Raw genomic sequence first — 57,671 nt, 5'->3', positions numbered from 1 at the left:
GTGCTGAAAATACTCGCCAGCTGCAGGCTCTCAACGCTGCCGCGAGCGATATGGTGGGCGGATTCAAACTCGGTAAACATAGTGCTGTACAGCACATAGGCCAGCACCGCGCCGCCGAAGGCGCCCGCGACCTGGGAGACAATATAGGGGAAGACTTTGCGCCCGGGAAAACAGGCAAATAGCCATAACGCAACGGTCACCGCCGGGTTGAGATGGCCGCCGGATATTCCCGACGTCAGATAGACGGCAAGCGAGATCCCCAGACCCCAGATAATGCATATCTCCCACAGTCCGAGGCTGGCTCCCGCCACCTTTAACGCGCTCAGGCAGCCGATGCCGAAAAACAAAAACAGCCCGGTGCCCAGAAACTCGGCGGTACATTGCGCTTTTAACGAATCATTCATGGTGACACCTTCTTAGCAGAGTTCGTGTCCTGACCAGCCAACCTCCTGCTGGCAGTAGAGTACAACGGGCCCACTATATGAACTCCGCTCCGCAAATTGTTGGCAACCTGCTGACGGCGGCCCCGGAAAATTCGGGCATCAATAACAAATTATTGTCATTGAATAACTCAGAATAGCATTGCTCACGCGCGGATTTCGCAATTACGCCATCGCCATGACATGCAAAAATATTGCTAAAACCAACTCATCGTTTTCCAACAAACATCACAAATCAGTTTTTCTCGCATAGCAGATAAAATTAAATTCGTCATGAACAAATTTGTAAATATGGAATATACAAAACAAGATAATCACATAACAATAAATAAAAATAACAATTAAAATCAATAAATTAAATTTACGTTTAGCAATTTTATATTATTCAATACCCACTATTTTTTCACCATCAAATTCAAGTCAGCCATTCTTTTTCCTCGCATCTTCTTATAGTCCCAACTATCGGAACACTCCATGCGAGGTCTTTATGCAACAAGAAGCACTAGGAATGGTAGAAACCAAAGGCTTAACCGCAGCCATAGAGGCCGCTGATGCAATGGTTAAGTCAGCCAATGTGATGTTAGTGGGCTATGAAAAGATTGGCTCCGGACTGGTGACCGTCATCGTACGCGGCGACGTTGGCGCGGTAAAAGCGGCCACCGATGCGGGGGCCGCCGCCGCACGTAATGTGGGTGAAGTGAAAGCCGTACACGTCATCCCACGCCCCCACACCGATGTAGAAAAAATCTTACCGAAGGGAATTAGCCAATGAGCAGCAATGAGCTGGTGGAACAGATCATGGCTCAGGTGATTGCCCGCGTGGCAACGCCGGAACAGCAGGCCATCCCTACTGAAAACCATCCAATACGAGAGACGGCTATGGCAGAAAAAAGCTGCAGTTTAACGGAATTTGTCGGGACCGCCATTGGCGACACCCTGGGTCTGGTTATCGCCAACGTCGATACCGCCCTGCTGGACGCGATGAAGCTTGAAAAGCGCTATCGCTCCATCGGCATTCTCGGCGCCCGCACCGGCGCAGGCCCGCACATTATGGCGGCGGACGAAGCGGTGAAAGCCACCAATACCGAAGTGGTCAGCATTGAGCTGCCGCGCGATACCAAAGGCGGAGCGGGCCACGGTTCGCTGATTATTTTGGGCGGTAACGACGTTTCCGACGTTAAGCGCGGTATCGAAGTCGCGCTGAAAGAGCTCGACCGCACCTTTGGCGATGTTTACGGCAACGAAGCCGGGCATATCGAGCTGCAGTACACCGCTCGCGCCAGCTACGCGCTGGAAAAAGCCTTCGGCGCGCCGATTGGCCGGGCCTGCGGCATCATCGTCGGCGCACCGGCCTCCGTGGGCGTGCTGATGGCCGATACCGCCCTGAAGTCAGCCAACGTGGAAGTCGTGGCCTATAGCTCTCCGGCACACGGCACCAGCTTCAGTAACGAAGCCATTCTGGTGATTTCCGGCGACTCCGGCGCGGTCCGCCAGGCGGTCACCTCCGCGCGCGAAATCGGCAAAACCGTCCTTGCGACCCTCGGTGCTGAACCGAAAAACGATCGCCCGTCCTACATCTGATACCCACGAGGCTGATTCATGAGATCGAAAAGATTTGAAGCACTGGCGAAACGCCCTGTGAATCAGGACGGCTTCGTTAAGGAGTGGATCGAAGAAGGCTTTATCGCGATGGAAAGCCCGAACGATCCGAAACCGTCGATTAAAATCGTTAACGGCGCGGTGACCGAGCTGGACGGGAAACCGGTAAGCGATTTTGACCTGATCGACCACTTTATCGCCCGCTACGGTATCAACCTGAACCGCGCCGAAGAAGTGATGGCGATGGATTCGGTCAAGCTGGCCAACATGCTGTGCGATCCGAACGTTAAACGCAGCGAAATCGTCCCGCTGACCACCGCGATGACGCCGGCGAAAATTGTCGAAGTAGTTTCGCATATGAACGTCGTCGAGATGATGATGGCGATGCAGAAAATGCGCGCCCGCCGCACCCCGTCCCAGCAGGCGCACGTCACCAACGTCAAAGATAACCCGGTACAGATTGCCGCCGACGCCGCCGAAGGGGCATGGCGCGGATTTGACGAACAGGAAACCACCGTTGCGGTAGCGCGCTATGCGCCGTTCAACGCCATCGCGCTGCTGGTGGGCTCGCAGGTAGGCCGTCCGGGCGTGCTGACGCAGTGCTCGCTGGAAGAAGCCACCGAGCTGAAGCTCGGCATGCTGGGCCACACCTGCTACGCCGAAACCATCTCCGTCTACGGCACCGAGCCGGTCTTTACCGACGGCGACGACACCCCGTGGTCGAAGGGCTTCCTCGCCTCGTCCTACGCCTCTCGCGGGCTGAAAATGCGCTTTACCTCCGGCTCAGGCTCGGAAGTGCAGATGGGCTACGCCGAAGGCAAATCCATGCTTTATCTGGAAGCGCGCTGCATCTACATCACCAAAGCCGCGGGCGTACAGGGTCTGCAAAACGGTTCCGTCAGCTGCATCGGCGTGCCGTCTGCGGTGCCTTCCGGCATTCGCGCGGTGCTGGCGGAAAACCTGATCTGTTCGTCGCTGGATCTGGAGTGCGCCTCCAGTAACGACCAGACCTTCACCCACTCCGATATGCGTCGTACCGCGCGCCTGCTGATGCAGTTCCTGCCGGGCACCGACTTTATCTCCTCCGGTTATTCCGCGGTGCCGAACTACGACAACATGTTCGCCGGCTCCAACGAAGATGCCGAAGACTTTGACGACTACAACGTCATCCAGCGCGACCTGAAGGTGGACGGCGGTTTGCGTCCGGTTCGCGAAGAGGACGTCATCGCCATCCGTAACAAAGCCGCCCGCGCGCTGCAGGCCGTGTTTGCCGGAATGGGGCTACCGCCGATTACCGATGAAGAAGTTGAAGCCGCGACCTACGCCCACGGTTCGAAAGATATGCCGGAGCGCAACATCGTCGAAGACATCAAGTTCGCCCAGGAAATCATCAATAAAAACCGCAACGGTCTGGAAGTGGTGAAAGCGCTGGCGCAGGGCGGATTCACCGACGTGGCCCAGGACATGCTCAACATCCAGAAAGCCAAGCTGACCGGGGACTACCTGCATACCTCCGCGATTATCGTCGGCGACGGGCAGGTACTGTCGGCCGTCAACGATGTCAACGACTATGCCGGTCCGGCAACGGGCTATCGCCTGCAGGGCGAACGCTGGGAAGAGATTAAAAACATCCCTGGCGCTCTTGATCCCAACGAGATTGATTAAGGGGTGAGAAATGGAAATTAATGAAAAATTGCTGCGCCAGATAATTGAAGACGTGCTCAGCGAGATGAAGGGCAGCGATAAACCGGTCTCGTTTAATGCGCCGGCGGCCTCCGCGGCGCCCCAGGCCACGCCGCCCGCCGGCGACGGCTTCCTGACGGAAGTGGGCGAAGCGCGTCAGGGCACCCAGCAGGACGAAGTGATTATCGCCGTCGGCCCGGCTTTCGGCCTGGCGCAGACCGTCAATATCGTCGGCATCCCGCATAAGAGCATTTTGCGCGAAGTCATTGCCGGTATTGAAGAAGAAGGCATTAAGGCGCGCGTGATTCGCTGCTTTAAATCCTCCGACGTAGCCTTCGTCGCCGTTGAAGGCAATCGCCTGAGCGGCTCCGGCATCTCTATCGGCATCCAGTCGAAAGGCACCACGGTGATCCACCAGCAGGGGCTGCCGCCGCTCTCTAACCTGGAGCTGTTCCCGCAGGCGCCGCTGCTGACCCTGGAAACCTATCGCCAGATCGGCAAAAACGCCGCCCGCTATGCGAAACGCGAATCGCCGCAGCCGGTCCCGACGCTGAATGACCAGATGGCGCGGCCGAAGTACCAGGCGAAATCGGCCATTTTGCACATTAAAGAGACCAAGTACGTGGTGACGGGCAAAAACCCGCAGGAACTGCGCGTGGCGCTTTGATAAAGGATAACTCCATGAATACCGACGCAATTGAATCGATGGTACGCGACGTATTGAGCCGCATGAACAGCCTGCAGGGCGAGGCGCCTGCGGCGGCTCCGGCGGCTGGCGGCGCGTCCCGTAGCGCCAGGGTCAGCGACTACCCGCTGGCGAACAAGCACCCGGAATGGGTGAAAACCGCCACCAATAAAACGCTGGACGACTTTACGCTGGAAAACGTGCTGAGCAATAAAGTCACCGCCCAGGATATGCGTATTACCCCGGGAACCCTGCGCTTACAGGCTTCTATTGCCAAAGACGCGGGCCGCGACCGGCTGGCGATGAACTTCGAGCGCGCCGCCGAGCTGACCGCGGTACCGGACGATCGCATTCTTGAAATCTACAACGCCCTCCGCCCCTATCGCTCGACGAAAGAGGAGCTGCTGGCGATCGCCGACGATCTCGAAAGCCGCTATCAGGCGAAGATTTGCGCCGCTTTCGTTCGCGAAGCGGCCACGCTGTACGTCGAGCGTAAAAAACTCAAAGGCGACGATTAACTTCTCTAAGTAATTCGAGATGCATTGAGGCGGCAAGTGAGTGAACCCCGATGAGCTTACTGTAGTAAGTGATTCGGGTGAAAGAACGCAGCCAACAAAAAGGCAGTTTGAAGTACGACGAGAAAAGGGGCATGTGATGCGATATATAGCTGGCATTGATATCGGCAACTCATCGACGGAAGTCGCCCTGGCGACCCTGGATGAGGCTGGCGCGCTGACGATCACCCACAGCGCGCTGGCGGAAACCACCGGAATCAAAGGCACGTTGCGTAACGTGTTCGGGATTCAGGAGGCGCTCGCCCTCGTCGCCAGAGGCGCCGGGATCGCCGTCAGCGATATTTCGCTCATCCGCATCAACGAAGCGACGCCGGTGATTGGCGATGTGGCGATGGAAACCATTACCGAAACCATCATCACCGAATCGACCATGATCGGCCATAACCCGAAAACGCCCGGCGGCGCGGGGCTTGGCACAGGCATCACCATTACGCCGCAGGAGCTGCTAACCCGCCCGGCGGACGCGCCCTATATCCTGGTGGTATCGTCGGCGTTCGATTTTGCCGATATCGCCAGCGTGATTAACGCTTCCCTGCGCGCCGGGTATCAGATTACCGGCGTCATTTTACAGCGCGACGATGGCGTGCTGGTCAGCAACCGGCTGGAAAAACCGCTGCCGATCGTTGACGAAGTGCTGTACATCGACCGCATTCCGCTGGGGATGCTGGCGGCGATTGAGGTCGCCGTTCCGGGGAAGGTCATCGAAACCCTCTCTAACCCTTACGGCATCGCCACCGTCTTTAACCTCAGCCCCGAGGAGACGAAGAACATCGTCCCGATGGCCCGGGCGCTGATTGGCAACCGTTCCGCCGTGGTGGTCAAAACGCCATCCGGCGACGTCAAAGCGCGCGCGATACCCGCCGGTAATCTTGAGCTGCTGGCCCAGGGCCGTAGCGTGCGCGTGGATGTGGCCGCCGGCGCCGAAGCCATCATGAAAGCGGTCGACGGCTGCGGCAGGCTCGATAACGTCACCGGCGAGTCCGGCACCAATATCGGCGGCATGCTGGAACACGTGCGCCAGACCATGGCCGAGCTGACCAACAAGCCGAGCAGCGAAATATTTATTCAGGACCTGCTGGCCGTTGATACCTCGGTACCGGTGAGCGTTACCGGCGGTCTGGCCGGGGAGTTCTCGCTGGAGCAGGCCGTGGGCATCGCCTCGATGGTGAAATCGGATCGCCTGCAGATGGCAATGATCGCCCGCGAAATCGAGCAGAAGCTCAATATCGACGTGCAGATCGGCGGCGCCGAGGCCGAAGCCGCCATCCTGGGGGCGCTGACCACGCCGGGCACCACCCGACCACTGGCGATCCTCGACCTCGGCGCGGGCTCCACCGATGCCTCCATCATCAACCCCAAAGGCGACATCATCGCCACCCACCTCGCCGGCGCAGGCGACATGGTGACGATGATTATTGCCCGCGAGCTGGGGCTGGAAGACCGCTATCTGGCGGAAGAGATCAAGAAGTACCCGCTGGCCAAGGTGGAAAGCCTGTTCCATTTACGCCACGAGGACGGCAGCGTGCAGTTCTTCTCCACGCCGCTGCCGCCCGCCGTGTTCGCCCGCGTCTGCGTGGTGAAAGCGGACGAACTGGTGCCGCTGCCCGGCGATTTAGCGCTGGAAAAAGTGCGCGCCATTCGCCGCAGCGCCAAAGAGCGGGTCTTTGTCACCAACGCCCTGCGCGCGCTGCGTCAGGTCAGCCCCACCGGCAACATTCGCGATATTCCGTTCGTGGTGCTGGTCGGCGGTTCGTCGCTGGATTTCGAAGTCCCGCAGCTGGTCACCGATGCGCTGGCGCACTACCGCCTGGTTGCCGGGCGGGGAAATATTCGCGGCAGCGAGGGTCCCAGAAACGCGGTGGCCACCGGCCTGATTCTCTCCTGGCATAAGGAGTTTGCGCATGAACGGTAATCACAGCGCTCCGGCCATCGCGATCGCCGTCATCGACGGCTGCGACGGCCTGTGGCGCGAAGTGCTGCTGGGTATCGAAGAGGAAGGTATCCCTTTCCGGCTCCAGCATCACCCGGCCGGAGAGGTCGTGGACAGCGCCTGGCAGGCGGCGCGCAGCTCGCCGCTGCTGGTGGGCATCGCCTGCGACCGCCATACGCTGGTCGTGCACTACAAGAATTTACCCGCATCGGCGCCGCTTTTTACGCTGATGCATCATCAGGACAGTCAGGCCCATCGCAACACCGGTAATAACGCGGCACGGCTGGTCAAGGGGATCCCTTTCCGGGATCTGAATAGCGAAGCAACAGGAGAACAGCAGGATGAATAACGCACTGGGACTGGTTGAAACAAAAGGGTTAGTGGGCGCCATTGAGGCCGCCGATGCGATGGTGAAATCCGCCAACGTGCAGCTGGTCGGCTACGAAAAAATTGGCTCGGGCCTCGTCACCGTGATGGTGCGCGGCGACGTCGGCGCGGTCAAAGCGGCGGTAGACGCGGGCAGCGCGGCGGCGAGCGCGGTGGGCGAAGTGAAATCCTGCCACGTGATCCCGCGTCCGCACAGCGACGTTGAGGCCATTTTACCGAAATCAGCCTGATTGATGGCGAATAAGGAGCACCGCGTGAAGCAATCACTGGGATTACTTGAAGTTTGTGGTCTGGCACTGGCTATCAGCTGCGCCGATATCATGGCGAAATCCGCTTCTATCACGCTGGTCGCCCTCGAAAAGACCAATGGTTCAGGCTGGACGGTGATTAAAATTACCGGTGATGTGGCCTCCGTGCAGGCGGCCATCACCACCGGCGCACAGTTTGCCGGGCAGCGAAACGGCCTGGTGGCCCACAAAGTCATCGCCAGGCCCGGAGAAGGGATCCTGCGCGCGGAGGCTCCCCCGCCCTCCGTCATGCAACCTGAACCTGAAGCGTCAGGGACGGCTGATGTCGTTTCGCCAGCGCCAGCAGAAGAGCTTCCCCAGCAACACGGCGTGGTCAGCTGCAACCTGTGCCTCGATCCAAAATGTCCACGCCAGAAGGGTGAGCCGCGCTCGCTTTGCATTCATCCCGGCAAGCGAGGTGAAGCGTAATGGATAAACAGCTTCTGGAATCAACGGTCAGCAAAGTTCTCGACGAGATGCGGCTACGGCCCATCCCGCTGGGGGTTTCAAATCGTCATATCCACCTGTCGGCGCCAGATTACGAACGCCTGTTCCCCGGCCATCCCATCAGCGAGAAAAAGGCGCTGCTGCAGCCGGGACAGTACGCTGCGGAGCAAACCGTCACCCTGGTGGGGCCGAAGGGGCAGCTTAAAAATGTGCGCCTGCTCGGTCCGCTGCGCTCGGTAAGCCAGGTGGAAATCTCGCGTACCGATGCCCGAACCCTGGGGGTTGCGGCGCCGCTGAGGATGTCCGGCGATCTGAAAGGGACGCCGGGCATCCGCCTGGTCAGCCCTTTTGGCGAGCTGGAGCTGGCGTCAGGGGTTATCGTCGCGCAGCGGCATATTCATATGTCGCCGCTCGATGCGCTGATCCTGCGGGTCGCCCACGGCGACAGAGTTTCGGTGGCCATTGAAGGCGACGCGCGCGGGCTGATCTTCAACAACGTGGCGGTTCGCGTTTCGCCGGATATGCGCCTCGAAATGCACATCGATACCGATGAAGCCAACGCCGCCGGCGCCGATAACCCGCAGGTCTTTGCCCGGCTGGTAGGCCCGCGATGAACGGCGAAGTTCTGCAGCGCATCGTGGAGGTGATTGTCTCCCGGCTGCAGCGTCGCGCCCATAGCACGGCGACGCTGAGCGTGGCGCAATTGCGCGATGCCGACTGCCGGAGCCTGTTCTGCCAGCACGCATCGCTGCGCATTCTGCTCGTCGACCTGCCCCTGCTGGGCCAGCTGACGGAGGCGGAAACCGACGATCCCGCGGCCCGCAACATTCACGACGCGCTGGCTTTTGGCCTCTGCGTACAGCTCACCCTGCACCGCCAGCTGCTGCCGGTTATCCCGGTTAAAAAACTGGCCCGCCTGCCGGTGAACTTCACCGACGAGCGCGGAGTGCCGCTGATCCTGCACGCGGGTTCGGTGCTGAGCTATCGCGACGTCGCGCCGCTGGGCCAGGGGCGCCTGGTTATCCACCGCAAATGCCTCGTGACCGCGCTGGCGCGCGACGCGGCGCAGGCGCGGAATATTGAACTCATTAAGCAGGAGTAAATCATGCATCTGGCACGAGTCACGGGCGCGGTTGTCTCCACGCAAAAATCGCCTTCCCTGGTCGGCAAAAAGCTGCTGCTGGTGCGGCGGGTCAGCGCCGATGGCGAGCTCCCCGCCTCGCCGACCTCCGGCGATGAAGTCGCCGTGGATTCCGTCGGCGCGGGGGTTGGCGAGCTGGTGCTGCTCAGCGGCGGCTCCAGCGCCAGGCACGTTTTTTCCGGGCCAAACGAGGCCATCGACCTCGCCGTTGTCGGCATTGTCGATACGCTTTCACGTTAAGGAGCGACTATGGCGATTTATACCCGAACGGGCGACGCTGGCACCACCTCACTCTTTACCGGCCAGCGGGTGAGCAAAACCCACCCGCGGGTTGAAGCCTACGGCACGCTGGATGAGCTGAACGCCGCGCTGAGCCTGTGCGCCTGCGCCGCCGCGGATAAACACCACCGCGCCCTGCTCGAAGCTATCCAGCAGCAAATTTTCTGGTTTAGCGCAGAACTGGCCAGCGACAGCGAACGGCCGTCGCCGAAACAGCGCTACATCAGCAGCGAAGATATTTCCGCTCTGGAAGCCGCTATCGATCGGGCCATGGCCCGCGTCGAACCGCTGCACAGCTTTATTTTACCCGGCCGCTGCGAAGCCGCGAGCCGCCTGCATTTTGCCCGCACGCTGGCCCGCCGGGCCGAACGCCGGCTGGTTGAGCTGGCGGCGGAAGTCACCGTGCGCCAGGTGCTGATGCGCTACATCAATCGCTTGTCAGACTGCCTGTACGCCCTGGCGCGCGCGGAAGATAGCGATGCGCACCAGAACAACATCATCCGCGAAGTGAGCCGCCGCTATCTGGCCGCCAGCCAGCCGAGCCGCAGCAAGGAGACGACGCCCGTGGCCCTCTCATTCCACGATCTGCACCAGCTCACCCGCGCCGCCGTTGAGCGCGCGCAGCAGCTAAAGGTGCCGGTGGTGATCAGCATCGTTGACGCGCACGGCACCGAAACCGTGACCTGGCGGATGCCGGACGCTCTGCTGGTCAGCAGCGAGCTGGCGCCGAAAAAGGCCTGGACCGCGGTGGCGATGAAAACGGCGACCCATGAGCTGAGCGACGCCGTTCAGCCGGGCGCCGCGCTTTATGGCCTCGAAACGCATTTACAGGGAAAAGTGGTCACCTTTGGTGGCGGTTACGCCCTATGGCGCGACGGCTTATTAATCGGGGGTCTTGGCATCAGCGGCGGCAGCGTTGAGCAGGACATGGACATAGCACTGGCCGCCATCGCGGCCATTAACGTGGGAACTCATCAATGAATACTTCCGAACTCGAAACCCTTATTCGCACCATTCTTAGCGAACAGTTAACCCCGGGGCAAACGCCGGTCCAGCCGCAGGGCAAAGGGATTTTTCAGTCCGTCAGCGAGGCTATCGACGCCGCGCACCAGGCGTTCTTACGTTATCAGCAGTGCCCGCTGAAAACCCGCAGCGCCATCATCAGCGCAATCCGTCAGGAGCTGACGCCGCACCTGGCCGCGCTGGCGGAAGAGAGCGCCAATGAAACGGGGATGGGCAACAAAGAAGACAAATACCTGAAAAACAAGGCTGCGCTGGACAACACGCCGGGCGTGGAAGATCTCACCACCACCGCGCTGACCGGCGACGGCGGCATGGTGCTGTTTGAGTATTCGCCGTTTGGCGTTATCGGGTCGGTCGCGCCGAGCACCAACCCGACGGAGACCATCATCAACAACAGCATCAGCATGCTGGCGGCGGGCAACAGCGTCTATTTCAGCCCGCATCCGGGAGCAAAAAAGGTCTCTCTGAAGCTGATTAGCATGATTGAAGAGATTGCCTTCCGCTGCTGCGGCATCCGCAATCTGGTGGTCACCGTGGCGGAACCGACGTTTGAAGCCACCCAGCAGATGATGGCCCATCCGCGCATTGCGGTCCTCGCTATCACCGGCGGCCCCGGCATTGTGGCGATGGGCATGAAGAGCGGTAAGAAAGTGATCGGCGCCGGCGCGGGCAACCCGCCCTGCATCGTCGATGAAACGGCGGATCTGGTCAAAGCGGCGGAAGATATCATCAACGGCGCCTCGTTCGATTACAACCTGCCCTGCATTGCCGAGAAGAGCCTGATTGTGGTGGAGAGCGTCGCCGAACGTCTGGTGCAGCAAATGCAAACCTTCGGCGCGCTGCTGCTGAGCCCTGCCGACACCGACAAACTCCGCGCCGCCTGCCTGCCAGAGGGCCAGGCGAATAAGAAACTGGTCGGCAAAAGCCCATCGGCCATGCTGGAAGCGGCCGGGATCGCCGTTCCGGCGAAAGCGCCGCGTCTGCTGATAGCGCTGGTTAACGCCGACGATCCGTGGGTCACCAGCGAGCAGCTGATGCCGATGCTGCCGGTGGTGAAAGTCAGCGATTTCGATAGCGCGCTGGCGCTGGCGCTGAAGGTTGAAGAGGGGCTGCATCATACCGCCATTATGCACTCGCAAAATGTCTCGCGCCTGAACCTCGCAGCCCGCACTCTGCAAACCTCGATATTCGTTAAGAACGGCCCCTCTTATGCCGGGATTGGCGTCGGCGGCGAAGGCTTTACCACCTTTACTATCGCCACGCCGACCGGTGAAGGCACAACCTCGGCGCGCACCTTTGCCCGCTCCCGTCGCTGCGTGCTGACCAACGGCTTTTCCATTCGCTAACCGAGGTCGCGATGAAGACTTTCTCACTACAAACGCGGTTGTACAGCGGTCAGGGTAGCCTGGCGGTGCTCAGGCGCTTTACCCACAAGCATATCTGGATCATCTGCGATGGCTTTCTTGCGCGCTCGCCGCTGCTGGAAACCCTGCGTCAGGCGTTGCCCGCAGATAACCGCATCAGCGTCTTTAGCGAGATAACCCCGGACCCCACTATCCATACCGTGGTGCAGGGCATTGCGCAAATGCAGGCCCTGCAGCCGCAGGTGGTCATCGGCTTCGGCGGCGGATCGGCGATGGACGCGGCGAAAGCCATCGTCTGGTTCAGCCAGCAGAGCGGCATCAATATCGAAACCTGCGTGGCGATACCAACCACCAGCGGTACCGGTTCGGAAGTGACCAGCGCCTGCGTGATTAGCGACCCGGATAAAGGCATCAAGTATCCGCTGTTCGACAATGCGCTCTATCCCGATATGGCGATCCTTGACCCGGATCTGGTGGTCAGCGTGCCGCCGCAGATTACGGCCAACACCGGCATGGACGTGCTGACCCACGCGCTGGAGGCGTGGGTCTCTCCGCACGCCAGCGACTTTACCGACGCGCTGGCGGAAAAAGCCGTCAGGCTGGTGTTTCAGTATCTGCCCACGGCGGTGGAAAAAGGCGACTGCGTGGCGACGCGCGGGAAAATGCACAATGCCTCAACGCTTGCCGGGATGGCGTTCAGCCAGGCGGGGCTGGGGCTTAACCACGCCATCGCCCACCAGCTCGGCGGGCAGTTTCATCTGCCGCACGGGCTGGCCAACGCGCTGCTGTTAACCGCGGTTATCCGCTTTAACGCCGGTCATCCGCGCGCCGCAAAACGCTACGCCCGGCTGGCCAAAGCCTGCGGCTTTTGTCCGGCAGACGCCAGCGATATGACGGCGATCAATGCGCTGATCCAGCAAATCGAACGGCTCAAGCAGCGCTGCGCGCTGCCGTCACTGGCGGTCGCGCTGAAAGAGGGACGTTCCGAGTATTCAGCGCGTATTCCGGCAATGGTGCAGGCCGCGCTGGCTGACGTGACGCTACGCACCAATCCTCGCCCGGCCAGCGCCGGGGAGATTCAGGAACTGCTGGAGGATCTGCTATGAGTACCGCCGTCAACGCTGCTGAAATGGCCTGGAGCGCCGAGGAGATCCGCGAGCGCGTGCGCGCGGCGGGCGTGGTCGGCGCGGGGGGCGCGGGGTTTCCCGCCCACGTGAAGCTGCAGGCGCAGGTAGAGATTTTTCTGGTGAACGCCGCCGAGTGCGAACCGATGCTCAAGGTCGACCAGCAGCTGATGTGGCAGCAGGCTGCGCGTCTTGTCCGCGGCGTGCAGTACGCGATGACGGCAACCGGCGCGCGCGAAGGGGTGATTGCCCTGAAAGAGAAGTACCGCCGGGCTATCGATGCGCTCACCCCGCTGCTGCCTGCCGATATTCGCCTGCATATTCTGCCGGATGTCTATCCCGCAGGCGATGAGGTGCTGACTATCTGGCTGGCTACCGGTCGCCGGGTCGCGCCCGCCGCGCTGCCGGCCAGCGTCGGGGTCGTGGTGAATAACGTGCAAACGGTGCTCAATATTGCCCGCGCGGTTGAGCAGCAGTTTCCGGTGACCCGCCGTACGCTGACCGTTAACGGCGCGGTCGCCCGGCCGCTGACCGTCACCGTCCCCATCGGCATGTCGCTGCGCGAAGTGCTGGCGCTGGCGGGCGGCGCGACGGTCGACGACCCCGGTTTTATTAACGGTGGCCCGATGATGGGCGGCCTGATTACCTCTCTCGATAGCCCGGTGACCAAAACCACCGGCGGCCTGCTGGTGCTGCCGAAAAGCCATCCGCTTATCCAGCGGAGGATGCAGGATGAGCGCACGGTGCTTTCCGTGGCCCGTACCGTCTGCGAGCAGTGCCGACTGTGTACCGATCTCTGCCCACGGCATCTGATTGGCCACGAACTCTCCCCGCACCTGCTGGTGCGGGCGGTGAACTTTCATCAGGCCGCCACGCCCCAGCTGCTGCTGAGCGCCCTCACCTGCTCGGAGTGCAACGTCTGCGAAAGCGTGGCCTGCCCGGTGGGGATCTCGCCGATGCGCATCAACCGCATGCTGAAACGCGAGCTGCGGGCGCAAAACCAGCGCTATGAAGGGCCGCTCTATCCGGCCGACGAAATGGCGAAATATCGCCTCGTGCCGGTGAAGCGGCTGATCGCCAAACTGGGGCTGAGCCCCTGGTATCAGGAGGCGCCGCTGGTGGAGGACGAACCGGCAGTAGAAACCGTGACGTTGCCGCTGCGCCAGCATATCGGCGCCAGCGCGGTAGCGAACGTTGCGGTGGGAGAGCGCGTTACGCGCGGGCAATGCGTTGCCGATATCCCGGCAGGCGCATTAGGCGCGCCGATTCACGCCAGCATCGACGGCGTGGTTGCGGCCATCAGCGAACAGGCCATCACGGTGGTAAGAGGTTAACCATGTCTCAGGCTATAGGAATTTTAGAACTCACCAGCATTGCCAAAGGAATGGAACTCGGCGATGCGATGCTGAAAAGCGCCAACGTCAATCTGCTGGTCAGCAAGACTATCTGCCCGGGTAAGTTTTTACTGATGCTCGGCGGGGATATCGGCGCTATCCAGCAGGCTATTGAAACCGGTGCCTCGCAGGCCGGCGAAATGCTCGTCGACAGCCTGGTGCTGGCGAATATTCACCCCAGCGTCCTTCCGGCCATCAGCGGCCTGAACAGCGTGGACAAGCGCCAGGCGGTCGGCATCGTTGAAACCTGGAGCGTTGCGGCCTGCATCAGCGCCGCCGATCGGGCGGTAAAAGGCTCAAACGTCACGCTGGTGCGGGTGCATATGGCCTTCGGCATCGGCGGTAAATGCTACATGGTGGTGGCGGGCGACGTTTCCGACGTCAACAACGCGGTCACGGTAGCCAGCGAAAGCGCGGGCGAAAAAGGGCTGCTGGTTTACCGTTCGGTGATCCCGCGCCCGCATGAAGCCATGTGGCGACAGATGGTGGAGGGATAATGGAAAGACAGCCGACCACGGATCGCATGATTCAGGAATACGTTCCCGGGAAACAGGTGACCCTCGCGCACCTGATAGCCAACCCCGGGAAAGATCTCTTTAAGAAGCTCGGCCTGCAGGATGCGGTTTCCGCCATCGGCATCCTCACCATTACGCCCAGCGAGGCGTCGATTATCGCCTGCGATATCGCCACCAAATCCGGCGCGGTGGAGATCGGTTTTCTTGACCGCTTTACCGGCGCCGTGGTGCTGACCGGCGACGTTTCCGCCGTCGAGTACGCCCTCAAGCAGGTGACGCGCACCTTGGGCGAGATGATGCAGTTTACTACCTGCTCAATAACCCGGACGTAGCGCGATGAAACGTCTGATGTTTATCGGCCCCAGCCAGTGCGGCAAAACCTCGCTGACCCAGGGCCTGCGCGGCGAAGCGCTCCATTACAAGAAAACCCAGGCGATTGAATGGTCGCCGATGGCCATCGACACGCCGGGCGAATATCTGGAGAACCGCTGCCTTTATAGCGCTCTGCTGACCAGCGCCTGCGAGGCCGACGTTATCGCTCTGGTGCTGAACGCCGACGCCCAGTGGTCGCCGTTTTCTCCGGGTTTTACCGCCCCGATGAACCGCCCGACGATTGGCCTGATCACCAAAGCCGACCTGGCCGACCCGCAGCGGTTATCGCTCATCGAGGAGTGGCTCAGGCAGGCTGGGGCGCAGCAGATTTTTGTCACCAGCGCGCTGAATAATCTGGGTCTTGATGCCGTGCTGGATTTTCTGAATTCGAAGGAACCTCTATGTCTTACAAAATAATGGCCATTAATGCCGGCAGCTCATCGTTAAAATTCCAGCTGCTGGAGATGCCTCAGGGCGATATGCTCTGCCAGGGATTGATTGAACGTATCGGCATGGCAAACGCTCAGGTGACCCTCAAAACGCCGGCGCAAAAATGGCAGGAGACGGCGCCGATTGCCGATCACCGCGAAGCGGTCACCCTGCTGCTGGAAAAGCTCCTCGACCACCGGATTATCCAGAGTTTGCAGGATATTGACGGAGTCGGCCACCGCGTGGCGCACGGCGGAGAGCGCTTTAAAGATTCGACGCCGGTCACCGATGAGACCTTAGCGGAAATCGAGCGCCTGGCGGAGCTGGCCCCGCTGCACAATCCGGTCAACGCGCTGGGCATTAACGTTTTCCGCCAGCTGCTGCCCGAAACGCCGTCGGTGGCGGTATTTGATACCGCTTTTCACCAGACGCTGGACGAGCGCGCCTTTATCTATCCGCTGCCGTGGCGCTACTACAGCGAGCTGGGCATTCGCCGCTACGGCTTCCACGGCACCAGCCATAAATACGTCAGCGCGACGCTGGCGGAAAAGCTGGGCGTGCCGCTGAGCGCCCTGCGCGTGGTGAGCTGCCATCTCGGCAACGGCAGCAGCGTATGCGCAATCAAAGGCGGGCGCTCGGTTAACACCTCAATGGGCTTTACGCCGCAGTCCGGCGTGATGATGGGCACCCGCAGCGGCGATATCGATCCGTCGATTCTACCGTGGCTGGCGCTGCATGAGGGGCAAACGCCGGAGCAGCTTAATCAGCTGCTGAATAACGAATCCGGCTTGCTGGGGGTTTCCGGCGTGTCGCACGATTATCGCGATGTCGAGCAGGCGGCGGACAGCGGCAATCGTCGGGCGGCTCTGGCGCTCTCGCTGTTTGCCGAGCGCATCCGCGCCACCATCGGCAGCTATATTATGCAGATGGGCGGCCTGGACGCGCTGATCTTTACCGGCGGCATCGGCGAAAACTCCGCCCGCGCCAGGAGCGCCATCTGCCATAACCTGAATTTCCTCGGGCTGTCGGTCGATGAAGAGAAAAACCAGCACAACGCCACCTTTATACAGGCCGAGAATGCGATGGTTAAAGTGGCGGTCATCAATACCAATGAAGAGCTGATGATTGCCCGCGATGTGATGCGCCTGGCGCTTCCCGAAGCGCAGACGTTAACCGTTTCAGCCTGAGCTCGCCGCCCGGCAAGTTGCGGTGAATCATGGTAATAGCGGGATCGGCATGACACTATGCGCTTAAAATTCTGAAACTTTACCCTAAATAATTCAAGTTACAGGACAAAGCACTTGTGCTTTGAACAGCGCTTGCGCTGGCCCCGTAGGGGCGAGGCCGCAGGCCGAGTAACGCGGCAAACGAGTGAGTCCCCAGGAGCTTACATAAGTAAGTGACTGGGGTGAATGAGAGCAGACAACGCCCCTGTAGCTTGAAGTATAACGGGTAAAAAGGTGAATACGTGGCCGTAGCACAATGCCCCGCCTCCTGCGGTGAACTCATCCAGGGCTGGATCCTCGGCAGCGAGAAGCTGGTCTCCTGCCCCGTTGACTGGTACAGCACCGTCGAGGTGGACTACGGTTCGCCTCGGGCGGATGAACGCCCGCTGTCGCGGGCGATGGTCGACCGGCTGCTGAGCTACTGGCGCTATCCGGCGGAGCTCGGCAAAGAGATTCGGATCGATATTTGCTCCACGATTCCGGTCGCCAAGGGGATGGCCAGCAGCACCGCGGATATCGCCGCGACGGCGGTGGCCACCGCGCATCATCTCGGCCATCCGCTGGATGAAACCACCCTCGCCCGGCTCTGCGTCTCCCTGGAGCCCACCGACAGCACCCTGTTCCGCCAGCTGACCCTGTTCGACCACAACACCGCCGCCACGCAGATTGCCTGCGGCAGCCAGCCGCAGCTCGATCTGCTGGTGCTGGAAAGCCCCGCCACGCTGCTGACCACCGATTACCACCGCCTTCCCCGGCTTGAAAAGCTGCACGCCCACTCCGCGTCTCTGCAACTAGCCTGGGAGAAAGTTCAGCTAGCCTGCGAGACGGATAATCCGCGGCGGATGGGAGAGGCCGCGACGCTCAGCGCCGTCGCCAGCCAGCATCTGCTGCCTAAGCCGGGGTTTGATACGCTGCGGGGGCTGGTGGAAGAGTGCGATTTATACGGTATTAACGTGGCGCACAGCGGCAGCGTGGTCGGCCTGATGCTCGACCGCCAGCGTCACGATATTGAGTATTTGCAGCGACGGCTGGGAGAGACGCGGCTTAGCGAGCTCTGGCCCCGGCAGCACCTGCTGCGCATGGTGCAGGGCGGCGTCGAGCTGCGCTAACGCTTGCGCAGCCATGCCCCGGGTTGCGGCGCTGCGCGCCTTACCCGGGCTACCGGTCCGCAGACGGCTATGAATCCGTAGCCCGGCTAAGCGCAGCGCGAGCCGGGGAGAAGACCGCAACAAAACCTCATGCTGTGCACCTTCCCCGGAGGCGGCGCTGCGCGCCTGTCCGGGCTACCGACCCGCAGACGGCTATGAATCCGTAGCCCGGCTAAGCGCAGCGCGAGCCGGGGAGAAGACCGCACCGATGCATTCATCCCGGCACATTCCCCGGGTTGCGGCGCTGCGCGCCTTACCCGGGCTACCGACCCGCAGACGGCTATGAACCCGTAGCCCGGGCTAAGCGCAGCGCGAGCCGGGAAGAAGACCGCAACAAAACCTCATGCTGTGCACCTTCCCCTGAGGCGGGCTACCGGTCCGCAGACGGCTATGAGCCCGTAGCCCGGCTAAGCGCAGCGCGAGCCGGGAAGAAGACCGCAACAAAACCTCATGCTGTGCACCTTCCCCGGAGGCGGGCTACCGGTCCGCAGACGGCTGTAAACCCGTAGCCCGGTCAGCGCAGCGCCACCGGGAAGAACCGCAGACGAACAATGGCGGCAGACATCTACTCGTTAAATACCCGCCTGAAGGCCGTCAGCAGCCGGGTATTTTCCTGCTGACTGCGGATCGCGATGCGGAAGTAGCGCCCGTCGAGCCCCGGGTAGTTGGCGCAGCTGCGGATCAGGATGTGCTGTTGCAGCATCGCGTATTGCAGATCCAGATCCGCCACGTCGCAGCGCAGAAACAGATAGTTTGCCCGCCCGGGATAGACCGTCAGGCCGGGAATATGGCGCAGCTGATGGTAAAAGCGCTGCCCCTCCTCCGCCAGCCACTGCCAGGTTTGCTGCTGGTAGGCGCTATCCTGGAGAATGATTTCCCCCGCCAGGGCGGCAAACGCGTTTATCGACCACGGCATCTGGCGCTCGCGCATTCTCGCCACCGCCCGCGCATCGCCATTGGCCAGATACCCCAGACGCAGGCCGGGAATAGCATAAAACTTGGTCAGCGAACGCAGTACCCACACGTGCGGGTTGTGGCCCAGCAGCGGAATAAATCCCGGCTCGTCGGGGATAAAATCGATAAACGCTTCATCGAGAATCAGGGCAATGCCCAGCGACCGACAGCGTTCAGCAATCATCTCCAGCAGACGGCGCTCGGGCAGCAGGCCGGTAGGATTGTTCGGCGTGCAGAGAAATAAGCAGTCCAGATCCGGCGTCAGGGCGTCAAGAATCGCCCCGGTGAGCTGCCAGCCATCCGCCTCGCGCAGCAGAAATTCCCGCACCGCGCAGTCCACCGACTGCAGCGCCCGGCGGTATTCGGCAAAGCCCGGGGTGACGATCATCGCCTGGCGCGGTTTCAGCCCCTGAACCAGCGTAAAGATCGCTTCGGTTTCGCCGTTTCCGGCGAGGATCCACGAGGCGGGGATCTGATGGTGTTCCGCCAGCGCAAGGTGCAGCTGCTGATACTCAACGTCAGGGTAGCGTTCGGCGCAGGCCATATTGTCGAGGATGGCGCGCTTTAAACTTTCCGGCATCCCCAGCGGATTAATATTGGCGCTAAAATCCAGCAGCTGCGCCGCAGAGATGCCCAACAGCGCGGCGGCCTCGCGAATATTGCCGCCGTGCGCGCTCTTTAATAGAGCCATTTCACTTTCCTGTTGCGTTACCCTCGCCTTGCCAGCGTCGCGCCGTCGGCGAAGTAGGCTTTAATCCCTGCCAGAATCGACTCTGCAACTTCCTGCTGGAATTTCGCCGTTTTCAATTTACGCTCTTCTTCGACGTTACTGATAAACGCGGTTTCCACCAGAATCGATGGAATATCCGGCGCCTTCAGCACCGCGAAGCCCGCCTGCTCAACCCGGTTCTTGTGCAGGTTATTAATGTTGCCCATCTTTTCCAGCACCGCCTTGCCGAACTTCAGGCTGTCGGCGATGGTCAGCGACTGCACCATGTCGAACATCGTGTGGTCGACGTAGCGATCGCCGCTTTTGCTGACGCCGCCGATCAGGTCCGAGGCGTTCTGGGTCTGCGCCAGATATTTAGCCGCGGTACTGGTAGCCCCTTTGGTTGACAGGGCAAACACCGACGATCCGCTGGGCTGGCGGCTGGTAAACGCGTCGGCATGAATAGAGACAAACAGGTCGGCGCGCTGCTTCTGCGCTTTGGCGACGCGGACCTTCAGCGGGATAAAGACATCCTCGTTGCGGGTCATATAGACCTTCATATTGCCCTCTTTCTCGATCAGCGCGCGCAGCCGCCGGGCTATCTGCAGCACCACGTCTTTCTCGCGGGTGCGGTATTTTCCCACCGCGCCGGAGTCTTCGCCGCCGTGGCCGGGATCGAGCATGATAACAATGGGTCGATCGCGCCCGGCTTTACCCGGTTTAGGCCCGCTCTCCGCAGGCGGAACCTGCCGCTGAAGATCGCCTTTGTTGTAATCTTCGAGCAGCGCCAGCAGCGGATCCTGCACGTCGGTGGCGTTAGCGGGATAGAGGTCCATGACCAGACGCTCTTTAAACCCGGCGACCGGAGCCAGCGCAAACAGCTGCGGTTTCACGTTCTGTTTCAGCTCAAACACCATGCGCACGGTTTGCGGATCGAACTGCCCCACGCGAGCGGATTGAATATAGGGATCGTCACCGCGAATCTGACTCCCCATACCTTTCAGTACGGAGTTGAGATTAACCCCTTCCAGATCCACCACCACACGTTCAGGATTGCTGAGCGCAAACTGCCGATATTTCAGGATATGGTTGGACTCCACGGTGACGCGCGTGTAGGTCGATGATGGCCAGACGCGTACGGCAACCACCTGCGCCGCGGCAGCCAACCCAACCGGACTCACACTCATTAACCACATGGCGCCCGCCCCCTGTAAAAATCGGCGGCGGCTTAATCCTGACTTGTATCCCGACATGCCACTCCCAAGCAGTAAGAAATCATTCGTATTTAAAACAAACAGATTGACCGGAAACTTTAACGAAAGGCGCATAACCTGTCATCTATAAAAGGGTAAACAATCTTTGACACCCTGATTTGGCTCACACTGTTTTCCCGGCTCAGCCAAAAATTGGGGCTTGCGTTTGCCGGCGAAACAGAATAAAAATACAGTAATTACGAATAATCATGCATTGAGGTTGTGTCATGGTGAAGGAACGTCGCACCGAACTGGTAGAGGGATTCCGCCATTCTGTCCCTTATATTAATGCCCATCGGGGTAAAACGTTTGTCATCATGCTGGGCGGGGAAGCCATCGAGCATGATAATTTCTCTAGTATAGTCAATGACATTGGCCTGCTTCACAGCCTGGGGATTCGTCTGGTGGTGGTCTATGGCGCCCGCCCGCAGATCGATGCCAACCTGGCGGAGCATCGTCACGAGCCGGTTTATCATAAACAAACCCGAGTGACTGACGCCAAAACGCTCGAGCTGGTTAAGCAGGCGGCGGGCATGCTGCAGCTGGAAATTACCGCTCGCCTGTCGATGAGCCTCAACAACACGCCGCTGCAGGGCGCCCATATCAACGTGGTCAGCGGCAACTTCATTATCGCGCAGCCGTTAGGCGTGGACGACGGCGTGGATTACTGTCACAGTGGGCGCATCCGGCGCATCGATGAAGAAGCCATTCACCGCCAGCTGGATAACGGCGCGATCGTGCTGATGGGCCCGGTTGCGGTGTCGGTCACCGGCGAAAGTTTTAACCTGACCTCCGAAGAGATTGCGACCCAGCTGGCGATTAAGCTGAAAGCCGAAAAGATGATCGGCTTCTGCTCATCGCAGGGGGTTCACAATCAGGATGGCGAGATCGTCCCCGAGCTGTTCCCCAACGAAGCCCAGGCGCGGGTGGAAGAGATGGAAGCGGACGAAGACTACAGCTCCGGCACCGTGCGCTTTCTGCGCGGCGCGGTAAAAGCCTGCCGCAGCGGCGTGCGCCGCTGCCACCTGATCAGCTATCAGGAAAACGGCACCCTGCTGCAGGAGCTGTTCTCACGCGACGGTATCGGTACCCAGATAGTGATGGAGAGCGCCGAGCAGATCCGCCGCGCCACCATTAACGATATCGGCGGCATCCTCGAGCTGATTAGCCCGCTGGAGCAGCAGGGCATTCTGGTCAGGCGTTCGCGCGAACAGCTGGAGATGGAAATCGATAAATTCACCATTATTCAGCGCGACAACACCACCATCGCCTGCGCCGCGCTCTATCCTTTCCCGGAAGAGAAGATCGGCGAAATGGCCTGCGTGGCGGTGCATCCGGATTACCGCAGCTCATCGCGCGGTGAAGTGCTGCTCGAACGTATTGCCGCGCAGGCGAAGCAAATGGGCCTCAGCAAGCTGTTTGTTCTTACGACCCGCAGCATTCACTGGTTCCAGGAGCGCGGATTTACGCCGGTCGACGTCGACCTGCTGCCGGAGAGCAAAAAAGAGATGTACAACTATCAGCGCCGCTCCAAGGTGCTGATGGCAGACCTGGCCTGATCCCTTCTCCCCGGAAAGCGCGCGGCCGACCGGGGAAAACCTCACTGGGCGGAAAAGATATCCGTCAGGCCGCTGCGTCGTTCGGTACGCGCAGCCACCGCCTGAGTCAGCACCTGCTCATCGGCATAGATCGACAGCTGCCGTTTCGCACGCGTAATAGCGGTATAAACCAGCTCGCGGGTTACCAGCGGCACGCTGCGCGAAGGCAGGATCAGCGCCGCGTGATCGAACTCCGACCCCTGCGATTTATGCACCGTCATCGCCCAGGCGGTATCGTGCTCCGGCAGACGACTTGGCTGTACCGACTTGATGCTGCCATCGGGCATCGGGAACCAGACGCGCAGGCCATCGCCTCTTTCCAGCGCGATGCCGATATCGCCGTTAAACAGCCCCAGCGCGCTGTCGTTGCGGGAGATCATCACCGGCCGTCCTTCATACCAGCGCGAATGCCGCGGTAACGCGATCGCCCGCTTGCGGTTCAGCATCTGCTCCAGCTGTTCGTTCACGCCGCTGACCCCATACGGCCCCTCGCGCAGCGCGCACAGCAGCTGGAATTCGCCAAAGGCGGCGATCATCTCTTCGGGCTCAGCCCGCTCGCGCAGCAGTTGCAGGAAGCGGCCATAGCCCGCCTGCGCCTGATTCAGCATCGCTTCATACTCTTCGGTGGCGCTCAGCGGATACAGGGCGATATCGTCGAACGACTGACGCAGCGTTGCGCGTACCGCGCTGCGCTCGCCGCTGTTCACCGCCCACGCCAGATGGCCGATACCGGAATGGCGACCAAAACGGTAGCTTTTTTGCAGCAGGCACAGGCTGTCGCGCAGCGCACCGGCAACGTTGCCCTCGCCCGCCGGCACCGGCTGGCCGGTCAACCGGGCGAGCTGTGCCGCCCGCGCCGGGGTATAGCCTGCATTAACCCAGGCGCAAATATCCCCCAGCACCGCTCCGGCCTCTACCGACGCCAGCTGATCGCGGTCGCCAAGGAAAATCACCCTTCCGTGCTCAGGCAGCGCGTCGATCAGGCGCGACATCATCGGCAGGTCAATCATTGAGGCTTCATCCACCACCAGCACGTCAAGATGCAGCGGGTTGCCGGCGTGATAGCGCATCCGCTGGCTGCCGGGCTGCGCGCCCAGCAGGCGATGGAGGGTGCTGGCTTCGGTGGGCACCAGCGCCTTTTGTTGGTCGCTGAGAGGGAGGCGGCGCAGCGCCGCACCGAGGGACTCGGTCAGGCGCGCCGCGGCTTTACCGGTCGGCGCCGCCAGGCGAATCCGGCAGCGCGGGCTGGAGAACGTCTGGATCAGCGCGGCCAGCAGTTTAGCGACGGTCGTGGTTTTACCGGTGCCCGGACCGCCGGAAATCACCGAAATCCGTCGGGTCAGGGCGACCGCAGCCGCCACTTTTTGCCAGTCCGTTTCCTCAGCGGGCGGAAACAGCGCGTCGAGCGTCGAAGCCAGCCGGGCTTCATCCACCTCCAGAACCTGATTGGCCTCATTGAAAAAGCGCGCGACGGTTAATTCGTTGCGCCACATGCGGTTGAGGTAAAGCCGTTCGCCGCAGAGGATCATCGGCGTCGGGCGCTCACCGCCGCTGACCGCCTCAGCATCGTTAAGCAGCGGCAGCCAGCCGTCCGGGGCGCCGGTCAGCTCAAGGATCTGCTCACTCAGGCCTGCCGCTTTTGCGCTCAGCAGCTCATCCTCGGCGAGACGGGAAATCGGCAGGCAGACGTGGCCTTCACCGGCATCGCGGCTGAGAATGGCGGCGGTGAGCTTCACCGCCGGATGCGCCTCCTGCGCCACCATGAGCGCAAACTGGACGTCCAGCGGGCGCAGCAGGCGCTGTTCAACCGCCTGCAGTAACAGTTCATCCATGGTCATAGCACAACCTCCTGGGTTTCCCCGGCAAACAGCGCATCGAGGCCGTTAATCAGCGGCAGCGCCGGCCGGGTGGTGAAGATACCCTGCCCGCCGTCCTGCCCGTCCATGCCGCGTAAAAAGAGATAAATAACGCCGCCGAAGTGGCGTTCGTAATCATAATCGGCAATGCGGTGGCGTAAATATCGGTGCAGCGCCAGGCTATAGAGCTGGTACTGCAAATCGTAACGGTGCGAACGCATTGCCTGCCGCATCGCGTCCTGGGTATAGGCCTCGCGATTTTCCCCCAGCCAGTTGGATTTGTAATCCAGCAGGTAATAGCGGCCGTTGTGGCGAAACACCAGGTCGATAAAGCCTTTCAGCATCCCCCGCACCTGGCGGAAATCGAGCGTTGGGGTATCCACGGAGAGCGGATCGTACTGACGAATCAGCGCATCCAGACGCAGGGGATCCAGCGGCTGTTCGATGGGCAGATAAAACGCCATCTCCACCTGTTTATCGCCTTCGCTCAGCTGATTAAGGGCAATCCCCGCGCCGGGCAGAGGGGTACGCAGCACGCCGTCGAGCCATGCGGTCAGTACCGGGGTCCACTTTTCCTCGAAGCCGCTCAGTTGGAGCCTGGCCGCCATCCAGTCGGCGGGAACCGGCTGGGTAAAATCGAGATCTTCGAACAAACTGTGGAGAAACGTCCCCGGCGACGCGCCGCGGGGGAACTGGTGCGGAGTAAGCTGCGGCTCTTCCGCGACCTCACCGACGCCGGCGGCATCGACATCCAGACGCGGCAGAAGATCTTGCGCCGCGCTGTGTCCATTCTGCTGCAGGCCGGAGTAGCTGGTGACCCGCCAGTCATCGGTCACCGAACGCGCGAGCAAACGGGCTGAAAGCGGCGGAAGCGCCGCCTGCGGAGCCTGCCACGGAGTTGGCGCAGCCGTATCCGGGAGCTGCAGGGCGATCTCCCCGCTGCAGAACGCCTGCAGGCGCGCCATCAGCCCTGCGGCATCCATCGCTTCCCCGCCCTGCAGCAGGCGGCCCAGCGCGCTGTGGTGAAAATCGCTGGCGCCGGGCTTGTCGCTGCGCCGGGTGCTGAGCGGCGCAACGCCAAGGCTGCAGTGCCAGACCGCACGGGTCAGCGCGACGTAAAGCAGGCGCAGATCTTCGGCCAGGCGTTCGGCCTCCGCCAGCTCCATGCTGCCCTCAGCCTGCCCCAGGTCGAGAACGGCGGCAAAGGAGGTTCTGTCGTGATAAAACGCCTGATCCTGTTTACGGAAACGCGCAATAAACGGCAGCCAGACCAGCGGATACTCCAGCCCTTTCGATTTATGGATGGTGACGATCTGCACCAGGTGCTTATCGCTCTCCAGGCGCATCTGCTGGCTGGAGGCGTTGCTATCCGGCTCGGCGATATGCTGCGCCAGCCAGCGCACCAGCGCATGTTCGCTCTCCAGCTGGTTCGCCGCCTCCTGTAGCAGCTCGCTGATATGCAGGATATCGGTCAGGCGCCGCTCGCCGCCGCTGGTCGCCAGCAGGTTTTCGGCAATGCGCCGCGCGGTCATCAGCGCGCGCAGCATCGGCATCACGCCGCGCTGCCGCCAGACTTGCCGGTAGCCGCTAAACTCCTCTACCAGCTCATCCCAGGCCCGTTCGCTCTGGTTGAGGTTTTCAATGTCCTGCGCGTTTAGGCCGAACATTGCGGTTGCCAGCGCGCTGCGCAGGGTATTTTCCCGCTCGGGGGCCAGCACCGCCTGCAGCACCCACAGCAGCTCCTGCGCCTCGGGGGTTTCAAACACGCTATCGCGGTTGGAGAGATAGACGGAGGGAATCGACAGCAGCTGAAGGGCATCGCGAATTAACGACGCCTCCTGACGATTGCGCACCAGCACCGTGATGTCCGAAGCCCGCACGGGTTCAGCTTTTTCACCGCGCCACAGCAGCGCCTTGCCCTGCTGGCCCGCGCTGAGCCAGTCGCGAATTTGCGCCGCGCACAGCTGGGCCATAAACGCCTGGTAATCCCCCGCCCCGACGGCCTCGCCCGACATCAGCCAGATATTCATCGCCGGTACCGCAGCATCATCGACGGTAAAGCGCAGCCCCTGGTTTTTATCGGCCGACTTCACCGGCATAAACGGGATTTCGCGGAACATAAAGGGGTTATCGCTGAGGCTAAACAGGCGATTGACGCTATCAACCATCCCCGGCGCAGAGCGCCAGTTGGTATCGAGCGTATAGTGGGCGGTGACGTCCCCACGCGCTTTCATGTAGGTAAAGATATCCGCGCCGCGGAAGGCGTAAATGGCCTGTTTGGGGTCACCAATCAGCAGCAGCGCGGTGTCTGCCTGGCGCCGCCAGATGCGGCGAAAGATGCGGTACTGCTGCGGGTCGGTATCCTGAAATTCGTCGATCATCGCCACCGGAAAGCGCTGGCGAATCGCGCTGGCCAGCGCTTCGCCGCTCTCCCCGCGCAGGGCGTCATCCAGGCGGCTAAGCATATCGTCAAAGCCCAGCTCGCCGCGGCGGCGTTTCTCCCGCGCGACCGCTTCGCGGATTTCAACCATCGCCCTGGCAATCACCAGATCGGTCAAGGTTAACGGTGTCGCCAGCAGCGCTTCTACCGCGCTGAACAGCGGGTGTACCGGCGGCGCGCCGTCCGCTTTGGTGCGCTCAAGCAAGAAGGCCTGGGAGAACTTCTCCAGCGCATCCGGAAGCTGGTAGCTGAGGGTCTCTTCCTGGGCCCAGGCGGTCACTTTCTCCAGCCATTTCCCCTGATTGCCGCGATTAAACTTGCGCCGGTCGAGGCCCGAGTTTTCCAGCACCGCCTCAACCTCGCCCACCTGTGCCAGCCACTGCTGCTTCAGCGCGTTGATGCGTTCGATAATTTGCTGATGGCGTTCGGCCAGCGTTTCGTCAGCCGGCGGCGGCGATTTGAGCTGCGGCGCCTCTCCCTGTAGCCAGCGGTCGATGGATTTCAGCAGATCGCGCGGCCCTTTCCACGCTTCGTGGATAACCGCCGCGATGTCACGCGGCAGCGGGTAACAGTGGCGACGCCAGAAGTCGGCGCAGGCCTGATAGCGCAGCCGGGATTCATCTTCAATCAGCTGCTGTTCGAACAGCATGCCGGACTCAAAGGCGTTAAGGCTCAGCATCCGCTGGCAGAAGCCGTGAATGGTAAATACCGCCGCTTCGTCCATCTGCCGTTCGGCCAGCAGCAGCGTTTGCGCCGCCTGGGTTTTATCGGCGATTTCCGCCAGCAGCCCGGCGTAGAGAGGATTGTCGGTACTTTCGCGCAGGCAGGCGATACGCAGCTCGTGGATATTGCTGCGAATACGTCCGCGCAGCTCTTCGGTCGCCGCTTCGGTAAAGGTCACTACCAGCAGCTCTTCCACGCTGACCTGGCGGGGAAAGGCGGATTCCCCGCCCAGCCCCAGCAGCAGCCGCAGATAGAGGGCGGCAATGGTAAAGGTTTTTCCTGTGCCCGCAGAGGCTTCTATCAGGCGCTCGCCCGTCAGGGGCAAGCGCAGGGGGTCAAGAGACTCGGCGGTGTCGGTCATTCATTCTCTCGCATCAGGGGTAAGGATTTCTGCAATGCGCTGACGTTCTCCCAGACTTTGCCATCCTGCGGATGCGCATATTCCGCCTTGCCGTTCTGGCTACCGGAAACCTGGGAGAGAATTGCCATGCCCTGCGGATCCACCACCGTCTGATGGAAGAAGTCGGCAAGCTTTTGCGGCGTCAGCAGTTTAATCTGAGCCACTACTTTATCACGTGAATCGAAGCGCATATTACCGCGATCGAAATCTTTGCTCAGCTTCGACGCTTCATCGCCCAGCGTTTGCGGCGCTTCCAACATCTGACCGATCACCGCCTGCTGAATCTGCGCAAACTCTTCCGGCTTCATTGCCCGCAGTTTGGCTTCCGCCGTGGGGAAGAAGGCCTGGAAACGCTGCCAGAGGTAAGCCGGCTGCTTATCGCTGCTTTGCAGCAGGAAGCCCATCCCCCACTGGCGGCCAACGTTCATCGAGAAGGCGAAGACCGCGTAGCCCAGCTGCTCTTCCGTACGTAGCTGGTTATAGAACCACGGCTGTACGATTTGCCCGAGGAGCGAGCTGGCGGCAGAGCTGGCGTATTCGTCCACATTCGGCGGCGCGAAGACGGCGGCTAGCGCGGAATCGGTACTGTTGCCCGCTTTTTCAAAAATCGCCAGCTGTTTACGATCGACCAGAACGTCTTTGTTACGGCACCACTCGTTGCCGTCGGCGCCCAGCTGTTTTTGAATCTGCCGCGCCATGGCGGTGGATTGATCGGCGGTAAGATTACCGATGACCATCAGCTCCGGTCGCCCTTTCGCCTTGAGATTATCGCGGTATTCCAGCACCTCTTTCAGGGTGATCGATGGAAGCAGCGCCCGACGCTCTTCGCGCTGGAAGTACGGCACCTGAGAAACCATCTGAATCGGCATGATCGCCTGATCGTAGGCTTTGCCTTTATCCGCCGAATCCATCATCTGGGCGTACCAGGATTTAGCCTGCTCCAGCTGCTCTTCGGTTGGCGTATAGCTGAAGTAACCGTCGAGCAGGGCGTTAAACAGCTCAGGTAGATGCTGCGTATAGCCGTTGGCGTTAACCATCAGGCCGTTATTCGCGCCGGTAGAGAAGCTTATCCCCCCGACCGCCGCCTGGTTGCTGAGCTGGTCGAGCGCAATGCCCGCCAGATAATCATTGAGCGCAAACATCACCTGCCGGCGGGCGCTGTCCATTGCCTGCGGGTTACGCAGAACCAGCGAAATATCCGCTTTCGGTTCGCTGGCGAAGTACTGGCTCGGCGCGTAAATCACCCGCAGCGTCGGTTCATCTACAATCAGCTGCGGATGCGGGTAAGCCTTGTCGCTTTTGATTAAGCTGAAATCATCCGGAATATAGGGGTTCAGCACCGGCAGCTTGAGGTCGATGGCGCTGGACTTCTGCTGCCAGTCGGCAAAGGTCTGCTCGCTGATCTTATCCACCTGATAGGGCGCATTGACGAAGTAGGCGGTCTTGTTATGCGGCTCTTTCGGGCTGATGTACCAGATGCGGGCGTTTTGCGGCGTCATCATCGCCAGGCGGTCTTCGATCGCCTGCGGATCGTAGCGATCGGCAATGTTGACAACGTCCAGCGTATGCTCGACCGGCACGCGGATCATGGTGTCCGCCAGCCATTCGACGTAATCCATATTGCGGTTGATGGACGGGTAGCGGAAGTCGAGCGCCAGCACGTGGGCCAGCTCATCAAAATAGCGCTTATCGATTCCCTGGCTGCGCAGCAGATTGAGGTAGCTGAAGATGGCCGCGGTAACTTCATCGCGGTGCGCCAGACCTTTGTCCGTCAGGGTCGCGGATATAGCCAGCACCCCGCTGTTGCCGTTCACCACCGGGTCGGAGTCCGCGCGAATCCCTTCAACCAGCCCCTGCTTTTGCAGCCAGTCTGAGAGCGTGCCGGGACTGCGATTACCGATCATATAGGTCACCAGCTCGTCGGTTTTGCTGCGGAACTTGTCGCTATTATTATCAATGCGGAACTCCACGCGCAGCACTTTACGCGGCATCGCCGGAACGTAGTGAATGATGATGCCCTTTTGCGCATCGGTCACCACCGGGACGGTAATCTCCGGTTTGCTGATATCGTGGTTCGGCACGCGACCGTAGGTGGCCGCCGCGATGCTCGCCAGCTCCGGCAGAGGCTTGTTGCTGTAGATCACCGCTTTCATCAGGTTGGCGGAATACCAGCTATCGCGAAAGGCGTGCAGGGCATCAAGCACCGGTTTGCCGGGCTTGTCGCTCAACGTTTCAAGGTTACCGCCGGAAAACTGCGAGCCGGGGTGCGCCGGGTTAATGGTTTCCGCGCTAACCTGCGCCATTCGCATCCCGTCCCGGGTACGCGCCATCGTGAGCTCGGCGTTAACCGCATTACGCTCGCGGTCGGCATATTTTTTATCCAGCAGCGGCGCGGCGATGGCGTCGGCCAGGCGATCGACCGCGCCGTCCAGGGCATCGTTTTCCACTTCAAGATAGAAGGCGGTGCGATACGGGGCGGTGCTGGCATTGTGGCTGCCGCCGTGCATTTTGAGATACTCGGCGAGGCTGTCAGGCTGGGGATACTTTTTCGAGCCCATCAGCGTCATATGCTCCAGGAAGTGGGCCAGCCCCTGATGCTCGGCGGGATCCTGCAGCGATCCCACGGGAACGACCAGCGCCGACAGCGATTTTACCGCCTGGGGATCGGAAACCAGCAGCACTACCATGCCGTTATCGAGGCGGATCGCCTGATATTGACGGGTATCTTTTTCGCTTTTACGGATGGTTTCCTGGATCGGTTGCCATCCGGTGTCTGCCTGACTTAACGGCGCCCAGAGGGCGGCCAGTAAAACAATAACCTTGAACCATAAACTGCGGGGCATTCACGGACCTCATCATTAACAAACCTGGCGCTGCATAATTGACAGCCTTTATAAACATCAGTCCGTGATTCGTTGCGCATCATAAATGAACTGCCATCCAGTGCGCAATTTTTATACTATTACAATGTTATTCGGACTGATGGAAACGAAACACCGGTAGCAAATAACGCTGCGTTTGCGTCAGGATCTCTTCATAGTATTCCGCTTCCAGCGTGCGCCACAGGCGCTGATACCAGACGTCGGCACCTTCGCCGCTGACCACCATGTTCCCTTCATAAGCCTGAAGAAATTTACTGCGCGCTTTTTGCTGCGTCTCTTCGTCCATTAACATGACATCCTTTTCGGCGTCATAACAGACTTTTAGCCATGCGCCGCCGCTTTCCGGCAGCAGCAGCAGCGGTTTGGACATTCCCTGCAGGTAACCGTCAACCAGATCGTTGAGGTAGCCCTGGGCCTGCTCCTGCGCCAGCGGTGGAAAACGCCACTCGCCCTCTTTGCGCACAAACAGCCGACTTTCGCCGGTTCCGCCGCTAGCACAATAGACAAGATGCTCCAGCCAAAGTTGCATCCCCTGCGCCACGCTTAATAGCGAAGGCCGCCAGCGCAGCAAACCGTCGGATTGTACCTGCTGCAGCCAGCCGGTGATGTTGACTCCGCTGCATTGCAGATCGATTTCCATGCTCTGCCCCGGCTGGCGGCAGGCGATCACCCGTTCGGCCAGATTTTGCATCTCCTGACGCTGGGTCTCCCAGGCCAGTTCGCCGAACGCGCCATAGGGTAGCTCCCCGGCGGCACGGAAGCGGCGATACATTGCCGAGGCGTCCTGCTGCTCAATCAGCGTATTGAGCAGCTGCTGGTTCAGCTGATAGCGGCTCAGCCCTTCGAGGGTAAAAGGTTCATCGTCGGGGATCTCGCTCTCCTCCGAGCGGAAATTCACCCGCAGCCGCTGCTGAAAGAACGCGCGAACAGGATGCTGCCAGAAGCGCAGCAGCTGTTCGAACGGTAAGTGATCGATGTCCGGTACCGGTAGCGGCTGGATGAACGCGCCGTGCGCTTCCCCCTGCTGGCTGGCGGCCGCCAGCCATTCCCGGGCATAGCTTTGATCTTCATTAGCCAGAAAATTGGCGGCATCGAAAGGCATGCGGGTATGCAGATGCGTGATGTGCTCTTTGACCCGCCGTTCGCTGGCATCGCAGTCCAGCTCTTCGTCCCCTTCCAGGCAGTGGCTCTGGCCGATGTAGTCCGCCAGCTCCTGAACCAGAACGGAGGGATAGCGCTCGCTATTGTCCTGAATGGAACGACCGATATAGCTGATATAGAGCTTCTGCTCGGCCGACATCAGGGCTTCAAGGAACAGATAGCGGTCGTCGTCGCGACGGCTACGGTCTCCGCGCTGCGGCTTCTGGCTCATTAAATCGAAGCCCAGCGGCGCCAGGGTGCGCGGATAAACGCCGTCGTTCATCCCCAGCAGGCAGACCACCTTGAAAGGAATCGAACGCATCGGCATCAGGGTACAAATGTTAACCGGCCCGGCGAGAAAGCGCTGGCTGATGCGCTGCTGATCGAGCCTCTGGGACAGCTCATCGCGCAGCAAAGAGAGCGGTACCGTTTCGCCATACTGCGCGTCGACGCCGCCGTCAATCACCGCCTGCCACTGCTGTTCTATCAGCGCCAGGGCGGCTTCCGTTTCGCTGTCCGGAAGGAAGAAGTCGTTCAGCAGGTCGCGGCATACCGGCAGCCACTCGGCTAATGGGCGATCCTGTGCCAGCCCGCGGCGCCAGAGATTAAGCTGCATCAGCAGCGATGCCAGGTTGCCCACCAGCTCGGCGATAAGCCCGCTCGACTCATCATAAGGCAGCACCGAGCGCCACTCCCCTTCGCTGCTGTCCATGGCGTAGCCCAACAGCATACGCGTCAGGCCAAAGCGCCAGGTATGCTGGCCGGTAGCCGGGAGATCGAGTTCACGCACGTTGTCGTCATCCATTCCCCAGCGTACGCCGGATTCGTTAACCCACTGGCGCAGGTAGCGTAGCCCCTCTTCGTTAATGTTAAAGCGCGCGGCCAGCACCGGCACATCCAGCAGCGCCAGCACGTCTTCACTGGCAAAGCGGCTGTCGGGCAGCGAAAGCAGGGTGATAAACGCCTGCAGCGCCGGATGCGATTCGCGGGCCCGCCGGTCGGATATCGCCCACGGCAGCCAGCGCTCGCCGCTGGCACTGCCGAAGACCGCCTGAATATAGGGGCTGTAGCTATCGATATCCGCCACCATGACGATAATATCGCGCGGCGTGAGCTCGGGATTCTCTTCGAGCATCGCCAGCAGCCGGTCGTGCAGCACCTCAACCTCGCGCTGCGGGCTATGGCAGACATGAATCGTCAGGCTGCGGTCGTCCGCCGCCAGCAGCCGCTTGCTGCGGCTGTTGGCAAACTCCTCGGCGCTGCGCCCGGCCACCGCCGCATTACGCAGTTCGAGAATATCCGCCTGAAGATTATGCAGCAGGTTATCCGGCGCGATATCGACAAAGGCGTCCAGCTCTTCATAGCGCTCAAGACCCGCCAGCAGGTAAATATAGTCGCGCCCCAGCTTGCCCCAGGAGGCCAGCAGCGGATTGCCGACATCCTGTTCCCCGGCATCGTTGAATAACCCCGGAGCCTGTTGCGTATCGCGAAACAGGGGCAGCTCTCGCGTCGTTTCGCGGTGGTGGCGGCGCTGGCGGGAGAGCAGCTTTGCCAGAAATGCCGGATCTTTAATGTCGCCCCAGTAGTAGCGGCACGGGTTAGTGAAGAGAACATATACATCGACATGCTTACCCAGCGCCTGGAGCGCCTGCAGGTATACCGGCGGCAGCGCCGAAATCCCGCAGATAAACACCCGCGACGGTAGCCCGGCGGGCGGCTGTTCGGCGGCCTCAAGCGCGCTGATAAAGCGTTGGTATAAATTGGCGCGATGCCACAGCGGCTGGCCCAGCTCAGCGGTATATTCCACCAGCGCTTTCCACAGCGGCGCCTGCCACTCCTGCGCGTCTCCAAGCCCGTCAACGCGCTGGTCGGCCTCCCAGCGCATCAGCCACTCGGGGCGATAAACCAGATACTGGTCATAGAGATCCGCCACTCTGGCGGCCAGCTGAAACAGCTTGCGCTTGTCGCTATCGTCGTGCAGATAGTGGCGCAGTAGCGTAAAGGCTTCATCGTTCAGCCGCTGCGGTAGCAGGGTCATGAGTTTCCAGCTCATACTTTGCTTGCTGAACGCGCTTTCTCCGGGAATATCTTTTAACACTCGCACGAACATGTCCCAGATAAAACTGGCGGGTAGCGGGAACTCAATGTTGGCCGCAATCCCGAAGCGCTGCGCCAGCGTCATCTGCAGCCACTGCGCCATCCCGGTACTCTGTACCAGCACCATTTCCGGCATAAAAGGGTCATCCAGCCGCTGGCGCTCGACGATGAACTCCATCAAGGCTTCAAGCACATCCAGACGGTTTGAGTGGTACACCCTTAACATATTCGCTCCTGGCTACTGACTGACCGGGCAGTGCAGCCGGGTCATCTGCGCCCGCCTGGCTGCGGGCATCGTGATCGTTACCGTGATGCTGACACATCTTTGCACCGATGTCTGCATGCGGGATACCTGGCGATTCGCGGGAATCACCGGTGGGCTAAGCTGACTGAATCGCCACGCATCGCGCCACAGCTGACGGTACTGGTTGAGCTGCATAAAGCCGTTGGCCAGCCCACGCTGATAGCCCGCCAGCGCGGTCACGGTTGCGATAAGCAAGACTAAAGCCAGCAGCGTTTCGGGCAGGCTAAACCCTCTCTGCCGCCTCAGGGCATCTGGCATAGGCTTGCCTCCTTTAACGGGCAAAAATCGCTCCAGCCGTGAGGCGAAAAGCGGACGCGGTTTTGTTCGATTACGCCTGACTGCCACAGCAGTATGCCGCCGCCATCGCTGCCGCCAATCAGCAATACCGAGGCGTCGCTAAAGACTCGCAGGCAGGCGCGCCAGCCGAGCGCCGCGTTCTGCTGGCAGCTAACCGTTTCCTGAAGCGGCCAGACGAGCCCCTTTCCCCACTGCAGCGCGGAATGCGCATCAGCGGCATCGCCAAGCGCCCGCGTTTCGCTGGCCGTCTGCGCTAACAGCGAACGCTGCTGCTGGTGCAGCCCCTGGAGTAATAGCGTGCCGAGCGCTAACAGCAGCAGCACCATCAGCAGCGAAGAGAGCCCGCGCTGGCGATTCACAGGTTATATCCCGTTACGCCGTATTCCGCCCGCGCGCGGATTTGCGGGTCGGCGACCGAGTGCGCCGCAAGGGTAATCGATAATTCAGGCGCGAAGCCCGCCCTCTCCAGGCGCGTAACCTGAAACGCAGTGACCTGAATCGCCGCCGGGTTGGTCATTTTCTCCCAGCCTTTGCCGCTGCAGGCGCTTGCGCCGCGCAGGGTTTCCAGCGCGCCATCGCGCAGGCGAAACCCGGTGGTATCCGATTCCGATGACGGCGCGCTATTCCAGACGCCATCGCTGTTGCTATCCCAGCTCACCAGCAGGCAATCACCGCCCTCTGCGATATACAGCGCCTGCCCGTAACAGCGGCCGCGGCAGTATCCGGCGCGCTGCAGATGCTTCGCGACGGTGTAGATTCGCTGCCAGAGCTCATTTTCCAGCGACTGCTGCCGGGTCTGGCGAAGCGCGGCCCACTGCAGCGCCGGAAGAAAACGCGCGCTGCCGAGCAGCAGCACGGAGCTGATGGCCATCGCGATCAGCGTTTCCGGCAGGGAAAAGCCGCGCTGTTTTACAGACACGATGCCGTCTCCTCGCCGCGACACAGGCGGATGCGCCCCCAATGAGAAACGATAATGTTCCAGCCGCCCGCCGCGCTTTGCAGGCGGATATGCCCGGCCCAGGCGGTATTACGCAGGCCATAAAACCCCAGCCCCGGCGTCATCGCGCTGAGCGAAACCTCCGGCCATAGCGGTTGCAGCGTGAAAGCGTCCCTGCGGCGACAGTCGGCCATCGCCCCGCTGGCGCTCAGGCACCAGCCCTCCGCGCTTTGGCCGACGCTTAATACCCTGTCGCGGTTGTGCCAGTTGGCGTCATCGCGTAGCAGCACCAGGTAGTCGCGGACCTGGCAGGCGGTTTGCCACAGGCGCTGCTGCCGTTGCCAGCTCTGCCAGCCGTACAGCCCGCTGGCGCCGAGAATGACGACCACGACCATGGTGAGCAGGGTTTCAATCAGGGTATAGCCATGTTCTCTGTTCATGGGCCAAGTATGCGTAGCATTGAGGCTTTATTCGAACGGTAAAATGCGGGTTTGCGGCGCGCGCCGGAGAGTATTAAAGGCGTTGCAGCGGGTTTCAACAGTGCCGGAAATCTGCTCGCAAAAAAGCGTTCCGTTGGGGGAATAAAGCTGGCCGTCGGCTCGGCTGAGGCATAAAAAAACCGGCGCGCAGGCGCCGGTTTTTCGTCGTCACTTCCGGGTTAAATCGCCACTGGCGCTTTAATCCCCGGATGCGGGTCGTAGCCTTCGATTTCGAAGTCTTCAAAACGGTAGTCGAAAATCGATGCCGGCTTACGTTTGATCACCAGCTTCGGCAGCGCCCGCGGTTCGCGGCTCAGCTGCAGGTGCGTCTGCTCCATGTGGTTGCTGTACAGGTGCGTATCGCCGCCGGTCCAGACAAAATCGCCCACTTCGAGGTCGCACTGCTGCGCCACCATATGCACCAGCAGCGCGTAGCTGGCGATATTGAACGGCAGGCCGAGGAATACGTCGCACGAGCGCTGATAGAGCTGGCAGGAGAGCTTGCCGTCGGCGACGTAGAACTGGAAGAACGCGTGGCACGGGGCCAGCGCCATTTTGTTCAGCTCGCCGACGTTCCATGCCGAGACGATAATCCGGCGAGAATCCGGGTCGTTTTTCAGCTGTTCCATCACCGTGCTGATCTGGTCGATATGACGGCCGTCCGGCGCGGGCCAGGAGCGCCACTGCTTACCGTAAACCGGCCCCAGATCGCCGTTTTCATCCGCCCATTCGTCCCAGATAGTGACGTTGTTTTCGTGCAGATACGCCACGTTGGTGTCACCCTGCAGGAACCACAGCAGTTCATGGATGATGGAGCGTAAATGACAGCGCTTGGTCGTCACCAACGGGAATCCTTCCTGCAGGTTAAAACGCATCTGGTGACCGAAGATGGAGACGGTGCCGGTACCGGTGCGGTCATTTTTTTGCGTGCCCTCATCGAGCACTTTCTGCATCAAATCAAGATACTGTTTCATGGTTCCTCAAGAATTTTGTTGCTGCGGGCGACAACGGTACGCCCAGACCATCATGATGATACCCGCAAGCACCATCGGAATCGAAAGAATCTGCCCCATGCTGATGTACTGTACCCAGCCGCCGGTAAACTGGGCATCGGGCTGACGGAAGAACTCCACGATGATGCGGAACAGACCGTAGCCAATGAGGAACAGGCCGGAAACGGAACCGGCCGGACGCGGCTTGCGGATAAACAGGTTCAGTATCAGGAACAGCACGACGCCTTCCAGCGCTAGCTCATAGAGCTGCGAAGCATGACGCGGCAGCGCGCCGTAGGTATCAAACAGCGATTGCCACTCAGGATGCGACGGCAGCAGCGCCAGATCTTCCGCCCGAGAGCCGGGGAAAATCATGGTGTAGTGGAAGTTCGGATCGACGCGGCCCCACAGTTCACCGTTGATAAAGTTGCCCAGACGCCCGGCGCCGAGGCCAAACGGAATCAGCGGCGCAATGAAGTCGGAAACCTGGAAGAAGGTGCGCTTCGTGCGTTTGGCGAAAATGATCATCACCAGAATCACGCCGATCAGGCCGCCGTGGAAGGACATACCGCCGTCCCAGACGCGGAACAGATAGAGCGGATCGTCGAGGAACACCGGCAGGTTGTAGAAGAAGACATAGCCAAGACGCCCGCCGAGGAAAACCCCGAGGAAGCCGGCGTACAGCAGGTTTTCAACTTCGTTTTTTGTCCAACCGCTGTCCGGACGATTGGCCCGACGGGTGGCCAACCACATCGCAAAAACAAACCCAACCAGGTACATCAGACCGTACCAGTGGAGGGAGACCGGTCCAATGGAAAAAATTACCGGATCAAACTCCGGAAAATGCAGGTAGCCACTATTCATCTGTCACCATAAACACTTGTTATTCCGCCGAAAGTGGACAGCGGGGATCGTTCGCGCGCGTCAGAAACGGGCGCTCCAAAGGCTGCGAATGATAGCATAAGCGCGAAGGGCGATCCGCGCCGGACATGTAAAAGATATGTATACGAATGCGAATTCGCGGCTGAGCATTCCCGGAGGCGGCGCGCTGCGCCTGTCCGGGCTACCCAACCCTCAGGCCGCCCGAACCTCGTCAGCGTTGTCCCGGATCACGGCTAACGCCTTACCCGGGCTACAAATTCATGAACCGTAGCCCGTGCTAGCGGCCGCCGCGAATCAGGCCGCCGAGTCCGCGTCGCTCCATAAAAGCCGCGACCTGATGACGCACTTCGGCGGTCATCTGCGCTTCCAGGCTACGCTGGGAAAGCTCCTGGGCTTCATTGATATCGATGCGCCGCAGCAAATACTTCACTCTCGCCACCGAACGACCGTTCATCGACAGATGACGATAGCCCATACCAATCAGGATCGTCACGCACATCGGATCGCCCGCCATTTCGCCACACAGGCGCAGGTCGATACCAAAACGCTCGGCGTCGCGGGCAATCATCGCCAGCGCCCGCAGTACCCCCGGATGCAGGCTGTCATACATACTGGCGACCCGGGTGTTGTTGCGATCCACCGCCAGAATGTACTGGGTCAGATCGTTGGTGCCAACGGAGATAAAATCAACGCGGTTCGCCAGCTGCGGCAGCATAAAGACCATCGACGGCACTTCCAGCATCACGCCAAGACGCGGGCGGGGAATGGCGTAGCCGATCATCTCTTCCACTTCGCGGCTGGCGCGATCGATCAGGCGACGAGCCTCATCCACTTCATCCAGGCTGGTGACCATCGGTAGCAAGATGCTGAGGTTTCCGGTTGCCGCGTTGGCCCGCAGCATCGCGCGGACCTGTACCAGAAAGATCTCCGGCTGATCGAGCGTGATCCGAATACCGCGCCAGCCAAGGCACGGATTCTCTTCGCTGATCGGCATATACGGCAGTTGTTTATCCGCGCCGATGTCCAGCGTGCGCAGCGTCACCGATTTCTCGTTGAACATCTGCAGCATGCCCTGATACTGGGCAACCTGCTCCTCTTCGGAAGGGAAGCCGCTTTGCAGCATAAAGGGGATTTCGGTACGGTAAAGACCGATACCGTCGACGAAATTGCCGAGTTTTTCTTCATGCTCGGGGCTCAGGCCCGCGTTGAGCATGACTTTTACCCGCTCGCCGCTTTTCAGTTCGGAAGCGCGTTCAAGATCGTCCTCGGCCAGGCGGCTAAGCTCGTTCTCTTCGCTGATCAGGCGCTGATACTCTTGCAGCAGCACCGGCTCGGGATCGACCAGCAGCTCGCCGCGATAGCCGTCGACAATCAGCGTATGGCCGTGCAGCAGCGAAGGCTGAATATCCGCCCCCATCACCGTCGGAATGCCCAGCGCGCGCACCATAATCGCGGCGTGGGAGTTCGCCGCGCCATCGCGCACCACCACGCCGGCTAAACGATCCTGAGGAACCTCCGCCAAGGTGGTGGCCGACAGTTCATCCGCCACCAGCACGATGCGCTCCGGCCAGGTATTGGGCCCCTGGATACTGTCATCGAGATGGAAAAGCAGCCGCTGGCCCAGCGTGCGCAGATCGCCCGCGCGCTCTTTCAGATAGCCGTCGCTGAGCGCGGCAAACTGTTCGGCGAATTTCTCGATGATCTTCTTCACCGCCCATTCGGCCACCGCGCCTTTATCCACTTCAGCGAACAGCTCGCGGCGCAGGCGCGCGTCGGAAAGCAGGTGCGAATAGAGGTCAAAGATGGCCGCCGTCTCTTTCTGCGCGCCGGCAGCGTAGCGTTTGCTGTAGCGGCGAAACTCATTCGCCGCCTCTTCCAGCGCGCCGGTCAGCCGCTCGCGCTCGGAAGCGGTATCGAGCGTCGAGGCTTCATAAACCTGCTCCATCAGCGGCAGGCTGACGTCCATCCAGCCTTCGGCAATCGCCACGCCTGACGAGGCGGGCAGCGCGCGGATGCGGGTCTGACGATATTGACCAAACAGCGCGTTCAGCTGGGATTGAGAGAGAATGCCGGCGATTTGCGTGGCCAGGGTGACCAGGAAGGACTCTTCGCTTTCGTCAAACTGGCGCAGTTCGCGCTGCTGCACAACCAGCACGCCGAGCAGCTGACGCCGCTGGATAATCGGCACGCCGAGGAAGGCGCGAAAGCGGCCCTCTTTGACCGCGGGAATATATTTAAAGCTGGGGTGCTTTTGCGCGTCGGCGAGGTTAATGGGTTCGGCCAGGCGGCCAACCAGGCCCACGAGGCCTTCGTCAAAAGCGAGCGCAACGATGCGCCCGCGCGGCTTTTTCAACCCGCGCGTCGCCATCAGGTAATAACAGCGTCGGTCATTGTCAGCCAGATAAACCGAACAGACTTCCGTCTCCATCGCGGCGCAGATATCGGTGACCAGGATATCCAGCGCCTCGTTTAAACGCGGCGCACTCGCGACCTTCTCGACTATTTCTCGCAACCGAGTGAGCATAATGTGCGTGGCTTAACCTCTTTTACGTCGATATGCAGGCGCGCTTTGCGGCTTAGGCGTGCTTTCCGCCAGCGCCATGGTGACGCTGGCAAACTCTTTCATCACCCTGCGGTATACGTCGCGCTTAAACGACACCACCTGACGCACCGGGTACCAGTAGCTTACCCATCGCCAGCCATCAAACTCAGGTGTACTGCTGGTTTGCATATTGACATCCGCATCGCTGCCGATCAATTGCAGGAGAAACCACTTCTGTTTCTGGCCGATACATACCGGCTTTGTGTCCCAACGCACCAAACGTTTAGGCAATTTGTAACGCAACCAGTTACGGGTTGAAGCAAGGATCCGCACATCTTTACGGCTTAGCCCAACTTCTTCGAACAATTCCCGATACATCGCCTGCTCTGCTGATTCCCCTGGATTTATGCCCCCTTGCGGGAACTGCCACGAGTGCTGACCATAGCGCCTGGCCCACATAACCTGGCCCTGGCGATTACAGATTACAATACCGACATTTGGGCGGTAGCCATCGTCATCAATCACCGGACTACCTCAAAATAAGCTTCAATGTGAATGATTGTTTCACACTCGTTGGAAACGGTAAACCACTCTGTGAGGGGGATGAGATCGAATAACATTTGAATAACTCACAGTAATACCCGGAGTTATAAACAGCGAAAGCCATACCCGGACGATTTTATTCACTTTTTCTGTGGATAGAGTTGTGAAGAAGTACGGAATTAACCAGGGAAAACCCGGAATCATCCGAACAGCGTAGCGATAGCACCTGATTATAATGACCTAATTTTCATAAAGTTAGCATGTTAAAATTTCATAATTCACAGTATAACGTGACGATCATCACATAAGAGATCCTGGAACTGATGAAAGATCGAGCAATGTTGGTTTTATCCACAGATTACGCATGTGCTCTGGGCATATTTTGTCTAAAAACTCGATTTTCATCTCACGTCAAGGCTGTAAATGGAAACAGTAGTGGGGCTTTTCCCCAGTTATCCCATTTTTCTGTGGATAACAGGGTGTAAGATCCTGTTCATTGTCGGTGACCAGTTCTGGAAAACCCGGTTTCACCATTTTCACCGCGGCAAAAAATCGCAAAAAAAACCATATGAATCATCAAATTGTCATACTTACTCAAGAAAAGGTAAACTCTATCCACAACGGATGAAATTACTGCTCACTTTTTAGTCAGAGGTTTACGCTATGCCGACCATCGCGCCGCTCTTATCCCCCCCGCAAAGCCAGGAGCAGCTTCTGGCCCAGGCGCAGCAGCTGGCAGGCTATTCGCTGGGGGAGCTGGCCCAGCTTGCCGGAATTCCGATTCCGCGCGATTTAAAACGTGATAAAGGCTGGATCGGCATCCTGCTGGAGATATGGCTTGGCGCCAGCGCAGGCAGCAAGCCGGAGCAGGATTTCGCCGCCCTCGGCGTCGAGCTGAAAACCATCCCCATCGATTCATCAGGTCGCCCGCTGGAAACCACCTTTGTCTGCGTCGCGCCGCTGACCGGCAACAGCGGCGTCACCTGGGAGAGCAGCCACGTGCGTCATAAGCTCAAGCGGGTACTGTGGGTACCGGTAGAGGGCGATCGCGCGATTCCTTTGGCCGAACGCCGCGTCGGCGCACCGCTGCTGTGGAGCCCCAGCGAAGAAGAAGATCGCCAGCTGCGTATGGATTGGGAAGAGCTGATGGATTTGATCGTCCTCGGCCAGGTCGAGCGCATCACCGCCCGCCACGGCGAAGTGCTGCAGCTGCGCCCGAAAGCGGCAAACAGCAAAGCGCTGACCGAGGCGGTAGGCGCCCGCGGCGAACCGATCCTCACCCTACCGCGCGGTTTCTATCTGAAGAAAAACTTTACCGCCGCCCTGCTCGCCCGCCATTTCCTTCTCTCCTCGAAATAACGGCCTGGAGATGATTAATTTTTTGTTCTGCCGTGGCGGTTGCATATAATCGCATCTTTCTATTTTGCAGGACTTTGAACGATGTTATTTGCATGGGTAACCGATCCTAACGCCTGGCTGGCGCTTGGTACGCTGACGCTGCTGGAGATAGTGCTCGGGATCGATAATATTATTTTCCTCTCTCTGGTGGTGGCAAAACTGCCCACAGCGCAACGGGCCCACGCCCGCCGTATTGGGCTGATGGGGGCGATGATCATGCGTCTGGCGCTGCTGGCGTCAATCGCGTGGGTCGTCAAGCTCACTAATCCTCTCTTTACCGTGCTAGGCCAGGAGATCTCGTTTCGCGATCTGATCCTCCTGCTGGGCGGGCTGTTCCTGATCTGGAAGGCGAGTAAAGAAATTCACGAATCCATTGAAGGCGAAGAGGAAGGGCTGAAAACCAACGTCCATTCATTTATGGGCGCCATCGTGCAGATTATGCTGCTGGATATTATTTTCAGCCTCGATTCGGTGATCACCGCCGTCGGGCTGTCGGATCATCTGTTTATTATGATGGCGGCAGTGGTTATCGCGGTGCTGGTGATGATGGTTGCCGCCCGTTCGATAGGCGATTTTGTTGACCGCCATCCTTCGGTGAAAATGCTGGCGCTGTCGTTTTTGATCCTCGTCGGCTTCACGCTGATGCTCGAAAGTTTCGACGTGCACGTGCCGAAAGGCTACATCTATTTCGCGATGTTCTTTTCGATTGCGGTTGAAAGTCTCAACCTGCTGCGCAATAAAAAAAATCCGCTGTAGCCCGCTAAAATGCAGCCCTGAAACGGGCTGCAATTCTTTTTTAAGACTTAACTGCTTTTTATGTCTCACAAATCAGGCTATTAATATACTGGTACGAGGTGCGGCTATAATAGGGGTGATAGCGATGAAAAAATGGGCAGTATTGATTTCCGCCGTAGGACTGGCGTTCTCGGTTTCCGGTTGCAGCAGCGATTACGTCATGGCAACCAAAGATGGTCGCATGATTCTGACCGACGGCAAACCCGCCATAGACGACGACACCGGCCTTATCAGCTACGAAGATCAGCAGGGTAATAAAATGCAGATCAATCGTGACGACGTTTCGCAGATTATTAAACGCTAGGCCCCGCCGTCAGGTCGCGATTTAGCGTTTTATCGCACCGTTGAACAGCGTTCTTTATTCTTCAGCATTCAGAGAAAAGTCGGGATAAACCTGATCTGTCCGCGAGGATTCATCAGGCCGGATTCCGTCAGCCCGGCTTTTTTGATTTTTTTACTTCCCCTTTTTCTCCCCCTCTGCCATTTTTATATTCCTTTGTCGGGGAACGCCTGACCTTGTTGATAAAAAAGGAAGCCGGCTATGCAGTATCACCGTATCCCACACAGTTCTCTTGAAATCAGCACGCTGGGGCTGGGCACAATGACGTTTGGTGAGCAGAATAGCGAGGCAGACGCGCACGAGCAGCTCGATTACGCGGTGAGTCAGGGCATTAACCTGATTGACGTCGCGGAAATGTATCCCGTCCCGCCGCGCCCGGAAACCCAGGGCCTGACGGAAACCTACGTCGGTAACTGGCTGGCGAAGCGCGGCAATCGCGAAAAGCTGATTATCGCCTCTAAAGTGAGCGGCCCTGCCCGCAATAACGACAGCAGCATTCGTCCTGACCACAAGCTGGATCGTAAAAATATCCGCGAGGCGCTGCACGACAGCCTGAAGCGCCTGCAGACCGATTATCTCGACCTCTATCAGGTACACTGGCCGCAGCGCCCGACCAACTGTTTCGGCAAGCTGGGCTACACCTGGGCCGATTCCGCCCCGGTCGTCACCCTGCTGGATACGCTGGACGCGCTGGCCGAATTCCAGCGCGCCGGCAAGATTCGCTATATCGGGGTCTCTAACGAAACGGCGTTTGGCGTGATGCGCTATCTTCATCTGGCGGACAAGCACGACCTGCCGCGCATCGTGACGATCCAGAACCCGTACAGCCTGGTGAACCGCAGCTTTGAAGTGGGCCTGGCGGAAGTCAGCCAGTATGAAGGCGTGGAGCTGCTGGCCTATTCCTGCCTGGCATTCGGCACGCTGACCGGGAAATACCTCAACGGCGCAAAACCGGCAGGCGCGCGCAATACGCTGTTCAGCCGTTTTACGCGCTACAGCGGCGAGCAGACGCAAAAAGCGGTGGCGGCCTATGTCGATATCGCGAAGCGGCACAACCTTGACCCGGCGCAGATGGCGCTGGCCTTCGTACGTCGTCAGCCGTTTGTCGCCAGCACCCTGCTGGGCGCGACCACCATGGAGCAGCTGAAAACCAACGTCAAAAGCCTGCATCTGGAGCTGAGCGCAGAGGTTTTAGCCGAGATTGAAGCGGTGCATCAGGTTTATACCTACCCGGCACCGTAAGGCCGTAAAAGCACCCGGATTGCGGCTAATGCCTTATCCGGGCGACTCCCTTTCCCGGAGGCGATGCCACGCATCTGTCCGGGCTACAAGTTCGTGCAGTTTGTAGCCCGGACAGGCGCGACGCGCCGCCTCCGGGAGATTATTTACGCCGTCCCCAAATCCACAGGGCAGTAATCGCCAGGGCGAACACCACGCCAAAGCCAATCCCTACGCCGACGACAGGAATACCGATGCTCACCGCCAGCGAATAGAGGCCCAGCATCAGCAGCATCGCCACGTTTTCGCCGAGGTTCTGCACCGCGATAGCGTTGCCCGCGCCGACCGTATGTTTCCCTCGCTCCTGCAGCAGGGCGTTAAGCGGCACGATAAAGAAGCCGCCGAACGCGCCGAGCAGCAGCAGCAGGGCAAACGCCGGCAGCAGCGCCTGCTGGATGGCGAAAAAGATGACCGCCACGCCAATCAATATCCCGGCGGGCATGCAGCGCGACACCGTTTCCAGCGTCACGAGCTTCGCCGCCGCGCCGGCTCCCAGCACAATCCCCACCGCCACCATCGCGTTAAGGTAGGTCGGCATGGCGTTGCTGGTAATGCCCAGCGCCACCGGCACCCACAGCACCAGCAGGAAGCGCAGCGTCACGCCCGCCCCCCAGAACAGGCTGGTGCCGACTAACGAAAAGCGGGTCTCACCGTTGCGCCATAGCGTCGTACAGGCGCTAAAGAAGCTGTGGGTCATCGGCCTGAAGCGCCATGATTGCCCGGGACGCGCCGCCGGCAGCTTCGGGATCCACAGGTTGGCGACCACCGCGCCGGCGTACACCACCGCGCAGACGCCGAGCGCCGCCATGATATGCCAGTCCGCCAGGATACCGCCCGCCATCGAGCCAAGCAGGATCGCCGCAATGGTCGAGGACTCCATCAGGCCGTTCGCTTTCACTAACTTCTCGCCGGTGGTCAGCTCGCCGAGAATGCCGTATTTAGCCGGAGAATAGGCGGCAGCGCCGATGCCCACCAGCGTATAGCCAACAAACGGATTCACGCCAAAGCAGATGCAGCCCGCGCCAACCAGCTTCAGGCCGTTCGCCACCATCATCACCCGCCCTTTGGCAAAGCTATCGGCAAACTGTCCGACAAACGGCGCGAAGAGAATGTAAGCGCCCACAAACAACATCTGTAATACCGGTTGACTCCACTCCGGGTAGAACAGCTGCTTCATCAGCGCCAGGGTGGCGAACAACAGCGCGTTATCGCCAAACGCCGAAAGAAACTGGGCGCAGATAACCGCCATCATCCCTTTCGAATACAGCGACGTGTTAGTGTGTACTGACTCACTCATCCGAACCTTCCGCCTGTTCAACCATGCCTTTAAGGGTGACAAAGTCCGGCTTGCCGCTGCCCAGTACCGGGAGCTGCTTCAGCCAGCGAATGTCGCGCGGTACCGCCAGCTCCGGTACGCCGTGTTCACGGGCATAGCGCAGCAGTTTTTCACGATTCAGTTCATTATCGGTGGTAAACAGCACCAGCGCCTCGCCTTTGCTGGCATCCTGTTTAATCGCCGTGGCGTGCATTTTGTCCGGCGAAACCGCCAGCGCCACCTGCTCGACCATCTCCAGCGACACCATCTCACCGGCGATTTTGGCAAAGCGCTTCGCGCGGCCCTGAATCCGCACATAGCCCTGTTCGTCAAAGCTGACGATATCCCCGGTGTCATACCAGCCGGCCTCGACTACGCCGTGCTGATTTTCCGCCGCGGGCGCTTCCAGCACGCCGGGATTCTCCACCCGCAGATAGCCGTTCATGATGTTCGGCCCTTTAAGCTGTAAACGGCCCCCCTCTTCAATACCGGGCATGGCCAGCAGACGCGCGTCCATCCCCGGCAGAATGCGGCCAACGGTGCCCACTTTCGCCGCCATCGGCACGTTAATCGATACCACCGGCGCGCATTCAGTGACGCCGTAGCCTTCAAGAATGCGCAGGCCAAACTTGTCCTGCCAGATCTGCTTTGTGCTCTCCTGCAGCTTCTCCGCCCCGGCGACAACGTAACGCAGGCGATAAAAATCATACGGATTCGCAAAGCGGGCGTAGTTGCCAAGGAAGGTGGAGGTGCCGAACAGCACGGTACAGTTGCGGTCATATACCAGCTCCGGCACCACGCGGTAGTGCAGCGGGCTGGGATAGAGGAAGACCTCCGCGCCGGTAAACAGCGGGGTCAGCAGGCCGACCGTCAGGCCAAAGGAGTGAAACAGCGGCAGCGCCGACATAAAGCGGTCGTTGGCGGTAAAGTCGGCAATGGTTTTAATCTGCTCGACGTTGGCCAGCAGGCTTTTATGGCTATGCACTACCCCTTTCGGATTGCCTTCCGAGCCGGAGGTAAACAGAATCATCGCCGCGTCTTCCGGCTGCTGCGTAACCTGAGCCAGCTTCGGCATCAGCAGATGGCCAAAAATCCACAGCTTATCGGCGGCGGTAACCTCGCCTTTTAAATCTTCGAGAAATACCCAGCGTACCTGCGTCAGCTGCTCCGGCAGGTGCCAGAGCTTGCCTTTATCGAGGAAGGTGCGGGAGGTAAAGATGGTTTTGATTTCCGCCGCGGTAATGGCGCTGCTCAGGCCTTTGACCCCGGCGGTATAGTTCATCATCGCCGGGATTCGTCCGCGGGCGATCGCGCCAAAAATCACCGCCGCGCTTATTCCGGCGTTCGGCAGCATCAGGCCGATTTTTTCGCCCTGGGCGCTGTATTTTTCCAGAATGCGCGCCACGAAGAGGGTTTTGGTCAGCAGCTTACGGTAGGTGTCCGGCTGAAAATTGATATCTTCCACGCAGCGTTTGCGCGCGCCGAAGCGGTCCTGGGCCGCCAGCAGCGACTCATACAGCGTTTCGCGCGGGCGCACCGCCATCCGCGCCTCCATCATGATCTGATGCAGCATTTCACCGGCAATTTTACGCCGGTCGCGGGCGCGCGGCGCATCGGGCATCGGCAGATGCGTCGGCGGCAGCAGATGCAGCTGAATGCGCGGGAACAGGCGGCGCTTGACCAGCCCCTTCAGGCGGCTAAAGGGGGTTAGTTCAGCACCTTCGATTCTCAGCGGCACGATGGTCGCCTGCGACTTCGCCGCCACAAAGGCGGCGCCGTCGTAAATTTTCATCAGCGAACCGCTCACCGAGATCCGCCCTTCCGGGAAAATCACCACCGGGCGCCCCTGCTCAATCAGGCGGACCAGATGTTTTATCGACATCGGTTTGGTCGGGTCCAGCGGCACAAAATCAATAATCGGCTTTAGCGCGCGCATAAACCAGCGATCGCTGATTGAGGAATAGACCGCAAACACCGGGCGCACCGGCAGGAAAAGCGCCAGCAGTACGCCGTCAATAAAGGAGACATGGTTTGGCGTAATCAGCACCTTGTGCTGGTGCAGCGCCTGGGGGTCACCGGTTAACTTGACCCGGTACAATCCTTTGAAAAGCAGTCTAAAAAATCCCAAAAGCATAACAACTCCGTTTGACCGGTTAATCAGTCAAAGCAGGTTACATGAGAAGGGATGGAAAATGCACCAGGAGGAGCGGAATTCAGGACAAAAAAAACCTGCGCATCCGCGCAGGTCGGTGCAAGATAATCAGTACGAAAAGCGTACTTAAAAAACTCACCAATCAATACCTCTGGGATCCTGATTGTCTCGTTTTTCCCGCCGCCGGCGCCAGCCATAAAACGCAAGGGAATGAGCCTAAGTGCAACCAGTTATTACTTTTTTCGCGAACTGTAACAACGGCTAAAGGCGGGCAAAAAAAAACCTGCGCATCTGCGCAGGCTGGTGTAATTAAGTGGTCAACCTGAAGTTGACTCCACCTATCAATACCTCTGGGATAGTCAGAATATCAATGCAATGAATGGGTAAACCAGCGAACATTCGCAACAGCCAATCGCAAAGTGTAAGCAAAGGTGTGAATTGTCCGTTCCCGGAATCATTCTCCGCACCCCTGTGGGTAACTATTTCACCCGCAACGCTAATCTGCGTCACAATTGCATTAACCCACCAGCACCAACCCTTGAATCTGCCGCGCTTTCCCGTAACATAAATGCCATGTAAACGCTTACCCTAAAAAAGGCCTGGTATGGCGACTATTAAGGATGTAGCCCGGCTCGCAGGAGTCTCCGTCGCTACCGTCTCCCGCGTTATCAACAATTCACCGAAAGCCAGCGAAGCCTCGCGCCAGTCGGTAGGCGCCGCGATGGAAACGCTAAATTATCACCCCAACGCCAACGCCCGCGCGCTGGCGCAGCAGTCAACGGAAACCGTCGGCCTGGTGGTGGGCGATGTCTCCGACCCCTTCTTCGGCGCGATGGTGAAAGCCGTCGAGCAGGTCGCCTACAATACCGGCAATTTTTTGCTGATCGGTAACGGCTATCACAACCTCCATAAAGAGCGCCAGGCGATTGAACAGCTGATTCGCCACCGCTGCGCGGCGCTGGTGGTCCACGCCAAAATGATCCCCGATGACGAACTGGCCTCGCTGATGCAGCAAATCCCCGGCATGGTGCTGATTAACCGCATCCTGCCCGGTTTCGAGCAGCGCTGCGTGGCGCTGGATGACCGCTACGGCGCATGGCTCGCGACCCGCCACCTGATTCAGCAGGGGCACACCCGCATCGGCTATCTCTGCTCTAATCACGCTATTTCCGATGCTGAAGACCGGCTGCAGGGCTACTGGGCAGCGTTAAAAGAGAGCGATCTGCCGTGCAACGATCGCCTGGTGACCTTTGCCGAGCCCGATGAGAGCGGCGGAGAACAGGCGATAACCGAGCTGCTGGGCCGCGGCAGGAACTTCAGCGCCGTCGCCTGCTATAACGACTCTATGGCCGCCGGCGCGATGGGCGTATTAAACGATAACGGGATTGATGTGCCGCGTGAGATTTCGCTGATTGGCTTTGATGACGTGCTGATTTCGCGCTACGTGCGCCCGCGTCTGACCACCGTACGCTATCCGATTGTCACCATGGCGACGCAGGCCGCGGAGCTGGCGTTAGCGCTGGCGGAGCATCGCCCGCCGCCGGAGATTACCCACCTTTTCAGCCCCACGCTGGTCCGCCGTCACTCGGTGATTGCGCCCCTCGACAGCGATAAATCGTAGCGGTATAAACTGACGGCGCTGGCCGGATAATCCAGGCCTTCGCCGATATACTGCCAGCCAAAACGCTCATAAAAATCGCGGCAGGCCGAGTAGAGAAATAGCTCGGCATAACCCTGCGCTCTGGCATATCCGATGACGTGCTGCTGTAGTTTTCCCGCCAGCCCTTGCCCACGCGCCTCAGGCGCCACGTAGAGCGCCGCCATCCACGGATAGAGATCCTGACGGCTGATTAAATCGCAGCGCCACAGGCCGACGGTGCCCAGCAGCCTCTCGCCCTCCACGGCCACAAAGGTAATGGGCAGCGCTCCCGGCGTCTGGCTATGTTCAACAATGCTGGCGAAGAACGCCCGCGGCAGCGCGTCAGCGCCAAACGCTCGCCAGAGCCACTCCGTCACGCATGAAGCGTGCTGCGGCGCAGCGTAGAGGGGGTGAATAATCATACCAGCTTCCCCTGGAAAATCGGTACCGATTCAAAGAGATAGCCGTCAAAGTCCGGCGCGTCTTCATCGGAGAGCTCCAGCAGGCTGTTTTTGACATTTTCAAGATGCTGCCACATTGCCTGCCAGGCCCCCATCACATCGCGTCGGCGCAGGGCGGCGAGCAGCGTTTGCCGGTCCCCGAGCCACTTCAGCCTGTACGCCCGGCTGGCGATATGCACGTTGAACTGCTGCCACAGCGGGCTGCTGTCCATCTGCAGCCAGATGCGCTCAACCGTCGCCAGCAGCATCTGATTTTGCGTCGCGCCGGCCAGCACCAGGTGAAACAGCCGGGCGTTATCCTGGCTGGTATCGTTGGCGGCAATCGCCCGCTGTTCCTGCTCGATAATCCGCTTCAGGTTATCGATATCGGCGCGGGTGGCCATTTTGGCGGCAAAAGCGGCGATATTGCTCTCCAGCAGCTGGCGGGCCTGCAGGATTTCGAACGGCCCGACGTCGCTGCTCAGCATCTGTTCTTCCTCGCTATCGTCCTCGTGCGGGATGCGCATGACGTACACCCCGGAGCCCTGGCGAATGTCGACCGTCCCCTGCAGCTCCAGCATCAGCAGCGCTTCGCGGACGATGGTCCGGCTCACGCCGTAGGTCTCGGCGATATTGCGTTCCGGCGGCAGGCGCGACCCGATGGGATAGCGCCCCTGCGCAATCTGTGCGCGTAAATCATCACCTATTTCCTGGTAGGGTTTCTTTTCCGGCGGAATGATAGCCTTCTCCACAATATCACCTGTGCGTTATGAGCCTGCGAGTCAATATCGGCCGCTATCTTAGCAAAATTTCAGCCCGGCTAGCGCCACTCATCGTCAATATCCAGCGTCAATTCCCGGCTCTCGCCTAGCTTACGGAACCAGCTGGCGGACGCCTTGGGCCGCCGCGCACGATTATTTTGCAGATCGATTTCAATCAGCCCGTAGCGATTTTTAAACGCGTTCATCGGCGAAACGTTGTCGGTAAACGCCCACAGCATGTAGCCGTGGCAGTTGGCCCCCGCTTCCCGCGCGCGCAGCGTTTGCCACAGATGCTCGCTGATAAAACGGATCCGGTAGTCGTCGGCGATGGTGCCTTCGCTATTGCGAAACTGCCCTTCGTTTTCCACGCCCATGCCGCTTTCCGCCACGAACCACGGAATATTGCGGTAGTCCTGCTTGATCCGCATCGCCATATCAAAAACGATTTGCGGATAAATTTCCCAGCCGCGGGAGTGGTTCATCCGCCGCCCCGGTAGCTCAAAGGGCTCATAGTAGTAAGCCGGATGGAACGGCGTCTGCGGATGCCAGGCGCGCGATGGAGCCTTAACCCGATGCGGGTAGTAGAGGTTAATCCCCAGCTCATCAACGGTGTTGTCGCGGATTATCGCCAGCTCCTCCGCGTCATAATCCCAGGAGACCCCGTGCTGTTCGAGCAGAGCCAGTAGCTCAGGCGGGTAGAGGCCGTGGACCAGCGGATCGAGGAAAACCCGGTTATAAAACAGATCGTAGCGTTCGGCGGCGCGCACGTCGTGCGACGCTTTTGAGCGCGGATAGGTGACCTCCGGGTTAAGAATGCAGCCTACCGTGCCGCGATAGCCTTTCTCGCGAAACAGCCGGACCACTTTTGCCGTCGCCAGCACCTTGTGGTGATTCCACTGCATCCAGGTGCCGGTGTTCTGCTCGTAAGGCCAGCGCAGCGCATCCAGATAAACGCGGGTCTGCACCACGATCGGTTCATTGAAGGTGAACCAGCGCGTGACTTTGTGGTGATAGCGGGTAAAAACCGTTTCCGCATACCGCACAAACAGCTCAACCACCTTTTTTGACGCCCAGCCGCCGTACTGCTCCAGCAGATAGCCGGGGAGTTCATAGTGCTCAAGACAGATCATCGGCTCGATGCCGTTGGCCAGCAGTTCATCGAACAACTGGTCGTAGTACGCCGCATAGTCTTCATCGACCGTGACGTTTTCATAATCGGTGAGAAAGCGCGACCAGTTAATCGACGTGCGGTAGTGGGTCAGTCCCGCCAGCTTCATCAACTGCACGTCTTCGCGGAAGCGGTTGATAAAATCGGTCGCCACCGCCGGGCCGTAGCCGTTATGCCAGACGCGGCGGTCGTTCTTGTACCAGAGATCCGGCCAGGAATCCTGGCCCGCTTTCTTACCGCTCCAGCCCTCGGTTTGCCACGCCGAAGCGGCGGCGCCGAGGATAAAGTCGTGGGGGATCGCCATCTTTACTGTCGTCATTGTGTCCTCATATCTGTTGGCTGGCCTGCTCGTTCTCCGCCTGGCGCTGAGCGTTTTCCGCGCGGCGGGAGGCTATTTTGACGAACGGCAGATAGATCAGCACCGCGGTCAGGATGCAGATAAGCTGCGTCACCACCGCCCCCATCGAACCCGCCGTAGAGAGCCAGGCGTTGATCAGCGGCGGGGTGGTCCACGGCACCATCACCACCGCTTTACCGGCAAAGCCGGCGGCGGTCGCGAAGTAGCCAATGCTGCCGGTCACCAGCGGCGTGATGATAAAAGGGATCGCGAGGATCGGATTGAGCATGATCGGCATGCCGAAAATCACCGGTTCGTTAATATTGAACAGACCCGGCCCAATCGACAGCTTGGCGATCTCTTTCATCTCTTTGCGTTTGGTGGCGATCATGACCGCGATCAGCAGGCCAATCGTCAGCCCCGATCCGCCGATGCTCATATAAACGTCCCAGAACGGCATGGTGATGATATTTGGCACCTCTTTGCCCTGCTCAAAGGCGCTCATATTGACGGTGATGGCTCCCAGCAGCAGCGGTTCGCGGATCGGTTTGATCATCTGGTTGCCGTGGATACCGATAACCCAGAACAGCTGCGCGACAAACATCAGCAGCAGGATCCCCGGCAGGCTTTGCACCACCCGCTCCAGCGGCTGCTGCACCACCTGATAGACCGCGTCATACAGGTACATGCCGGTGGCCTGATGGAAAATAAAGCCAAAGGTGGCAATCACCGTGGTGGTGATAATGGCCGGGATCAGGGCGGAGAACGATGCCGATACGTTGGGCGGCACGGTATCCGGCATCTTGATCTTCAGCCCCTTGCGGCCCTCCAGCCAGCAGTAGATCTCCACCGACAGAATGGCGATAAACATACCGAGGAACAGGCTACGGGTATCGGAAAACTGGCGCAGCAGCACATCTTTCACTTCATGCATTTGCCCGTCGACCATCATTTCAACGGTGGTGGGCGTCACGCAGATAAAGCAGATCACCGCCAGCAGACCGGGGAACAGGCTCTTGATGCCGTTAATCCGCCCCAGCTCGATGCCGATAAGAAAGACCGCGCCAATATTGAGAAAGTTAAGGGTGGCGTAGTTGATCGCGCTGGTAATGGGTTTCAGCGCCGCCAGAAAAGAGAGCGCCTGAAAGCTGGCGAGTCCGTTTTTCGGATCCAGCACCATATTGGAGATCAGCACCGAAAAGGCGCCGACGATGATCACCGGCATCAGGGTAATAAAAGCGGATTTTATCGCCATGATGTAGCGGTAGCTGTTGAATTTCGTGGCGAAACTCCCCAGTGAGTCGATCAGTTTGTCCTGCAATGCCATAGAGGATACCTCAGGTTTAAGGGCTTTTAGCGCACCAGGTGTACAGCCAAACACCTATTGGCATACCAAAAAATAGCCACTGAGGAGAATAAGTTCTGTGATTAAGCTCCCAACCCGTTCATTGGTATTCCAGAAAGGCGATAATTGGCATACCGCATTTGCGGTTTTCTTTTCCCTGCGATCAATTCCTGTCAAAGCGTGATCGCGATGGTTTTTTACCGCGCCATGAAGCCATATCCCCCTGAATGTCTGTGATAAACTGCGGTTCACCACGTGATATCAGGAATCGGATGAATGGCTACAATGCTGGATGTCTCAATTCGCGCAGGCGTCTCTAAAGCGACGGTTTCCCGCGTGTTGAACGGCACAGGTCAGGTGAAAGAGAGCACCCGCCAACAGGTTTTTAAGGCGATGGAAGAGCTGGGCTATCGGCCTAACTTTCTCGCCCGCTCGCTGGCAAACCGCACGAGCAACAGCATCGGTCTGGTGGTTTCCACCTTTGACGGCTTCTATTTTGGCCGCCTGCTGCAGCAGGCTTCTCGTCAGACGGAAGCCTGGGGCAAACAGCTGATCGTCACCGACGGCCACGATGCGCCGGAGCGTGAAGAAGAGGCGGTGCAGATGCTGGCCGATCGCCAGTGCGATGCCATCGTGCTCTACACGCGCCATATGAGCGAAAAGAAGATTATGTCGCTGATTGAGTCTATCGCCATGCCGCTGGTGGTGATCAACCGCGACGTTAGCCAGGCCCGGGAGCGCTGCGTGTTCTTCGAACAGCAGGACGCGGCGTTTCAGGCGGTTGAGTACCTCATTGCCCAGGGCCATCGCGATATTGCCTGTTTGACCGTGCCGATGCACACGCCGACGGGTAAAGCTCGCCTGGAAGGCTATCGCAACGCGCTGAAGAAGCACGGCATCAAGTGGGATCCGGCGAAGGTGAAATACGGCGACTCCACCATGGGCCGCGGCTATGAACTCTGCTGCGAGCTGCTGGAAGAGAAAACGCCGTTTAGCGCGCTGTTTTCCTGTAACGATGATATGGCGCTGGGCGCGTCGAAAGCGCTGCATCAGGCAGGGCTGCGGATCCCGCAGGATATTTCGCTGTTTGGTTTTGATGACGCGCCGAGCGCGAAATGGCTGGAGCCGGGGCTGTCGACGGTCTATCTGCCGATCGATAACATGATCACCACCGCTATCGATCAGGCCATCAAGCTGGCCAACGGCCAGCCGATCGAGACCATACCGCCGTTTACCGGCAAGCTGGTGCTGCGCGAGTCGGTCACCACCGGGCCGTATTACGCATAATTAGCGGGCCCGATAAGCGAAGCGCCATCGGGCAGCGCCTTACAGCAGCTCGAGCGCGAGCAGCTCTTCAATGGTCTGGCGACGGCGGATCAGCCGCGCTTTGCCGTTGTCGAACAGCACTTCCGGCAGCAGCGGACGGCTGTTGTAGTTAGAAGACATCGACGCGCCGTAAGCGCCGGTATCGTGCAGCACCAGATAATCCCCCGGCGCCACCGCAGGCAGCAGGCGGGTTTCCACTTTCCCCCCCTCCTGCTGGGTAAATACATCGCCCGATTCGCACAGCGGCCCGGCCACTACGGTTTCAACCTCCGCCGCGGCGCGCAGATCGCGGCCGTCCGCGGCGAGAGCGGTAATATGGTGATAGCTGCCGTACATCGCCGGGCGCATCAAATCATTAAAACCGGCGTCAATCAGCACGAAGTGGCGGCTGCCCATCTCCTTCACGCTGCGAACCTGAGAAACCAGCACGCCGGACTCCGCCACCAGGAAGCGACCCGGTTCGATCTCAAGCGCGACCGGATGGCCCAGATGTTTAGCGATCTGCTCGCGCGCCGCGTTCCACAGGCCGAAGTAGTGATCGGTATCGATCGCCTCTTCATCTTCGTGATACGGGATCGACAGTCCGCCGCCGGCGGAGATCGCCTGCAGATCCTGCCCGAATTCAACAACCTGACGCACCATCGCGCCGCAGACCTGTTCCAGGTGACCATAGTCGACCCCAGAACCGATATGCATGTGAATCCCCACCAGCTGGAGCTGATAGCGACGCATCACTTCCAGCGCCGCCGTTAAATGGCTGTGCCAGATCCCGTGCTTGCTGTTCTCGCCGCCGGTATTGGTTTTTTGGCTGTGGCCGTGGCCGAAGCCCGGGTTAACGCGCAGCCAGACGCGGTGGCCCGGAGAGACTTCGCCCAGCTGGCTCAGCATATCAATTGAGCCGGCGTTGACCGGGATCTGCAGCTCTTTAACCCGCGCCAGGGTTGCATCGTCGATCAGATCGGCGGTAAAGACGATATCTTCCGGATGCTGATGCGGATCGTACCCGGCCGCCAGCGCGCGCTCGATCTCGCCCAGCGACACCGAATCCACCTTCACGCCCTGCTCGCGCATCAGGCGCAGAATATGGATATTGGAGCAGGCCTTCTGCGCAAAACGCACCACGTCGAACTGGCTCAATTGGGCAATCTGGCGGCGGATAATCTGCGCGTCGTAAACCCAAACCGGGCAGCCGAATTCGGCGGGCAGACGCAGCAGGTTTTCTGCGCTCAGGTCGGTATCGGTAGCGTAAAGCGAGTGTGGCATAAGGAACTCCGGTGCTGTGTGTGCGTTATTTCTGTTTTTTACGATTACGCCACAGCGCGTACGCAATAAAAAATATCGTTTTATTGCCACTCTATGCAAAAATGATATGGCTAGCGCCACTTAAGGAACCCCCATGCCCGCCGTCAACCTGCGTCATATTGAAATCTTTCATGCGGTGATGACCACCGGCAATCTGACCGAGGCCGCACGCATGCTGCATACCTCGCAGCCCACCGTCAGCCGCGAGCTGGCGCGTTTTGAAAAGGTGCTGGGGTTGACGCTATTCTCCCGCACGCGCGGGCGCCTGCAGCCTACGGTTCAGGGATTACGTCTGTTTGAAGAGGTGCAGCGATCCTGGTACGGTCTGGACAGAATCGTCAGCGCCGCAGAAAGCCTGCGCGAGTTCCGCCAGGGCGAGCTGTCGATAGCCTGTCTGCCGGTCTTCTCCCAATCGCTATTGCCGCTGCTGCTGGCGCCGTTTTTAGCGCGCTACCCGGACGTCAGCCTGCAAATTGTCCCCCAGGAATCACCGCTGCTGGAGGAGTGGTTGTCGGCCCAGCGCCACGATCTGGGATTGACGGAAACCCTGCATACCCCCGCCGGAACCGAGCGTACGCCGCTGCTGACCTTGAATGAAGTGTGCGTACTGCCGCAGGGCCATCCGTTAGCGGCTAAGCCGATGCTGACGCCTGCGGATTTTCACGGCGAAAACTACATTAGCCTGTCGCGCACCGATAGCTATCGCCAGCTGCTCGATGCCCTGTTTGTCGAACATCAGGTCAAACGGCGGATGGTGGTGGAGACGCACAGCGCCGCCTCCATCTGCGCGATGGTAAGAGCCGGGGTCGGCATTTCGGTGGTTAACCCGCTCACCGCCCTCGATTATGCCGGGAACGGCGTGGTGGTACGCCGCTTTAGCGTTGAAGTGCCTTTTACCGTTAGCCTGGTGCGCCCGCTGCACCGCCCCGGCTCCGCGCTGGTCGATGCCTTCGCCCTGCATTTGCAAAACAGCATGTCGCGTATCCTGACGCCGCTCGA

51 protein-coding genes and 1 pseudogene (2 of these 52 running past the window's edge) are annotated in these 57,671 nt (G+C 59.7%); 30 read left to right on the top strand and 22 right to left on the bottom strand.

Annotated elements, in window-relative coordinates; genetic code table 11:
- A protein-coding gene (gene pduF / locus CDA56_RS24990) for a propanediol diffusion facilitator PduF (RefSeq protein WP_004105118.1) crosses the window boundary here: on the bottom strand, positions 1–404 show its 5' portion. It extends 397 nt beyond the left edge of the window; the window shows 404 of its 801 coding nt (coding positions 1–404); it begins with the start codon at positions 402–404; its stop codon lies off the left edge, out of view.
- 523 nt (positions 405–927) lie between these two features.
- Between pduF and pduA the strand changes: the two genes are divergently transcribed.
- The 21 genes from pduA to CDA56_RS24885 all read left to right on the top strand — a co-directional run bounded on the left by pduA (position 928) and on the right by CDA56_RS24885 (position 18,009).
- Complete coding sequence (gene pduA, locus CDA56_RS24985) at positions 928–1,212, top strand: propanediol utilization microcompartment protein PduA (RefSeq protein ID WP_001183618.1); 285 nt, start codon at positions 928–930, stop codon at positions 1,210–1,212.
- Positions 1,209–2,021, top strand: a complete 813-nt coding sequence (gene pduB, locus CDA56_RS24980; protein ID WP_004205485.1) for a propanediol utilization microcompartment protein PduB — start codon at positions 1,209–1,211, stop codon at positions 2,019–2,021. The genes pduA and pduB overlap by 4 nt, the downstream gene beginning before the upstream one ends.
- Positions 2,022–2,039: 18 nt before the next feature.
- Positions 2,040–3,704 (top strand): propanediol dehydratase large subunit PduC, encoded by a 1,665-nt coding sequence (gene pduC, locus CDA56_RS24975; protein ID WP_004105132.1) that lies wholly within the window; start codon positions 2,040–2,042, stop codon positions 3,702–3,704.
- A gap of 10 nt (positions 3,705–3,714) precedes the next feature.
- Positions 3,715–4,389, top strand: coding sequence for a propanediol dehydratase medium subunit PduD (pduD, locus tag CDA56_RS24970; protein WP_004853784.1), 675 nt, complete (start codon positions 3,715–3,717; stop codon positions 4,387–4,389).
- Positions 4,390–4,403: 14 nt separating this feature from the next.
- The gene (gene pduE, locus CDA56_RS24965) at positions 4,404–4,925 is read left to right on the top strand and encodes a propanediol dehydratase small subunit PduE (protein ID WP_103813894.1); all 522 of its coding nucleotides are present in this window, start codon (positions 4,404–4,406) and stop codon (positions 4,923–4,925) included.
- Between the two features lie 136 nt (positions 4,926–5,061).
- Complete coding sequence (pduG, locus tag CDA56_RS24960; protein WP_014226638.1) at positions 5,062–6,894, top strand: propanediol dehydratase reactivase alpha subunit PduG; 1,833 nt, start codon at positions 5,062–5,064, stop codon at positions 6,892–6,894.
- Entirely contained in the window at positions 6,884–7,261 is a 378-nt protein-coding gene (gene pduH, locus CDA56_RS24955) for a propanediol dehydratase reactivase beta subunit PduH (RefSeq protein ID WP_014839408.1), read from the top strand. Before pduG ends, pduH begins: the two co-directional genes overlap by 11 nt.
- Positions 7,254–7,529 (top strand): propanediol utilization microcompartment protein PduJ, encoded by a 276-nt coding sequence (gene pduJ / locus CDA56_RS24950; protein WP_004853788.1) that lies wholly within the window; start codon positions 7,254–7,256, stop codon positions 7,527–7,529. The genes pduH and pduJ overlap by 8 nt, the downstream gene beginning before the upstream one ends.
- 3 nt (positions 7,530–7,532) lie before the next feature.
- Entirely contained in the window at positions 7,533–8,015 is a 483-nt protein-coding gene (locus CDA56_RS24945) for a BMC domain-containing protein (protein WP_088167888.1), read from the top strand.
- Positions 8,015–8,647: a phosphate propanoyltransferase gene (locus CDA56_RS24940; RefSeq protein ID WP_032694689.1), complete on the top strand. Its 633-nt coding sequence runs from the start codon at positions 8,015–8,017 to the stop codon at positions 8,645–8,647. The genes CDA56_RS24945 and CDA56_RS24940 overlap by 1 nt, the downstream gene beginning before the upstream one ends.
- On the top strand, positions 8,644–9,135 hold the full coding sequence (gene pduM, locus CDA56_RS24935) for a microcompartment protein PduM (protein WP_032694690.1): 492 nt from the start codon (positions 8,644–8,646) through the stop codon (positions 9,133–9,135). Before CDA56_RS24940 ends, pduM begins: the two co-directional genes overlap by 4 nt.
- 3 nt (positions 9,136–9,138) lie before the next feature.
- Positions 9,139–9,414, top strand: coding sequence for a propanediol utilization microcompartment protein PduN (gene pduN, locus CDA56_RS24930; RefSeq protein WP_004133641.1), 276 nt, complete (start codon positions 9,139–9,141; stop codon positions 9,412–9,414).
- A gap of 9 nt (positions 9,415–9,423) precedes the next feature.
- The gene (pduO, locus tag CDA56_RS24925) at positions 9,424–10,434 is read left to right on the top strand and encodes a two-domain cob(I)yrinic acid a,c-diamide adenosyltransferase PduO (RefSeq protein WP_032694691.1); all 1,011 of its coding nucleotides are present in this window, start codon (positions 9,424–9,426) and stop codon (positions 10,432–10,434) included.
- Positions 10,431–11,822 (top strand): CoA-acylating propionaldehyde dehydrogenase PduP, encoded by a 1,392-nt coding sequence (pduP, locus tag CDA56_RS24920; protein WP_102804030.1) that lies wholly within the window; start codon positions 10,431–10,433, stop codon positions 11,820–11,822. The genes pduO and pduP overlap by 4 nt, the downstream gene beginning before the upstream one ends.
- Before the next feature lie 11 nt (positions 11,823–11,833).
- Positions 11,834–12,946, top strand: coding sequence for a 1-propanol dehydrogenase PduQ (gene pduQ / locus CDA56_RS24915; protein WP_102804029.1), 1,113 nt, complete (start codon positions 11,834–11,836; stop codon positions 12,944–12,946).
- Positions 12,943–14,298 carry a cobalamin reductase PduS gene (gene pduS / locus CDA56_RS24910; RefSeq protein WP_014226646.1) on the top strand — a complete coding sequence of 452 codons (1,356 nt, stop codon included), beginning with the start codon at positions 12,943–12,945 and terminating at the stop codon, positions 14,296–14,298. Before pduQ ends, pduS begins: the two co-directional genes overlap by 4 nt.
- Before the next feature lie 2 nt (positions 14,299–14,300).
- Positions 14,301–14,855: a propanediol utilization microcompartment protein PduT gene (gene pduT / locus CDA56_RS24905; protein WP_004124543.1), complete on the top strand. Its 555-nt coding sequence runs from the start codon at positions 14,301–14,303 to the stop codon at positions 14,853–14,855.
- On the top strand, positions 14,855–15,205 hold the full coding sequence (gene pduU, locus CDA56_RS24900) for a propanediol utilization microcompartment protein PduU (RefSeq protein ID WP_000441103.1): 351 nt from the start codon (positions 14,855–14,857) through the stop codon (positions 15,203–15,205). Before pduT ends, pduU begins: the two co-directional genes overlap by 1 nt.
- Positions 15,206–15,209: 4 nt before the next feature.
- On the top strand, positions 15,210–15,662 hold the full coding sequence (gene pduV / locus CDA56_RS24895; protein ID WP_014226647.1) for a propanediol utilization protein PduV: 453 nt from the start codon (positions 15,210–15,212) through the stop codon (positions 15,660–15,662).
- Entirely contained in the window at positions 15,647–16,861 is a 1,215-nt protein-coding gene (locus tag CDA56_RS24890; protein ID WP_102804028.1) for an acetate/propionate family kinase, read from the top strand. Before pduV ends, CDA56_RS24890 begins: the two co-directional genes overlap by 16 nt.
- A 281-nt stretch (positions 16,862–17,142) precedes the next feature.
- The gene (locus CDA56_RS24885) at positions 17,143–18,009 is read left to right on the top strand and encodes a GHMP family kinase ATP-binding protein (RefSeq protein WP_102804027.1); all 867 of its coding nucleotides are present in this window, start codon (positions 17,143–17,145) and stop codon (positions 18,007–18,009) included.
- A 604-nt stretch (positions 18,010–18,613) separates the two neighbouring features.
- On the opposite strand, the gene cobD is transcribed toward CDA56_RS24885, so the two are convergent.
- On the bottom strand, positions 18,614–19,693 hold the full coding sequence (gene cobD / locus CDA56_RS24880) for a threonine-phosphate decarboxylase CobD (RefSeq protein WP_102803916.1): 1,080 nt from the start codon (positions 19,691–19,693) through the stop codon (positions 18,614–18,616).
- 17 nt (positions 19,694–19,710) lie between these two features.
- Positions 19,711–20,964: an N-acetylmuramoyl-L-alanine amidase AmiC gene (gene amiC, locus CDA56_RS24875; protein ID WP_014226651.1), complete on the bottom strand. Its 1,254-nt coding sequence runs from the start codon at positions 20,962–20,964 to the stop codon at positions 19,711–19,713.
- Positions 20,965–21,191: 227 nt separating this feature from the next.
- Between amiC and argA the strand changes: the two genes are divergently transcribed.
- The gene (gene argA / locus CDA56_RS24870) at positions 21,192–22,523 is read left to right on the top strand and encodes an amino-acid N-acetyltransferase (RefSeq protein WP_004853841.1); all 1,332 of its coding nucleotides are present in this window, start codon (positions 21,192–21,194) and stop codon (positions 22,521–22,523) included.
- Between the two features lie 41 nt (positions 22,524–22,564).
- Here the strand turns inward: argA and recD are convergent, their stop codons facing one another.
- The 12 genes from recD to rppH form a co-directional block, all read right to left on the bottom strand.
- Positions 22,565–24,400 (bottom strand): exodeoxyribonuclease V subunit alpha, encoded by a 1,836-nt coding sequence (gene recD / locus CDA56_RS24865; RefSeq protein WP_102803915.1) that lies wholly within the window; start codon positions 24,398–24,400, stop codon positions 22,565–22,567.
- On the bottom strand, positions 24,397–27,942 hold the full coding sequence (gene recB, locus CDA56_RS24860) for an exodeoxyribonuclease V subunit beta (protein ID WP_014226653.1): 3,546 nt from the start codon (positions 27,940–27,942) through the stop codon (positions 24,397–24,399). Before recB ends, recD begins: the two co-directional genes overlap by 4 nt.
- On the bottom strand, positions 27,939–30,824 hold the full coding sequence (gene ptrA, locus CDA56_RS24855) for a pitrilysin (protein WP_025107418.1): 2,886 nt from the start codon (positions 30,822–30,824) through the stop codon (positions 27,939–27,941). The genes recB and ptrA overlap by 4 nt, the downstream gene beginning before the upstream one ends.
- A gap of 127 nt (positions 30,825–30,951) precedes the next feature.
- Entirely contained in the window at positions 30,952–34,326 is a 3,375-nt protein-coding gene (recC, locus tag CDA56_RS24850; RefSeq protein ID WP_032694700.1) for an exodeoxyribonuclease V subunit gamma, read from the bottom strand.
- A gap of 12 nt (positions 34,327–34,338) precedes the next feature.
- Positions 34,339–34,662, bottom strand: a complete 324-nt coding sequence (locus CDA56_RS24845) for a prepilin-type N-terminal cleavage/methylation domain-containing protein (RefSeq protein WP_014226656.1) — start codon at positions 34,660–34,662, stop codon at positions 34,339–34,341.
- Positions 34,647–35,060: a DUF2509 family protein gene (locus CDA56_RS24840; protein ID WP_014226657.1), complete on the bottom strand. Its 414-nt coding sequence runs from the start codon at positions 35,058–35,060 to the stop codon at positions 34,647–34,649. Before CDA56_RS24840 ends, CDA56_RS24845 begins: the two co-directional genes overlap by 16 nt.
- Complete coding sequence (locus tag CDA56_RS24835; protein ID WP_014226658.1) at positions 35,057–35,620, bottom strand: prepilin peptidase-dependent protein; 564 nt, start codon at positions 35,618–35,620, stop codon at positions 35,057–35,059. Before CDA56_RS24835 ends, CDA56_RS24840 begins: the two co-directional genes overlap by 4 nt.
- Complete coding sequence (locus tag CDA56_RS24830) at positions 35,611–36,078, bottom strand: prepilin peptidase-dependent protein (RefSeq protein ID WP_047722973.1); 468 nt, start codon at positions 36,076–36,078, stop codon at positions 35,611–35,613. Before CDA56_RS24830 ends, CDA56_RS24835 begins: the two co-directional genes overlap by 10 nt.
- Positions 36,079–36,296: 218 nt before the next feature.
- Positions 36,297–37,091, bottom strand: coding sequence for a thymidylate synthase (gene thyA / locus CDA56_RS24820; RefSeq protein WP_004124584.1), 795 nt, complete (start codon positions 37,089–37,091; stop codon positions 36,297–36,299).
- Positions 37,092–37,097: 6 nt separating this feature from the next.
- Positions 37,098–37,973 carry a prolipoprotein diacylglyceryl transferase gene (lgt, locus tag CDA56_RS24815; RefSeq protein ID WP_049072045.1) on the bottom strand — a complete coding sequence of 292 codons (876 nt, stop codon included), beginning with the start codon at positions 37,971–37,973 and terminating at the stop codon, positions 37,098–37,100.
- Positions 37,974–38,268: 295 nt separating this feature from the next.
- Positions 38,269–40,515, bottom strand: a complete 2,247-nt coding sequence (gene ptsP / locus CDA56_RS24810; protein ID WP_014226660.1) for a phosphoenolpyruvate--protein phosphotransferase — start codon at positions 40,513–40,515, stop codon at positions 38,269–38,271.
- Between the two features lie 12 nt (positions 40,516–40,527).
- Positions 40,528–41,058 carry an RNA pyrophosphohydrolase gene (gene rppH / locus CDA56_RS24805; RefSeq protein WP_004124593.1) on the bottom strand — a complete coding sequence of 177 codons (531 nt, stop codon included), beginning with the start codon at positions 41,056–41,058 and terminating at the stop codon, positions 40,528–40,530.
- Positions 41,059–41,511: 453 nt separating this feature from the next.
- Between rppH and CDA56_RS31575 the strand changes: the two are divergent.
- The 5 genes and pseudogenes from CDA56_RS31575 to CDA56_RS24775 form a co-directional block, all read left to right on the top strand.
- Positions 41,512–41,652 (top strand): annotated as a pseudogene (locus CDA56_RS31575) (hypothetical protein); the annotation flags it as partial.
- 87 nt (positions 41,653–41,739) lie between these two features.
- Positions 41,740–42,435 carry a DNA mismatch repair endonuclease MutH gene (gene mutH, locus CDA56_RS24790; protein WP_014226661.1) on the top strand — a complete coding sequence of 232 codons (696 nt, stop codon included), beginning with the start codon at positions 41,740–41,742 and terminating at the stop codon, positions 42,433–42,435.
- A gap of 81 nt (positions 42,436–42,516) precedes the next feature.
- The gene (locus CDA56_RS24785) at positions 42,517–43,230 is read left to right on the top strand and encodes a TerC family protein (protein ID WP_004105253.1); all 714 of its coding nucleotides are present in this window, start codon (positions 42,517–42,519) and stop codon (positions 43,228–43,230) included.
- Positions 43,231–43,354: 124 nt separating this feature from the next.
- Entirely contained in the window at positions 43,355–43,573 is a 219-nt protein-coding gene (locus CDA56_RS24780) for a YgdI/YgdR family lipoprotein (protein ID WP_004105255.1), read from the top strand.
- A gap of 237 nt (positions 43,574–43,810) precedes the next feature.
- The gene (locus tag CDA56_RS24775) at positions 43,811–44,851 is read left to right on the top strand and encodes an NADP(H)-dependent aldo-keto reductase (RefSeq protein WP_102803914.1); all 1,041 of its coding nucleotides are present in this window, start codon (positions 43,811–43,813) and stop codon (positions 44,849–44,851) included.
- Between the two features lie 139 nt (positions 44,852–44,990).
- Here CDA56_RS24775 and lplT read toward each other — a convergent pair whose 3' ends face one another.
- Positions 44,991–46,184 carry a lysophospholipid transporter LplT gene (lplT, locus tag CDA56_RS24770; protein WP_102803913.1) on the bottom strand — a complete coding sequence of 398 codons (1,194 nt, stop codon included), beginning with the start codon at positions 46,182–46,184 and terminating at the stop codon, positions 44,991–44,993.
- Positions 46,177–48,336, bottom strand: coding sequence for a bifunctional acyl-ACP--phospholipid O-acyltransferase/long-chain-fatty-acid--ACP ligase (gene aas / locus CDA56_RS24765; RefSeq protein ID WP_085520427.1), 2,160 nt, complete (start codon positions 48,334–48,336; stop codon positions 46,177–46,179). The genes lplT and aas overlap by 8 nt, the downstream gene beginning before the upstream one ends.
- A gap of 622 nt (positions 48,337–48,958) precedes the next feature.
- Here aas and galR point away from each other — a divergent pair.
- Complete coding sequence (gene galR, locus CDA56_RS24750; RefSeq protein ID WP_014839434.1) at positions 48,959–49,975, top strand: HTH-type transcriptional regulator GalR; 1,017 nt, start codon at positions 48,959–48,961, stop codon at positions 49,973–49,975.
- Here the strand turns inward: galR and CDA56_RS24745 are convergent.
- The 4 genes from CDA56_RS24745 to CDA56_RS24730 all read right to left on the bottom strand — a co-directional run bounded on the left by CDA56_RS24745 (position 49,936) and on the right by CDA56_RS24730 (position 54,026).
- On the bottom strand, positions 49,936–50,415 hold the full coding sequence (locus CDA56_RS24745) for a GNAT family N-acetyltransferase (protein WP_102803911.1): 480 nt from the start codon (positions 50,413–50,415) through the stop codon (positions 49,936–49,938). The two genes, galR and CDA56_RS24745, sit on opposite strands and share 40 nt — an antisense overlap.
- Complete coding sequence (locus CDA56_RS24740) at positions 50,412–51,185, bottom strand: GntR family transcriptional regulator (RefSeq protein WP_004105268.1); 774 nt, start codon at positions 51,183–51,185, stop codon at positions 50,412–50,414. Before CDA56_RS24740 ends, CDA56_RS24745 begins: the two co-directional genes overlap by 4 nt.
- Positions 51,186–51,253: 68 nt before the next feature.
- Entirely contained in the window at positions 51,254–52,681 is a 1,428-nt protein-coding gene (locus CDA56_RS24735; protein ID WP_102803910.1) for a glycoside hydrolase family 1 protein, read from the bottom strand.
- A 7-nt stretch (positions 52,682–52,688) separates the two neighbouring features.
- Positions 52,689–54,026 carry a PTS sugar transporter subunit IIC gene (locus tag CDA56_RS24730; RefSeq protein WP_014226668.1) on the bottom strand — a complete coding sequence of 446 codons (1,338 nt, stop codon included), beginning with the start codon at positions 54,024–54,026 and terminating at the stop codon, positions 52,689–52,691.
- A 303-nt stretch (positions 54,027–54,329) separates the two neighbouring features.
- Here CDA56_RS24730 and CDA56_RS24725 point away from each other — a divergent pair, with 303 nt between their 5' ends.
- Positions 54,330–55,331, top strand: coding sequence for a LacI family DNA-binding transcriptional regulator (locus tag CDA56_RS24725; protein ID WP_162557622.1), 1,002 nt, complete (start codon positions 54,330–54,332; stop codon positions 55,329–55,331).
- 39 nt (positions 55,332–55,370) lie between these two features.
- On the opposite strand, the gene lysA is transcribed toward CDA56_RS24725, so the two are convergent.
- Positions 55,371–56,633: a diaminopimelate decarboxylase gene (lysA, locus tag CDA56_RS24720; protein ID WP_046876736.1), complete on the bottom strand. Its 1,263-nt coding sequence runs from the start codon at positions 56,631–56,633 to the stop codon at positions 55,371–55,373.
- Between the two features lie 133 nt (positions 56,634–56,766).
- Here lysA and CDA56_RS24715 point away from each other — a divergent pair, with 133 nt between their 5' ends.
- Positions 56,767–57,671 carry the 5' portion of a LysR family transcriptional regulator gene (locus CDA56_RS24715; RefSeq protein ID WP_025107408.1) on the top strand. 22 nt of this gene lie beyond the right edge of the window, so only the first 905 of its 927 coding nucleotides appear in the window; it begins with the start codon at positions 56,767–56,769; the stop codon falls past the right edge of the window.

This window comes from Klebsiella michiganensis (assembly GCF_002925905.1).
In the GTDB taxonomy this organism is placed as follows: Bacteria; Pseudomonadota; Gammaproteobacteria; order Enterobacterales; family Enterobacteriaceae; genus Klebsiella; species Klebsiella michiganensis.
Note: the sequence above shows the minus strand (reverse complement) of the source record. Positions and strands in the feature narration are given on the sequence as shown.

Coding starts and splice junctions, on each gene's coding strand:
- mutH (WP_014226661.1), top strand. CDS start 41,740: ATGCCGACCATCGCGCCGCTCTTATCCCCCCCGCAAAGCCAGGAGCAG.
- pduN (WP_004133641.1), top strand. CDS start 9,139: ATGCATCTGGCACGAGTCACGGGCGCGGTTGTCTCCACGCAAAAATCG.
- recD (WP_102803915.1), bottom strand. CDS start 24,400: ATGACCATGGATGAACTGTTACTGCAGGCGGTTGAACAGCGCCTGCTG.
- CDA56_RS24735 (WP_102803910.1), bottom strand. CDS start 52,681: ATGACGACAGTAAAGATGGCGATCCCCCACGACTTTATCCTCGGCGCC.
- pduV (WP_014226647.1), top strand. CDS start 15,210: ATGAAACGTCTGATGTTTATCGGCCCCAGCCAGTGCGGCAAAACCTCG.
- pduA (WP_001183618.1), top strand. CDS start 928: ATGCAACAAGAAGCACTAGGAATGGTAGAAACCAAAGGCTTAACCGCA.
- lplT (WP_102803913.1), bottom strand. CDS start 46,184: ATGAGTGAGTCAGTACACACTAACACGTCGCTGTATTCGAAAGGGATG.
- lgt (WP_049072045.1), bottom strand. CDS start 37,973: ATGAATAGTGGCTACCTGCATTTTCCGGAGTTTGATCCGGTAATTTTT.
- pduE (WP_103813894.1), top strand. CDS start 4,404: ATGAATACCGACGCAATTGAATCGATGGTACGCGACGTATTGAGCCGC.
- cobD (WP_102803916.1), bottom strand. CDS start 19,693: ATGGCTCTATTAAAGAGCGCGCACGGCGGCAATATTCGCGAGGCCGCC.
- CDA56_RS24780 (WP_004105255.1), top strand. CDS start 43,355: ATGAAAAAATGGGCAGTATTGATTTCCGCCGTAGGACTGGCGTTCTCG.
- pduB (WP_004205485.1), top strand. CDS start 1,209: ATGAGCAGCAATGAGCTGGTGGAACAGATCATGGCTCAGGTGATTGCC.
- galR (WP_014839434.1), top strand. CDS start 48,959: ATGGCGACTATTAAGGATGTAGCCCGGCTCGCAGGAGTCTCCGTCGCT.
- aas (WP_085520427.1), bottom strand. CDS start 48,336: ATGCTTTTGGGATTTTTTAGACTGCTTTTCAAAGGATTGTACCGGGTC.
- CDA56_RS24745 (WP_102803911.1), bottom strand. CDS start 50,415: ATGATTATTCACCCCCTCTACGCTGCGCCGCAGCACGCTTCATGCGTG.
- pduO (WP_032694691.1), top strand. CDS start 9,424: ATGGCGATTTATACCCGAACGGGCGACGCTGGCACCACCTCACTCTTT.
- CDA56_RS24830 (WP_047722973.1), bottom strand. CDS start 36,078: ATGAACAGAGAACATGGCTATACCCTGATTGAAACCCTGCTCACCATG.
- CDA56_RS24775 (WP_102803914.1), top strand. CDS start 43,811: ATGCAGTATCACCGTATCCCACACAGTTCTCTTGAAATCAGCACGCTG.
- ptrA (WP_025107418.1), bottom strand. CDS start 30,824: ATGCCCCGCAGTTTATGGTTCAAGGTTATTGTTTTACTGGCCGCCCTC.
- pduM (WP_032694690.1), top strand. CDS start 8,644: ATGAACGGCGAAGTTCTGCAGCGCATCGTGGAGGTGATTGTCTCCCGG.
- lysA (WP_046876736.1), bottom strand. CDS start 56,633: ATGCCACACTCGCTTTACGCTACCGATACCGACCTGAGCGCAGAAAAC.
- argA (WP_004853841.1), top strand. CDS start 21,192: ATGGTGAAGGAACGTCGCACCGAACTGGTAGAGGGATTCCGCCATTCT.
- CDA56_RS24785 (WP_004105253.1), top strand. CDS start 42,517: ATGTTATTTGCATGGGTAACCGATCCTAACGCCTGGCTGGCGCTTGGT.
- CDA56_RS24945 (WP_088167888.1), top strand. CDS start 7,533: ATGGCGAATAAGGAGCACCGCGTGAAGCAATCACTGGGATTACTTGAA.
- pduS (WP_014226646.1), top strand. CDS start 12,943: ATGAGTACCGCCGTCAACGCTGCTGAAATGGCCTGGAGCGCCGAGGAG.
- CDA56_RS24845 (WP_014226656.1), bottom strand. CDS start 34,662: ATGCCAGATGCCCTGAGGCGGCAGAGAGGGTTTAGCCTGCCCGAAACG.
- thyA (WP_004124584.1), bottom strand. CDS start 37,091: ATGAAACAGTATCTTGATTTGATGCAGAAAGTGCTCGATGAGGGCACG.
- recB (WP_014226653.1), bottom strand. CDS start 27,942: ATGACCGACACCGCCGAGTCTCTTGACCCCCTGCGCTTGCCCCTGACG.
- recC (WP_032694700.1), bottom strand. CDS start 34,326: ATGTTAAGGGTGTACCACTCAAACCGTCTGGATGTGCTTGAAGCCTTG.
- CDA56_RS24940 (WP_032694689.1), top strand. CDS start 8,015: ATGGATAAACAGCTTCTGGAATCAACGGTCAGCAAAGTTCTCGACGAG.
- pduU (WP_000441103.1), top strand. CDS start 14,855: ATGGAAAGACAGCCGACCACGGATCGCATGATTCAGGAATACGTTCCC.
- pduP (WP_102804030.1), top strand. CDS start 10,431: ATGAATACTTCCGAACTCGAAACCCTTATTCGCACCATTCTTAGCGAA.
- pduC (WP_004105132.1), top strand. CDS start 2,040: ATGAGATCGAAAAGATTTGAAGCACTGGCGAAACGCCCTGTGAATCAG.
- pduG (WP_014226638.1), top strand. CDS start 5,062: ATGCGATATATAGCTGGCATTGATATCGGCAACTCATCGACGGAAGTC.
- amiC (WP_014226651.1), bottom strand. CDS start 20,964: ATGTCGGGATACAAGTCAGGATTAAGCCGCCGCCGATTTTTACAGGGG.
- pduH (WP_014839408.1), top strand. CDS start 6,884: ATGAACGGTAATCACAGCGCTCCGGCCATCGCGATCGCCGTCATCGAC.
- ptsP (WP_014226660.1), bottom strand. CDS start 40,515: ATGCTCACTCGGTTGCGAGAAATAGTCGAGAAGGTCGCGAGTGCGCCG.
- pduT (WP_004124543.1), top strand. CDS start 14,301: ATGTCTCAGGCTATAGGAATTTTAGAACTCACCAGCATTGCCAAAGGA.
- pduJ (WP_004853788.1), top strand. CDS start 7,254: ATGAATAACGCACTGGGACTGGTTGAAACAAAAGGGTTAGTGGGCGCC.
- CDA56_RS24725 (WP_162557622.1), top strand. CDS start 54,330: ATGCTGGATGTCTCAATTCGCGCAGGCGTCTCTAAAGCGACGGTTTCC.
- pduQ (WP_102804029.1), top strand. CDS start 11,834: ATGAAGACTTTCTCACTACAAACGCGGTTGTACAGCGGTCAGGGTAGC.
- CDA56_RS24890 (WP_102804028.1), top strand. CDS start 15,647: ATGTCTTACAAAATAATGGCCATTAATGCCGGCAGCTCATCGTTAAAA.
- CDA56_RS24730 (WP_014226668.1), bottom strand. CDS start 54,026: ATGGCATTGCAGGACAAACTGATCGACTCACTGGGGAGTTTCGCCACG.
- pduD (WP_004853784.1), top strand. CDS start 3,715: ATGGAAATTAATGAAAAATTGCTGCGCCAGATAATTGAAGACGTGCTC.